Source organism: Natronococcus sp. A-GB1 (assembly GCF_029688845.1).
Classification (GTDB): Archaea; Halobacteriota; Halobacteria; order Halobacteriales; family Natrialbaceae; genus Natronococcus.
Window position 1 is genome coordinate 1 of the sequence record NZ_JARUKW010000019.1, and the last position, 54,641, is coordinate 54,641.

Genomic DNA, 54,641 nt, shown 5'->3' on the forward strand with positions numbered 1-54,641 from the left:
CGCAACTTCCAGCGTGAGAGCGGTATGCACGATTAGCCTCAGTTTCCCGAGGTTGTCGCGCTCCAGAGGGTAGTTTGGCCACGTGTTACTGAGCTATCTGCTACGAGTCTAAACTCGTACAACTAGCATGGCTAAATCGGACTCCAATAGCAATGGCCTCCGGCAGGATCAACCGGAGTGCTCTTCCCCCGCGTTGGGGGAGGTTGGCGGAGTATGATCGGTTCACACTCACTTGAATCGTCTATCGTATATGGGTCCAGTTCGGTGGTGCCGAATCGCGGACCGATCGGGCGTCACCGAACTACCAAGGCTCACATCAGAACTCATCTGTACGGCGGACCGCAGGGGTGAGCTCCTCATCTTCTTCGTACTATAACGAAGTCCCCGGTTACTACATAAGGCCTTCGAACGCAAGTCTCGCCGACAGGGAGTCACAAACACGTGACGGCGGCTTGAAAGACAGATTCGGAATATCGGTTCTCGAGCAATTCAGTACTAATAGCCATCCCGAACGAGAGCCGGTACCGGACGGTCTTCGGAACGCGAATCACTCGAGCCGGTCTCCAGTCTACATCCCAACCGAGACGAGCAGAACGGAACGATGACGTTTCGAAATCGTATCCGATCAGCGCCACCGCCGCAGCTGCCGGCTTGTTCGAACGAGTATCGCCCGACGGTGATTCCGGTGTGTCATCTGAGGCAGTCGGAAGCCTCCAAGGTGCCGAAAGCGAGGTGTCGAGTTCGTCCACGAGAGCACCGATAGTAGCCTCGAAGCAACGAAGAGCCACAGCGGTATCGAGCTCGAGGAGCGTTCCGTAGCCAGCTCGCTTCGGTCTGCCCGGTTCGAACTGGACGGAACGGATCCGGCGACATCGAGTCGGTGACCGCTTTGCCCGGACCAACCCCGGCGATGATCGTACGCAGGAACCCATCGGTCCGACGACGGCGCTCAGCCCGCCGCAGTCCGTTCGCCGGGGAACCGATACAGTCATCGTTTCTCGTGGGATATATGGTAGCATGAACCAAATTGAGCGATTCGAGGAGATAGACGCACCCCCCGAGGTGGTCTGGGAGGTTCTGGCCGAACTCGAGGACGCGGCGGGGCGAACGGCGATCGAGCGATCGATCGACGCGATCCCGGTCGTGGGAGACCGCCTGCGTCCGGAGCGATCGGCGACCGACGGTCGCAACGGGTTCCTCGAGCCGGAGGTCCTCATCGCCGAGGAGGACCGTCGGCTCGTCCGCCTCGATCGGGTCGGCGTGCCGTTCGCCTTCGACAGCTACCACGAGTTTCACCTCGAGCCGATCGACGGCGGGAGGCGAACCCGGCTCCTCCAGCGAGAGACCGCCCGGGGTGCGCTCGTTCCGCTGGCGTTCGACGAACGACGGCTCGATCGGGAGTTCGAGGAGCGAAACCGGACGATCAGAGAGCGAGCCGAGTCGCGAGCGAGAGCATGAGACGGACTGCAGTACCGGATCGGGCGCGTCCGTATAGCAGCTTGCGAGGGCTCTAAAACTCGACCGGTACGTCTGAACGGTTATCGAGGAAGGTCCCGTAACTCCGCGAGCGAGTCGATCTCGTAGGTCGGCTCCGTCGGGAGGTCGTAACCGCGGCGGTGGTCCCGGCGAACGAACGCCGCGTCGATTCCGAGGGCGTCGGCCGCGGCGACGTCGACGCGGCTGTCGCCGACGTAGATCGGGTTCTCGGCACCGAGGTCGTCGATCGCGCGCTCGAGGTAGTACGGCTCCGGTTTCTTTCGTTGGACTCCCCCGAGCGTCGGCTCCCGTCCGTACCAGACGTCGAACGGGGCGAGCGAGCAGTGATCGAGGATGTTGCCGATCGTCTCGTGCTGGTTGTTGCTAACGATCGCCGTCGGCTCCTCGAGGCGCTCGAGCGCCGTAACATCCTCGTAGGGTCGTTTTCGTCCCTTCCTGAGTTCCTCGAGCTGGGCCTCGACCGCCGCGCGCTCGCGGGCCGCCCAGAGCGTCTCGGGCTCGAGCTCCCGGTCGGTCGCGACCGTGCGAAGGGAGTCGACGTCCGGACCGAGCAACGTCTCGACCTCGTGGCTCGTCGGCTCCGCGACTCCGACCTCGTCGAAGGCGGCGCGGATCGCCTCGACCAGGACTCCGCGATCGGTCGGTCTCGTCAGCACGCCGTCGTTGTCGAAGACGAATGCGTCGTAGCCCATCCGTTCGATAGAGTAGGGGCTGCGGGGTTTTGTCGGTTGTGCTCGGGCCCTCAGACCCAGCGATCGTCCGCGGATTGAAGTACGGGGGAGCGGCCAGCACCATCGATGGAGACCGAGGATTGGGACGGAAGGACGAGTCGGATCCGATCGCGGAGGGACGGCGATGGGGCATAGAGCACTCGTCGCCTACGAGCGACCGGATCGGCTCTACGACCTGCGCTACAGCCACTGGGGTGGGACGAGACTGGATCTCGTCGATCGGATCGACGACGAGCGCCCGCTCGCGGACGGCGCCGTCGAGGAGTCACCGGTCGCCGAGGCGGTCGCCGGAGAGCGGCTCCTCTCGGACTTCCTCGATCCCTGCAAGTACGAGGCGCTGTATCTCGCTCGCGAAGGAGGGAGCGACGGCTACCGCGTCGCCTGGCTCGAGTGGGACGAGCGTCGCGGAGGCGACCGCGGCGCGATCGTCGAACTCGAGCCGGGCGAGGCCGATCGCGAGTTCCGGCTCTGGTTCCGGGCGACCAAAACGGTTCTCGATGATATCGTCGAACTGTGGCAGTTTCCTCGAGACGCGGCACGGACGTACCTCGAGGCGCGGGTCGTCGAGGAGTACGATGGGGTTCCGTACACGTATCGCGGAACGTAGCTGCGCCGAGACAACGCTACACCGACGGGAGATGATGGCCGAGAACCGGTGACCGAACGGGATCGTTAAACCGTCTCACCGTCCAGTGGGAAACGATGGCACGAGTCGACCGACTCCGGGTGTATCCGATCAAGGGACTCGACGGGATCGACCTCGAGCGAGCCGAGTTCGTCACGGGCGGAACCCTCGCGTTCGACAGGGAGTTCGCGCTCGTCGACGAGAGCGGGGACGTCGTAAACGGGAAGCGAACGCCGCGCGTCCACGGTCTCGAGACCGAGTTCGATCCCGAAACCGGGGAGCTCGCGGTCGGGACCGGCGACGGGGACCGTCAACGGTTCGATCCGGAAAACGAGCGCGAGACGGCCGAAGACTGGTTCGGCGATGTCTTCGACCTCGAGCTTACCCTCGAACGCGATCGGTCGCTCGGATTCGTCGACCGGCGGGAGATGGGGCCGTCGGTGATCAGCACGGCCACCCTCGAGACCGTCGCCGACTGGTTCGACGATCTGAGCGTCGAGAGCGTCCGCCGGCGAATGCGAGCGAACGTCGAAGTCGGCGGCGTCGAGCCGTTCTGGGAGGATCGCTTCGTCGGCTCCGGGGCGCCGTCGTTCGTCGCCGGCGACGTCCGGTTCGACGGCGTCACGTCCTGTGGGCGCTGTGTCGTCCCGAAACGCGATCCGGACACCGGCGAGGAGCTGGCAGGATTCCAGCAGCGATTCGTCGAGAAGCGACGGGAGACGTTTCCGGGGTGGGCCGATGGGGACGCCTTCGACCACTACTACACGCTGATGCTCATCGCGGACGTTCCCGAACGATACCGAGATCACGAGCTCGAGGTCGGCGATCCCGTCGAGATCGTCGAGGAGTAATCTTCGGGATCAGTCTCCGGCGTCGTCGGCCGACCCGGTCTCGAGGTCGTACTCCCACTCCCGGTAGCCACCCTCCATGCTCGCGACGGCGTCGTTGTCGACGTCCTCGTAACTTCCGATCAGTCTGGCGGCCTGGATCGAACTCTGGCCGATCGGACAGGCGACGATCACATCGTCGCCCCAGTCGTACTCGTCGATCTCCGTCGCAAGCCTGGCCATCGGCACGTTGATCGCGCCTGGAATGTGTCCCTGCTCGTACTCGGATTCCGATCGGATATCGACGATCTGGATGTCGTCGTCCTCGAGCTTTGCCTTGACGTCTTCGGGGGAGATTTCGGATACCATTGTTGGGTGTCGGCGAGTGCCTGCCGTCTCGAGCGTCGGGCCGGACGGATCCGGTAGACCCCTCGACGGCGTCGGCTCGTATGCTCTCGATTGGGAGAGCGACCCGTTAACACCTTTCGGTCGGATCCGGCGGGTCGGGATCGACGAACGGTTCGACGCCACCACCGAGTGGACGAACGAGAAACGATCGGGTATGCCAGAACTGACATCGCTTTCAGATCTGACCGAGACGCCCCACGCCGAGGTGTTCGACGACGGCGGCGACCCTTGCGCGGTCCGGCTGCACCTCGAGGCCGACGAACGGATACCCGAACATCGCCACCCGGAGTCGCACGTGGTCTTTCACCTCCTGTCGGGCTCGCTCGAACTCTCGCTGGACGGGAGGCCCTACGAACTCGAATCGGGAGACCTCGTTCGGTTCGACGGCGACCGCGAGGTCGCCCCGCACGCCCTTGAGGAGAGCACGGCGGTGATCGTCTTCGCGCCGAAATCGGAGCCGTAGCTGGGAAATCGTTCGCGGCGACACCGTCGTGGATCCAGGTACTATCCACGTTCGTGGATACTATCCGCATTCCAGGACCGCACTGATGGCACAAACACGGGGATTTTTGTCCGTGTAGGACGCTATGGTCGACCATGACTGATGGGCGGGGCGAGACTCCCCGGCGAACAGGAATGACCGAGAAGTGCGGCGTCGTCGGCGTCGCGCTCGACGGTCGCGACGCGGCCCGACCGTTGTACTACGCGCTCTACGCGCTCCAGCACCGCGGACAGGAGTCCGCGGGTATCGTCACCCACGACGGCTTCCAGCAGCACAGCCACGTCGACAGAGGCCTCGTCGGCGACGTCTTCGCCGAGGGCGACCTCGAGGGGCTGGCCGGCTCCGCGGGGATCGGCCACGTCCGCTACCCGACGGCGGGCTCGCTCGACACGTCCTGTGCGCAGCCGTTCTCGGTCTCGTTCAAGAGCGGCTCGCTAGGTCTCTCGCACAACGGCAACCTCGTCAACGCCGACGAGATCCGCGACGAGCTCGCCGCCCTCGGCCACGCCTTCACCAGTGACGGCGACACCGAGGTCATCGCCCACGACCTCGCGCGCAACCTGCTCGAGGAGGATCTGATCCGCGCGGTCAAGCGCACGATGAGGCGGATCCACGGCTCCTACGCGCTGACGATTAGCCACGACGAGACGGTCCTTGGCGTTCGAGACCCACAGGGAAATCGCCCACTCTGTATCGGGCGCCTCGAGGATGGCTACATCCTCGCCTCGGAGTCGGCCGCCATCGATACGCTGGACGGCGAACTCGTCAGGGACGTCCGCCCCGGCGAGCTGGTCGTCCTCGATGCGGACGGGCAGGGTTTCGACTCCTACCAGCTCGTCGAGGAGGACAACACCGCTCACTGCTTCTTCGAGCACGTCTACTTCGCCCGCCCGGACAGCGTCATCGACGACACGCTCGTCTACGAGGCGCGTCGCGAGCTCGGTCGAAAGCTCTGGACCGAAAGCGGCGTCGAGACCGACGTCGTGATGCCGGTCCCCGACTCCGGACGCGCGTTCGCCTCGGGGTACGCCGAGGCTGCAGGTGAGACGACCCCCGACGGCGAGGCCCGCCCGGAGGACGACGACGGCGTCGAGTTCGCCGAGGGGCTGATGAAGAACCGCTACGTCGGCCGAACGTTCATCATGCCGACCCAGGACGAACGCGAGCGCGCGGTTCGGCTGAAGCTCAACCCGATCAAATCAACGATCGAGGGCAAGACCGTCACCGTTATCGACGACTCTATCGTCCGCGGAACGACCTCCACCCAGCTGGTCCAGCTGCTCAAGGACTGTGGGGCCAAGGAGGTCCACGTCCGCATCGGCGCCCCGGAGATCGTCGCCCCCTGCTACATGGGCATCGACATGGCCACCCGCGAGGAGCTGATCGCTTCCGACAAGGACACCGACGAGATCCGCGAGGCTATCGACGCCGACAGCCTCGCCTATCTCTCGACCGACGCGGTCGCCGACGTGCTCGAGACCGAGCGCATCGACCTCTGTCTGGGCTGTGTAACGGGTGAGTACCCCTACGACATCGAAGGCGAAGAGGCCGACCGCGAGGTCGATCGGCCCGACCTCGGGGGCCGAACGATGGCCGCCGACGACTGACGCCCACACCGTCCGCGATTCTTTCTTCGCCAAACAGATCGTAAGTTGCGACAATACTTATCCGCGCCGAGCCCACGCGTGCCATATGGTATCGCGATTCAATCCGCTTGAAATCGAGGACTCAGTATGACTCGCCGGCGAACGTTTCTCACGCTGCTCGGCGCGGCGGCTGTGGCGAGTGCGGCGGGTACCGGAACGGCGGAAGAAACCGACAGCGAGGAAGTGGGAGAAACGAGCGGAGAACTCGAGCCCGCGGAGGCGCTGCTCGCGTACGTCGTTGCGAACTACGGCGACCGCCTCGACGACGAGGACCGAGACGTGATCCGCGAGGGGATCGAGGGGTCGCTCGCTTCCGCCGACGCGTTCGGAGATGTCGGCCTCGAGAACGCGGACGAACCGGCGTACGGATTTAGCGCGTACCGGGGTGACCGGCCGTGATTTCCGACGAGATACTCGTCGAACCGGTCGACGAACTCGGCGGACGGCTTCGCGACGGCGAGTTCACGGTCCGGGAACTCACGGAGGCCTACCTCGGCCGGCTCGAGCGGATCGGCTCCGAACTCAACGCCGTCGTGACGGTCACCGACGAGCGGGCGCTGGATGCGGCCGACCGGCTCGACGAGGAATTCGAGGACGGCGAGGACCGCGGCCCACTGCACGGTATTCCCTACGGCGTGAAGGACCTCGTCGCTACCGAGGACGCGCCGACGGCCTGGGGCGCGGAACCGTACCGCGACCAGGCGTTCGAGGAGGACGCCGCCGTGATCCGACGACTCGACGAGGCCGGCGGCGTCCTGCTCGGGAAGCTCGCGACGGTCGAACTCGCCGGCGGCTTCGGCTACGACAGTGCGGACGCCACCTTCTCCGGCCCCGGACGGAACCCGTGGGACGTCGAGGCCTGGGCCGGCGGCTCCTCGAGCGGTTCCGCGTCGGCGGTTGCGGCCGGCCTCGTCGGCTTCGCGATCGGGACGGAGACGTGGGGATCGCTCAACACGCCGGCGGCCTTTTCGGGGATCAGCGCGGTCCGGCCGACCTACGACCTGGTGAGCCGCGACGGCGTCATGGCGCTGTCGTGGACGATGGACAAGGTCGGGCCGATGTGTCGCACGGTCGACGGCTGTCAGCGCGTCCTCGAGGCGATCGCGGAGCCCCGTTCCGAGGATCGGCCCGGGCGAGGGCCGCCGAAGGGCGTGCCGGGGACTCCTCGAGCCGACGACCGACGAGGCGACTTCGCGGTCGCCGTCCTCGAGAGCGCGGGCGAGGGCGAACAGGAGGGAGTTCGCGAGAACTTCGAGCGGACCCTCGAGACGCTCGCGGAGTTCGCGACGGTCGAACGCGTCTCGTTGCCCGACCTGCCCTACGCCGAGATGGCGGGGACGATCATCGACGCCGAGGCCGCGGCGGCGTTCGAGACGCTCGTCGAAAGCGGGGATGTCCACGAACTCGACGACGAACTCCACCAGCTCGGCAGCTACCGGGCGAGCACGGTGCTCGCGAAGGACTACGTCAACGCTAACCGCGTTCGGACGAAGGCGCAGCGCCAACTCGACGACCTCCTCGCCGAGTACGACGCGCTCGTCACCCCAGCCCGGGAGTCCGTGGCGAATCCGATCGAGGAATCGCTCGCGGAGTTCTTCGGGCAATTCGAGACGCCGCCCGTCAACGCCGCCGCGAACGTGACCGGGCTGCCGGGGGTGACGATTCCGAACGGCTTCGGCGAGCGCGGCCTCCCGACGGCCGTCGAGTTCGTCGGCCGCGCGTGGGTGGAACCGACGCTGCTCGCCGTGGCCTGTGAGTACGAGCGACGGACCGACCACGTCGACTACGCAGCGCTGGTCGAAGCGCTCGGAGGGGCAGTGAGCCGGGAGGCGCCACACGACGACGCGAATTCGGCGGCTACCCGCCGACGATCGAGCCGCCGTTGATGTGGATCGTTTGCCCGCTCACGTACGACGAGTCCTCGCAGGCCAGGTAGACGTACGCCGGGCCGAGTTCGCTCGGCTGTCCCGGACGACCCATCGGGACGTCCTGGCCGAACTCCTCGACGGCCTCGGGATCGTAGTCGCCGATCGTCGCGGGGATCAGCGGCGTCCAGATCGGGCCAGGAGCGACCTGGTTGACGCGGATCCCTTCGGGGGCGAGCTGCTGGGACAGCGAGCGCGTGAAGGCGACGATCGCGCCCTTCGTCGTCGAGTAGTCGACGAGCATGTCGTTGCCCGCGAACGCGTTCACCGAGGTCGTGTTGACGATCGTGTCGCCGTCCTCGAGACGGGGCAGCGCCTCCCGGGTCAGGTAGAAGTAGCCGTTGATGTTCGTCGCGAACGTCTCCTCCCACTGCTCGTCGGTGATGTCGGTCAGGTCGGTCTTGACGACCTGGGCCGCCGCGTTGTTCACGAGGACGTTGAGATCGCCGAACTCGTCGACGACCTCCTCGACGGCCGCCTGACAGAACGCGCTGTCGCGGACGTCGCCCGAGATGGTCAGGCTCTCCTGGCCCTCGTCCTTGATCATCTCCGCGGTCGTCTCGGCGTCTTCCTCCTCGTCCAGGTACATGACGGCGACGTCGGCGCCCTCTCGAGCGAAGTGGACCGCGGCGGCCCGGCCGATTCCGCTGTCGCCGCCGGTGACGATGGCGACCTTCCCCTTGAGCTTGCCGCTGCCCTCGTAGTCCTCGCGGATGAACTCGGCGGGCGGCTCCATCTCGCCCTCGAGGCCGGGCTGGCGGTCCTGCTGTTGCGGTTCGATCTCCTCGGCTTTCTCGCGCGCTTCGGGCCGTGTCATCGGCGGCGCTACCGTCCCGCGGCTGTTGGACGTGTGCGTTGCGAGTGACGGCAGGTCCAATTCGGCGGTATCAGGGCGTCCCAGCGGTCGTCGGCGTTCACCCGCTCCCGTTCCGGCGCGCGTAGAGGATCCCCGCGAGGAGGGCGATCGCGAACAGACCGAACAGCGGCCGGATCGGATCGACGTAGGTGGCGAGCCAGGAACTCCCGAACAGCGCGACGAGGACGGCGTTGCAGTGCGGGCAGGCGACGGCGAAGAAGCCGCCCGCGGCGCCGGCGTAGCCGCAGGCGTCGCCCGAGCAGTCGTCGATCGCCGTCCGCTGTGCGGCGTAGGTGCCGGCGAGGGCGGTCGTCAGCAGCAGAAATCCGTAGTCGAGGGGCGTCCGCGGAACCATCCGTTCGAAGATCGGCGTCGGGACGAGCCCGGTGACGACGCCCGTCACCACGAAAAAGGCGCCGCCGACGAGGAATCCGTTTCGAACAGCCCTCCGAGTCAGTTGCACGGATGGTTGTTCGGCCGTCGAGAGGAAAAACCGTCGGTTCGGCTCAGTAGCCCACGTGCAGGAGCCCGTAGACGACGATCCCCAGCGAAAAGGAGATCAGCCACAGCGTCGCCGCGGCGCGACCGATGCGAGCGTGGTTCGTTTGCGTCAGCTCCGCGGGCGAGTACGCCCCAGCCAGCAGGAGCGCGTGGTAGACGAGGGGGATACAGACCACCGCGAGCAAGATGTGGATCGCCAGGATCGGAAGGTAGACGAACTGATAGACGGCGTCCGGTCCCGGGAACGGCTGGGGACCGCCCGTCGCGACCAGCCGGTAGAGGTAGAGCGTGAGAAACGCCGCGAACAGGCCGAACGAGGCGAGCATCGCGATCCGGTGACGATCGATCCGCCCACGCCTGATCGCGCGCCAGCCGAGCGCGATCGTCGCGATAGCCGTCGCGCTGATCGCGACGTTGACATGCGGAATGAGCTCGAGAAACCACTCGGGCGCACCGGGAACCGTCGATTGTGGGATCCGACCGCCTGCAGCCGCGAAGACAACTGCCAGCGAGGCGACGCTCAGAACGGCCGTGAGCGAGCGGACCCGCTCTCGAGGAACGTACTCCATGTCCGGGAGTTTGTCTGGGCGATCAAAGCGGTTGCTGTCTCTCGGCGTGGCTCGAGCGACGAGCGCCGTCGCTCTCGAGTGTAGCGTTCGTCAGAATTTATGCGTGGGTGATGTCCGCGAAGGGAGATCACCTGCATCGTCGCTCGGCGGTTACACCGTCGTTTCACGGGTGCGAAGCACCCGTTCAACGGCTCGCGGAACCGAAGGTTCCGCGCTCGCCTCGCGTTTGGTGGACTTCGTCCACCCGTGCGATGCGTGGGACCGGATTTGAACCGGCGGACCCCTACGGGACAGCGCCCTCAACGCTGCGCCGTTGGCCTAGCTTGGCTACCCACGCTCGCGTTCTCTTTCTGCACTCAATCGTATCCAGCGTGATTATAAAAGCCCTTTCCTTTGGGCCGGCGCCTGCGGAGAGGTCACACGGAATCGACCGACGGAGTCGCACTTCCGGTCGGTCACGCGGGATGCACAGTCAGGTTCGAGAGGGGGAGAATCGGGACGACCGTATAGTTAAAATGCGACAGATTCCAACGTACGGTATGGCTAAGTACTCGACCGGTTCGTCCGGTGGCGGCGGCGGGACGAACTGCGAACTCTGTGGCGCCGAGAGCGACTCGCTCCGGCGCGCACAGGTCGCCGGTGCCGAACTCGAGGTCTGTCCGGACTGTGCGCCACACGACGACGCACAGAAACGCAGCGGGGGGCGCGGTGGCCGCAGCGGATCCAGTGGCCGGGACAGCAGGCAGGACGACGAACCCAGCCGGAAACAGAAAGCGGCCCAGAACGTCGCGAAGGCGAACCCCGTCTGGGACGGCGACTCCGAACACTGGGAGAAGGAGGGGACGAACTACGACGACGATCCGTTGCCGTACCTCGTCTCCGACTACGGCTCGGCGCTCGTCGAGGCCCGTCGGGAGGCAGGCTACCAGCGCGAGGAGCTCGCCGAGGAACTCGGCGTCCCCGAGAAGGACCTGCTGGCGATCGAACAGGGGCGGGCGACCCAGGCCGGCGTCGGCGGCGGCCTGATCGACGCCCTCGAGGAGACCCTCGACGTCTCGCTCGCGGAGTAGCGCCGAAAGAACGTCGGCTTCCCACTCGTTTTTTGTTCGGGCTACCGCGGATCGAGCGCAGGCTCGTCAGCGGTAGCGTCCGGAACGTCGCTCCCCTCGAGCGCCGTCGCCGTCGCGAGCCGGATCGCGTGGGGCCACCCAAGCGGCGTCGCGCTGTCGGGCGTCCCGTCGTCGAAGAACTGCTCGGGCAAGTAGCTGCCTTCGCTTCGCAGCGGCCCACCCGGAGCGACGAGTTCCAGCAGCGCTCGGGCGCGGGCGTCGAACTCCGCGGCGGTGTCGTGGCCCGACCCCGCGAGCAGTTCGTGGAGCTCGGCCGACGCGTGAGCGCCCCACGCGGTCGTTACGGTCCAGATCTTCGGCTCCTCCTGATCGGCGACCCGCCACGGGTCGCCCTCGAAGCGAGCGAGTCCCTCGATCGGACCCTCCGGGTCACGGTAGAGTCCATCGGTCGTCGTCTCGAGGTGAGAGACGAGTTGCTCGAGTCGCTCGTCGTCGACGGTTCCGATCTCGGCGTACTCGCGGTGGGCGGCGGCCAGCGCGAGCGTACTCCCGTCGAGACGGTCGTCGAGGTCGCCGTCCTCGAGTCGGAGTGCGTAACAGCCTCGCTCGGGCACCCATAGCGCGTCGAGCCCCTCGTAGACCGTTCGCGCGCTCTCGCGTGCACGCGCCGTGACGTCGTCGGGCAGCGGCGCCCGGGCGATAGCGGCATAGGCCTCGAGGTAGGTCGCGGCGGTGTGGGTGAAGCGCCCGGTCATGTTCTCCCAGGCGTTCTGAACCCGTCCGGGGAGGCCGTCGGCCTCGAGGGTGTCGTCCAGTCCCTCGAGCGCGGCGACGACGGCATCGCGGACGCGCTCGTCGTCGTCGATCACCCGGAGGTAGGTCGCGAGATAGGCCGCGACGCTCGCGGTCTGGTCGGCCTGGTAGTCGACCGAGTCGGCCTCCTCGAGGCGGCCGTGGGCCCAGCCGGGCGCGAGGGTTCCGTCGTCGGACCAGACACGATGGGGCCAGGTGCCGTCATCGAGCTGGGTTTCGACGTAGAAGCGGGCGCTGGCGGCGTGCCACTCGTCGAGGCCGAGCCCGGCCTGCCGATCGGCCTCGAGCAGGAAGCCGGCGATCTCGGCGTCGTCGCGAAACCAGGTGTAGCCGTACCCGCCCGAGTGCCGGTAGAACGGGTCGAACTCGGGGCCGGCGATCCGGGCCCCCGACGTCGCCCGGAGCAGGGAGAGCGCACGGAGATCCGCAAAGCCGCCGTCGATACCGGGGGTCGCCTCGGGGAGGCGGTCTCGGGCCTGCCGTCGACCCGCCTCGAGCAGCGCCTCGGGGTCGGCGTGCGCGTCGACGTCCGCTCGAACGCGCTCGAGGGCGGCCTCGCAGTCGTCCGCCGAGAGCAGGGTTGCGATCGTCGCGGTCGGCTCCGGCCCCGAAAGGTCGACGTCGACCATCGCGATCGGACTCAGACGATCCTCCTCGTAGCGATCGTCGTTCCCGGGTCGCGGAAACGGGACTGGGTCGTCGTCGAGTACCTCCTCGAACCGGATCGAGGGGTGGCCGATAACCGAGAGATCGGTCGAGGCCGCGAGGAAGTCCCGCTCGTTGCGGTGGTGGACCTCGACGGCGTCGCCGTGGCGGAGCTGCCCGATCCGGCCCGTCTGGTTGTCGGGAGCGAACCCAACGCAGGCCCGGATCGTCGCTTCGACGTCGTCGGCTCCCTCGAGGGCGAACGCCGTGAGGTGGAGCCGCCCGAGCGTCAGGTCGTACTGTCGGCAGGTGCGGTCACCGACCTCGTGGACGGTCTCGACGATCGCGGTGTCGTCGACGTACCGTTGGGCCGAATCGTCGAACCAGGAGACGTCGCCGTCGATCTCGAGACCAAAGCGGGAGCGTTCGATCCCCGCGAGTCCGGACAGCGGATACGAGTAGTCTCTGAGCGAGCCGTTCGGGGCGACGTGAACGAGCCGATCGTCGAGCCCGGAGAACAGCCCGTCGATCGAGCGACGCTCGCCGGAAAACTGGCGGGGATCGCCGCGGGAGCGCTTGACGTCGTCGAGAGCGTCGTACAGTTCCATCGTACCCATCGTTCGAGCCGTGCTGAGAAAAATTTGTTGAAAAATGTATTCTTACTTTGTAGACGCGCACGAGAGTAGTCGTTCACCCGCCGGTTCGACCGGGAATCTTTTACAGCAACCGATCGATCGTTGGAGTGAGAAACACATGGACGACGACGATCTCGCCGGATTGCTCGAGCGGTTCGGCCTCTCGAGGAAGGAGATTGATACCTACCTCGCGATCCTCGAGCACGGGGAGTCGAAGGCGAGCACGATCGCTGACGCCGCCGACGTCTCCAAGCGGTACGTCTACAGTATCAGCGAGGAACTCGAGGACCGAGGATTCGTCGAGGTCGACGACCACTCGGTACCGACGCTGATCAGGCCGGTGGCGCCCGAGACGGTCGTCGAGCGGCTCACTCGCAGCGTCGAGGAGATCGAACCCGAGATCAGAACCCGCTACACCGAGACCGAGCGACCGGGTGAGCAGTTCGAGGTGATCAAGTCCCGACAGACGGTACGCAAGCGGATCCGGGGCCTGCTCGCCGACGCCGAAACCGAGGTGACGCTGTCGCTGCCCGCCGAGGTGCTCCCGCAGATCCGGACGACGCTCGAGGAGACCGTCGACCGCGGAGTGCTCGTCCTGTTGTTGCTCGGCGGCGCCGAGAGCGAGCGCCAGGATATCGCCTCGCTGGCCGGCACCGCGAGTACGGTTCGAACGTGGGACGCGCTGGTGCCGACGATGCTGACGGTCGACCGACGACACGGGCTGCTCGCACCCAGCGAGTTGCTGACCGACTCGACAAGCGAGACCCGGGCGATCTCGCTCACACAGGAACAGCTCGCACCCGTTCTGGCGGGCTCGTTCCTGGCGAACTACTGGCCGACCGCCGAGGAGCGGTACGTCGCCGCTCCCCGCGAACTTCCGTGGACTGGCGAGGGCTTTCGGAACGCAGTCTTCCAGGTCGCGCTCCACCGGGCGGCCGACACCCGACTCGAGGCAACGGTTACGGGACGACCAATCGGTGGCCACGATCTGCCCGCGACGCTGACCGGAGAGATCGTCGACGTTCGCCAGAGCCTCGTTCGGCCCGCGACCTCGACGCTGCCGATCGAGAACGCGTTCCGGCTCGAGGTCGACGACGAACGGTACACGATCGGGGGTTCGGGCGCCTTCCTCGAGGAGTTCGAGGCCGACTCGGTGACGATCCGCCCGCTCGAGGCGGAGTAGACGGCTCGGCAACTTTCTTCACTGGGGGCCGCGAATCCGCTCGTAATGAACGCTCTTTCGCGACCGAGTGAACGTTCGACGAGCGCACGGCCGACGATCACCCGAGCGAGTACCGACGGAGGTCGTCGATGAGTTCGCCGGACGCCGTCAAGGAACGAATCGTCGAGAGCGGCGCGCTCGCCGTCCTCCGCGGGGTCGACGAGGACGACGTCGTTCCGGTCGCCCGCGCGATGTCGGAGGCCGGCGTCGGGGCGCTCGAGGTGACCGCGGACGGGACGCGAACGTACGAGAAGCTCGCGGCGATCGACCGCGAACTCGAGGGGACGGATACCGTCGTCGGTGCGGGCACCGTTCTGGACGCCGCCAGCGCCCAGTCGGTGATCGACGCGGGCGCCGAGTTCGTCGTCTCGCCCCACGTCGACCCCGAGGTCGTGACGGTCTGTAACCGCCACGGCGTGCTCTCGGCGCCCGGCGTCATGACGCCGACCGAGGCCGTCACCGCGATCGACGCGGGCGCGGACGTGCTGAAGATGTTCCCCGCCTCGACGGTCGGACCGGGACACATCGGCGCCCTGCAGGGCCCACTGGGTGACGTCGACGTGATCCCGACCGGCGGGATCGGGACCGACAACGTCGCCGACTACCTCGAGGCCGGCGCGGTCGCCGTCGGCGCCGGGAGCGCGATCGTCGACTACGACGCCATCGCCGAGGGCGACATGGAGGGGGTTCGAGAGACGGCCGCCGCGTTCGTCGAGGCCGTCGAGGACGCGCGCGGCGAGTAGCGATCTCAGCGGGCGGTTCTGCTGCGAACTCGAGACGCGAGTAGCAACGATGCTCGAGTCTGTGGATCTCGGCCACCGGCTCCGCGAATCGCTACCGACGGTCCCCCGACCGCTATTCAAATATTTACTACAGATAGCGTAATCTTTTATTCGCTCGACTCCTACGTCGAGCCATGAAGGCGATCGCAGTCGAACCGGGTGCCGGCGAACCGACCGTCGTCGAGCGCCCGCTCCCCGAACCGAGCGACGGCGAGGCGCTCGTCCGGACGCTCCGCGTCGGCGTCGACGGCACCGACCACGAGGTCATCGCGGGCCACCACGGCGAGCTCCCTCCCGGCGAGGACCGTCTCGTGCTGGGTCACGAGGCCGTCGGCGTCGTCGAGGATCCGAACGGGACCGATCTCGAGGAAGGCGACTACGTCGTCCCGACCGTCCGAAGACCGCCCAACGGCACCAACGAGTACTTCGAGCGCGGCGAACCCGACATGGCCCGCGAGGGGGAGTACCTCGAGCGGGGTATCGTCGGCGCCCACGGCTTCATGGCGGAGTACTTCACGAGCCCCGCCGAGACGCTCGTCCCGATCTCCGAACGACTCGCCCACCTCGGTTTCCTGGTCGAGCCGATCAGCGTCTCCGAGAAGGCGATCGAACACGCCGTCGCCTCCCGTTCGGCATTCGAGTGGGAGCCCGAGTCCGCGCTCGTCCTGGGCAACGGCTCGCTCGGCCTGCTGACGCTGGCAATGTGCGAGGAGACGCTCGGCTTCGATCGCACGTACTGTCTCGGCCGACGGGACCGCCCCGATCCGACGATCGACATCGTCGAGAAGCTCGGGGCGACCTACGTCGACTCGCGGGAGACGCCGGTTCCCGAGATCCCCGACGCCTACGAGTCGGTCGACTTCGTCTACGAGGCGACCGGCTACGCGAAACACGCCTTCGAGACGATCGAAGCGCTCGCGCCAAACGGCGTCGGCGCCCTGCTGGGCGTCCCCGAGTCCTGGTCGTTCGAGGTCGACGGCGGTCGCCTCCACCGGGAGTTCGTCCTGCAGAACAAGGCGCTCGTAGGCTCGGTCAACTCCAATCGGGGCCACTTCGAGGCCGCCACCGACACGCTCGAGGGGCTGCCCGACTGGCTGTTCGAGGACCTCGTCACCGGCGTCTACGGGCTCGAGGAGTACGAGCGGGCGTTCGAGACCGGCGACGACGTCGTGAAGACGGCCGTCGAGTTCTCGTCCCTCGAGTAAGCCGTCGGGACGGCTCGGGCCGTTCGAACGCCGCGTGCAATCTGGCGGATATCGGCGCGTAGTGCAAACAGTAGCACCCGTATGCCTGAGACTGTGTCCCGGAATAGAAACAATTACCCGATCACGAGTGAGTACTGCTCTCCATGGGAGTCGACTACTCGAAGCTACACGATCCGAACGCGGAGTACACGATGCGGGAGCTCTCCGCGGAGACGATGGGCGTCACCGGCGAGCGCGGCAACGGCCGCGACGTCGAGATCACGGACGTCCAGACGACGATGATCGACGGCAACTTCCCGTGGACGCTCGTCCGGATCTACACCGACGCCGGCATCGTCGGCACCGGCGAGGCCTACTGGGGCGCCGGCGCACCCGAACTCATCGAACGGATGACACCGTTCCTGCAGGGCGAGAACCCGCTCGACATCGATCGACTCACCGAACACCTCGTCCAGAAGATGTCCGGCGAGGGCTCGCTCGGCGGCGTCACCGTCACCGCGATCTCGGGCATCGAGGTCGCGCTGCACGATCTGGCCGGCAAGATCCTCGAGGTTCCGGCCTACCAGCTGCTCGGCGGCAAGTACCGCGACGAGGTGCGGGTCTACTGTGACTGTCACACCGAGGAGGAGGCCGACCCTGCCGCCTGCGCCGACGAGGCAGAACGCGTCGTCGAAGAGCTGGGCTACGACGCCCTGAAGTTCGACCTCGACGTCCCCTCGGGTCACGAGAAGGACCGCGCCAACCGCCACCTGCGCGGCGTCGAGGTCGAGCACAAGGCCAGCATCGTCGAGGCGATCACCGAGCGCGTCGGCCACCGCGCCGACGTCGCCTTCGACTGCCACTGGACGTTCTCGGGCGGCAGCGGCAAGCGCCTCGCCCAGCGCTTAGAGGAGTACGACGTCTGGTGGCTCGAGGACCCCGTCCCGCCGGAGAACCACGACGTCCAGCGGGAGGTCACCCAGTCGACGTCGACCCCGATCACTGTCGGCGAGAACGTCTACCGCAAGCACGGCCAGCGCAGCCTCATCGAGAACCAGGCCGTCGACATCATCGCGCCCGACATGCCCAAAGTGGGCGGCATGCGCGAGACCCGGAAGATCGCCGACCTCGCGGACATGTACTACATCCCGGTCGCGATGCACAACGTCTCCTCGCCGGTCGCGACGATGGGCAGCGCCCACGTCGGCGCCGCCATCTCGAACTCGCTTGCCGTCGAGTACCACTCCTACGAGCTCGACTGGTGGGAAGATCTCGTCGAGGAGGACGTCATCGAGGACGGCTACATCGACATCCCCGAGGAGCCCGGCCTCGGCGTCACCCTCGACATGGACGTCGTCGAGGAGCAGATGGTCGAGGGCGAGGAGTTGTTTGACGAGGAGTAGGCTCGCCGGGCTCGCTAGGATCTGCGCAGCGGTGTTCGATGAAGATTACTCTTCGTCGATCCAGCGAATCTCTGAATTGTGTATTCGGCGAGGAACAAGAGCAGATCGGAGTGCAGTTTGTTTATTCAGATAGTTGTGTGAGACTCGCGTTACGTACAGGCGAAGGCGGTACCACTGCGGTAGCGCCACAAGCACAGCACCCGCGAGCGACCAGCGGGAGCGAGGACCCGCAGCAAAAGGTACGTGTGCACACGTAGTTACCGAACCACCTGTTCCAGTCTCAGCTACAGGTCTAAATAAAGAAATCACACTACAATCTACGGTTAGATTTGTCTTGCCTCTGGGGATTGGAGATGTTCAGGAACAGCTATTATTTCAACGACAAATGCAACTATCGCTCCTATGATGGCTCCTGGAACAGTCACATCAATGAATCGGAGAGGGCCCCAATAAATTAGCCCAGCGGCAAATAGAAACACACCACTCACGAACAAGATTCCAACAGCAGGACGTTGAAGGCTCTTACGGCGTTCGGCAGAAATTCGACTACGAACAAACCACGGCAGTGGTCCCATAAGTAGGAAACCACCCACCGCTGACACACCGAACCAGAGCCATACGCTCTGACCCACATCTTGTTCCATAAGCCGAAATGTATTGCTTATACCTAAAACACCCAAGCATAAAATACAAAGAGAACGTTTACTTTTGAAGACAGTAACTTTCCCATAGGATTAGTAACCCATCTAAAACTAAGTATTTTGCCATGTCTATGAGTTGTTTTACGCTATATTCAGGGGAATATATCTACGTTATTAATCGCCAACAAACCGCAGCGGTACATTCGCATAACAAAATCGCACTCCCAACTCCCGGTACGATTCCTCGGACTCGAGGAGTCCTACCTGCCTCGTTCGACGGAACCACGCTTCCTCGTGTCGCCGATTGTCGCGGACGAATCCCCACCTCACCGAGAGCATATATCGGCCGTTTCCGAAAGTCCAGTATGGACGAACGCGGAGACGATCTTGTCGACGCGGTGCTCGAGGACGTCTTCTCCGGCCGAACGGTCGAAACCGTCGGAGAGACGGGGCCGTCGTGGAACGATCGGAACCGGACCGTCCGTATCGCGTTTCGCGAGGCCGACCCCGTCTTCCTGAAGGTAGCCGTCGACGGCGATGGTTCGCGGATCGCCTGCGAGCGGGCCGCGATAGAGTACGTCGACGAACACTGCGACGTGATCGTGCCGACGGTGCTCGCGAGTGAGCCTGACGGCAGGGTTCCGTACCTCCTTACCGCACCCCTCGGTGAGACCCTCTCGCTCGAGTGGAGCGACTGGTCGGACGGGAAACGCGTCGACGTGACCCGCCAGGTTGGCGCCGCGCTGGCGGCGCTCCATGTCCGTCGGTTCGACCGCCACGGTCACGTTACGGACGGGGACGCGTCGGGACTCGAGCTCGAAACCGGCGCCTGGACCGACGTGCTCGTCGAGCGGATCGCGTGGATGCGGGAGCTGGCCTCGAGCGATCGGTTCGACCACCACTTCGATGCAGTCGTTGGGGCCGTCGAGGACAACCGCGAGCGACTCGACGAGGCGCCGGCGACCCTGGTCCACGGCGACCCCGCCCAGCCGAACTGCGTTCGCGGCGAGACGGGAACGGGGTTCGTCGACTGGGAGCTCGCCCACGTGGGCGATCCGGCCCGCGAGCTTCACCGGGCCGAGGACCAGCTACTTCCGGAGACGGCGACGAACGCGAGCGAGCTGCGAGACGCCCTCCGGGAGGGATACCGACGAGAGCAGGGTTCGATTCCGAAGGGGGTCGACGAGCGAGCGCCAGTCTACGACGCGGTCAGGCAGCTCGGCCGCTCCGGATTCTTCGACAAGTGGGTCACGCTCACCGGCGAGTCGGAGGCGACGGTCGTAAAACGGATCGAATCGGAGATGCAGCGGCGTCTCGACGCGATTCGGTAGCCTCGAGCTCTATGTCCCGGCTACGAACCGGACCGGAACAGCGTCTCGATCCCGTCGGGGTGGAAGTCCTCCGGCGAGACCTCGTCGTCCGCCTCGAGCGCCCGCGTCAAATACGAGGCGCTGTTGAGCAGCCCGAGGTGGCTGAACGCCTGCGGGAAGTTCCCAAGCAGCTGGCCGCTGTCGGGATCGAGCTTCTCGGAGTAGAGCCCGAGGGGGCTGGCATAGTCGATCAGCGACTCGAAGAACTCCTCGGCGAGTTCGAGTCGGTTCGAGAGGACCAGGGCGTCGATCAGCCAGAACGAACAGAGGACGAACGCTTCCTCCTCGTCCTCGCGGACCTCGCTGTCGACGAACCGGACGACCAGTCCGTCGTCGGTCGTCAGCTCCTCGAGAACGGTGTCGATCGTGTTCTGGATCCGTTCGTCCTCGGGCGGGAGAAACTCGTAGATCGGCAGCAGCAGGGCGGTGGCGTCGATCGCCTCGTCGGTCTCGAAGTGCTGGACGAAGCTGCCGGCCTCCTCGCTGTACCCGCGTTGTTCGATCGCCTCGCGGAGCGCCTCGCGCTCCTCGCGCCAGCGCTCGAGGGGCGCCTCGAACCCGTTCTGTTCGGCGATCGAGATTCCCCGGTCGAGCGCGACCCAGCACAGCAGCTTCGAGTGCAGGAAGTGGCGGTGTTCCTCGCGGAACTCCCAGATACCGGGGTCGCGCTCGGACCAGTGGACACAGACGTAGTCGATCAGATCGCAGATCGAGCCCCACTGCTCGTCGGTCAGCGAGATATCGTCGTCGTACTGGATCGTCTCGTAGACCGCCTGGACGATCGTGCCGTAGGCGTCGAGCTGGCGCTGGGGAGCCGCGCCGTTACCGATCCTGACGGGGCGGGTGTCCCGGTACCCCGAGAGGTGTTCGAGGATCTCCTCCTCGACGTCAGTCTCGCCGTGGAGTCCGTACAGCGGCTGGATCTCCGCGGGGTCGTTCTGCATCACGTCGACGAACCAGTCGAAGTACTCGCGGGCCTCCTGGCGGTGGCCGGTATCGTGCAGCGCCTGGACGGTGAACTTCGCGTCGCGGATCCAGTTGTACCGGTAGTCCCAGGTTCGATCGGAGCCGATCTTCTCGGGGATCGACGTCGTCGCCGCGGCGGGTATCGCCCCCGTCTCGTGGTGGATCAGGAGCTTGAGGACGAGCTCCGAGCGGATCACCATCTCGTACCAGCGTTCAGGCATCGAGTCGGGGGTCTCCTCCCGGGCGCTGAGCCACGACCGCCAGTAGCGCTTCGTCTCGTCGAGGACCGTCTCCGGATCGTTCGACGCGAGCGGTTCGGCACCGCCGTACTGGACTCCGATCCAGCACGTCTCGCCTTTCTCGAGCGAGGCCGTCCCGGTCGCGGTCGGCTCCGAATCGGCCAGCTCGAGTTCGGACTCGAGCCGTTCGCCGACGACAAGGTGGAGCTCTTCATCGTCGCTTCGTGCCGCCACGCCGTCGTCGGTCCGCTCGAGAGCCGGGTCGACGCGCGCGTAGTCGAACCGCGGCTCGAACTCGACGGCGAACTCGATCTCGCCGCGGTCGCACTCGAGTCGGCGATAGATCGCCTGCTGGAAGTCCTCGTCCTCCGTGTCGTCGTCCTCGATCGGCATGAAGTCGGTGACGGTCGCCTGCCCGTCGGCCGTCTCGAACACCGTCTCGAGGACGTTCGTCCGGTCGACGTACCCCTGGTGGGACTCGTAGTTCGCCTCCGGGTGGACGGCGAAGTGACCGCCCCGCTCGAGGTCGAGAATCCGAGCGAAGACGCTCGCGTCCTCGAGATGCGGGAAACAACACCAGTCGATCGAGCCGCGGCGGCTGACGAGCGCACAGCGGTCGTCGTTGCCGATGACGCCGTAATCGCGAAGTGGGAGATGGTCCATCATGAAATCAGCGGGCCTCGTGGGTCCGTTCTGCAAGCGGGTACGGACGGAGATACGAGCGATAGCCAGCAAAAGGGTGCGCCGGCAAGCGCCGGGTGTCTGCAGCCGTCGGGATAGCACGTGAGGGTGGGCGTTTTATCCCCCTGCTCGAGGTGACACACTCCGTGAGTTCAGCAATCACGCGCAGGCGGCTGCTCGGCGCGGCCATCGGTTCCGTCGCTGTTGTCGGTACCGGGAATGGCGCGGACGACGGACACGGCCGTCGGTGCTCCAAACGCCTCGACCGCGCGGTGCGGGCGCAGGTCGACGAACGGTACACCGCGGTCTACGACGAGGCGATCGACGCCGTCGTGCTCGTCAACGTTTTCGGCGACGAGATCCCCGCGGGGCTGGGCTCGGGGTTCGTCGTCGACGACGATTACGTCGTGACGAACGATCACGTCGTGGGTGGGGCGAGCGAGGTCGAACTCCAGTTTCGCGACGAGCAGTGGCGCTCGGCCTCGGTCGTCGGCTCGGACGTCCACAGCGATCTGGCCGTCCTCGAGGTCGACGACGTCCCCGAAGCCGCCTCGGCGCTGTCGTTTACCGACGCGGAGCCGACCGTCGGCCAGGAGGTGCTCGCGCTGGGCAACCCTCTGGGGCTCGACGCCTCGATCTCCCAGGGGCTGGTCAGCGGGATCGACCGCTCGCTACCGAGCCCGACCGGGTTTTCGATCCCCGCAGCGATCCAGACCGACGCCCCGGTCAACCCCGGTAACAGCGGCGGTCCACTCGTCGACCTCGAGGGCGATGTCCTCGGCGTCGTCTTCGCCGGCGCCGGCCAGACGATCGGCTTCGCGATCTCGGCGGCGCTCGCGAATCGCGTCGTCCCCGCCCTCGCCGAGGACGGAGAGTACGAACACGCCTACCTGGGCGTCAGCGTCGTTCCAGTTAGCCCGCTGCTGGCCGAGGCGAACGACCTCGAGGAGCCCCGCGGCGTCCTCGTCGCCGAGGTCTCCTCCGACGCACCCGCCGAGGGCGTCCTCGAGCCGGCCGATGGAGTCGAATCGATCGACGGCGATTCCGTCCCGGTCGGCGGCGACGTGATCATCGCGATCGATGACGAGGAGATCCCCAACCAGGAACGACTGTCATCCGTGCTCGCGCTCGAGACCTCGCCCGGCGACGCCCTCGAGATCGAGGTCGTCCGCGACGGTGAGCGCGAAACGGTCGAGTTGACCCTCGAGCCCCGGCCCGACGTGGATGTCGATATCCCCTGAGCCTGCGAGACCGACGGATCGGTCGACACCGACGCGAACGCGAACGCAATTCGCACGCCGAACAGGTACATCGATTAGGGACGAAACCGTTCTCGTATAGCGTATGACGGAAATCGGTCACAAACTCATCTGCGAGGAACACGGTCCGAACGCCTCGCCGACTACGCCAGACTCGCCGACCGATCGGCGTTCGACTTCGCGATGATCTCCGATCACTTCCACCCCTGGATCTCGAGCCAGGGCGGGAGCCCGCTGGTCTGGAACGTGATCGGCGCGATCTCGCAGGCGACCGACGACCTTACCCTGGGAACGAGCATCACCTGCCCGATCCTGCGATACCACCCCGCGATATTGCCCAGGCGGCCGCAACCGCGGGCGTCCAGCTTCCCGGTCGGTTCTTCCTCGGGGTCGGCACCGGCGAGAACCTGAGCGACCACGTCCTGGGCGATCGGTGGCCCGAACACCAGGTTCGCCTCGAGATGCTCGAGGAAGCCGTCGACCTCATCCGAACCCTGTGGGAGGGCGAGACGACGAGCTACCGAGGCGACTACTACACCGTCGAGAACGCCAGGATCTACACGCTGCCCGACGAACTCCCGCCGATCCCGATCGCCACCGACGGCCCGAAGACGGCGCGCAAAGCGGGTGAGATCGGCGACGGGCTCGTCGCGGTCGCGCCCGACCCGGATCTGATCGAGGCGTTCGAAGAGGGCGGCGGCGAGGACAAGCTCCGGTACGCCGAGATCGACGTCTGTTACGCCGAGGACGAACAGGAAGCGATCGAGATCGCCCACGAGATCTGGCCGCAGGCGGCGCTACCGGGCGAACTGCTCTGGGAGCTGCGGACGCCCGCGCACTTCGAGCAGGCGACCGAGGCGGTCACGGAGGAGGACGTCGCCGAGGTCGTCGTCTGCGGCTCGGACCCCGAGGAACACATCGAGGGAATCCAGGAGTACGTCGACGCCGGCTTCGAACACGTCGCGGACCACAACGTCGGCTCGAACCAGGCCGAGTTCGTCGAGTTCTACGAGGAAGAGGTTCTGCCAGCGGTACAGTAGTCGACGGAGGGTTCGAGCGCCCGCGCGGCGACTCGAGCGTCAGGAGTCAGTCTCGCCTTCCGCTTCCTCGAGATCCTCGGGCTGCTCGTCGGATCGGGGCGCGTTCTGGGTGCCCAGGTCGTCGTCACCGTCGTCGACCTCGTCGGGATCGCGGTCAACTCGCTCGAGTTCCTCCTCGATCTCTGCCTCTCGTTCCGCCTCGTACTCGTCGGCGCGGTCGGTGTCGTCTTCGGCCATAACGACCGTGGCTTCGAGACCGAACAGCATGGTCCTCGGGCCGTCGACTGCAACGTCGGCCGCGGCCCGATTTCTCGTTTCGTTTCAAGAACAGGGGGGCTGACACGAAAGACAGATAAAAGAGCCCGCACTGTGAACGAATAGATATGGACGTTCCGTACGACCTCACCTCGTACGTTCGGGTGTTGAAGATGGCGACGACACCCACTACCGAGGAGTTCCTCCAAGTATCGAAGATCGCTGGGGCCGGAATCCTGCTCGTCGGATTCCTCGGCTTCATCATCGGCGGAATCATGCTGTTGCTGACCGGCGACGCCGGTGGTGGCTTCTAATGGGCATCTACGCGGTCAAGACGACGGCCAGCCAGGAGCGAACAGTCGCCGACATGATCATCAACCGCGAGGAACCCGAGATCCACGCCGCGCTCGCGCCGGACTCGCTGACCTCCTACGTGATGGTCGAGGCCGACGACGACGCCGTCATTACCCGCGTGCTCGAGGACATCCCCCACGCGCGCAGCATGGTCCCCGGGCGATCCGATATCTCGGAGGTCGAGCACTTCCTCTCGCCGAAGCCGGACGTCGAGGGAATCGCCGAGGGCGACATCGTCGAGCTCATCGCCGGCCCGTTCAAGGGCGAGAAGGCCCAGGTCCAGCGCATCGACGAAGGTAAGGATCAGGTGACGGTCGAACTGTACGAGGCGACGGTTCCGATCCCGGTGACGGTGCGGGGCGACCAGATTCGCGTGCTCGACAGTGACGAACGGTAGTTCGTCAGTCAGTACGAATGGGTACACCATGCCCGTAGGTGTCTCCGACGACCGGTAGCGAGTCAGTTCGCTCGGGGCGAACGACGTGAGCACCGAGGACGTTTTCTACTCCGTTCTGCAAGCTGAGGTGTCGACACGAAGCGAGGCACCCGACGACGCGTTCCCCGGATCGCCGTCGTTGGGGAGTGTCTCACTGTGCGTCGTGACCTGCTGAATGCGGACGTCGATCGGTTCGTCCACGTGCGGCTCGATCGCCGCGACGAGTCGGTCCGACAGTGGCGGATCGAGATCCCGCTCGGGCCCGGTAACCGTGACGACGATCGCATCGATCGACCGTATCGGGTAGTCGTCGTCGAGTTCGACCGTTACCGTCCGGGCGTCAACGGTCTCGTACGCTGGAGCAGCGAGGACGTCCGCGACGCTGGCTTCGGCGTCCGACTCGAGCTCCGCGGCGCGAAATTCGACGACCGTCGCACTCACGAGCGGGACCACCAACAGCAGCATGACGGCCCCGAGGACGGTCACGAACACGATCGTCTGGCGACGGGCAGCCGTAAGCGAGAACAACCCCGTGGGTCGGTAGCCACCGCTCCAGAGGGTAACCAGCGCCGCGAGGTTGATCGACAGGGCGTTGACCAGCGTGAGAATCAACGCGCCGACGGCCGCACCAGGGAGCTGCCAGGCGATGGCGATCCCGACCGCTGCGGCCGGCGGGATCAGCGCCGCGGCGATCATCACGCCGACGATGGCCTCGGAGAGTTCACGCGTGAGACTCAGGATCCCCGCGATGCCGGCACCGAGTGCGACCACGAGCGCGAGCAAGTTTGGCGCGACGCGCTCCTCGAGCTCCGCGATAGCGACGACGTCGACCCCGGCTGGCTCGATCCCGGCGATTCTGACCAGTCCCGCGAGCAGCACCGCACCGAGGATCGCGATCCCGAGCCCGCCGAACTGGTAGGCGAGACCAGTCCGCCGGAGGTCGGCGTCAGCAACGACGAACCCGATGCTTGCGGCCAACGCCGGGCCGATCAGCGGCGCGATCACCATCGAGCCGACGACGACGGCGGGCGAGTCGAGTAACAGCCCGGAGGTCGCCACGATCGCACTGATGAACGTCATTGTGGCGTAGACCAGAAACGACGGCGTCAGTTCCGAGGCACGGGTCTCGAGTTCCTGTCTCGAGATGCGACCACCGGTGGCCGCGCCGTGGCCGGACCGTGTTTTGAGTCGAGCGACGTCCTCGGAGAGTACCGTCCGGGCGTCGATGACGACGATGCTCGCGTCCTCGCTGATTCCGGCGTCAGTCAGTTGATCGAGCACCCGTTCGACGGCGTCGCTCGGGAGGGGAAACCGAACGACCGCGACGTACCCTCGGCCGCTCGTTTCGTCGGTGACGACGTAGTCGAGGTCTTCGTCTTCCAGGATCTCGAGAACCGTGGCCTGGCGGCCGGGCGGGATCATGACCTCTACGTAGCGCACGTCCCGTCGGACGGAAGCCAGTACAATACGGATTTCCGACGGGAGTTGGGAGAGTCATCGATCGATGACTGTCGGTCGACACCAGGTCCGCAAAGATCGTCTCTCGAGGCAAGTCACGGCCGGACAACGAGTCGTTGGCTGTGGCGTGTTCCTCTGCCAACAGTATACGTTCGCTACCGGCGTGCGTGCCGAATCAGAATGCATAACCCGACCCCCGCGAAAGGCCTCGCATACTCGTGAGCGATGGAGAGGAAGTTCGGGTCGACTGCCACGTGAAGGTGCTCAACGACGCCGTCGTCGAGCGCGCGACGCGTGCCGGCCTCGACGCAATCGTCTACGCACCGCACTTTACCCGCCTGCCGGAGATCCGCGAGCGCGCGGCGGCCTACTCGAGCGACGACCTGCTCGTCGTCCCGGCCAGAGAGGTCTTTACGGGCTCCTGGCGGGACCGCAAACACGTCCTCGCGATCGGTCTCGAGGAGCCCGTTCCCGACTTTATTCCCCTCGAGGTAGCCATGGCGGAGTTCGACCGCCAGGGCGCCGCAGTACTGGCTCCCCATCCCGAGTTCGCGACCGTGAGCCTCGGCGAGCCCGAACTGCGAACGTACGCGGAGACGATCGACGCAGTCGAGATCTTCAACCCCAAACACCTCCCGTCACACAACCGCCGCGCTCGAGAGCTGTGTGACATGCTCTCCTATCCGCCGTTTACCTCCTCGTACGCTCATCTGCCGAGTTCGGTCGGCGTCGCCCACACCGCCTTCGAGACGTCGATCGACAGTGAGGCCGACCTGGTCGAGGCCCTCGAGAACCGCGTCGCCCGGCGGGTCGTCTACGACAACGGTCCCAGGCGGCTGCAGACGTCGGCCCGGGAGCTCGCCCACCTCTGTTACGAGAACACCTGGAAGAAGGCCGACCGCCTCTTCCTCTCGGGAATCGAGCCGACCCATCCCGGTCACATCGCCTACGACGGCCGGTTCGACGACGTCGCGCTCTACTGATCAGGTTCTTCCTCGAGGGCCTCCGCGATGCGCTCGAGCTGGAGTCCCACGTAGCAAAGCGCCTGGGTCTGCATAATCGCCGGATCGGTCGTCCACTCGTCGGTGATGTAGGCGGCCTGCTTTCCCGCTCGGTCGAGCTGTGTGGTATCGTCTGGCATCGGTGTCGAGTTCGTCACCGATCCGGGAAGGTTTTCGGATCGAGGCACTCCGCGAGACGCGGTTCCCACAGCCCTACTCCCGGCGCGCGTCGGCCCGAACTCGCTCGAGAGTCCGTTCGACGCGCTCCCAGTGACTCCCCCGCCAGAAGCACTGCCCGCAGTCGCCACAGGTCCAGACCGCCGTCTCGGTGGGATTGGGTGCGTACTCGGGTGTCGATCGCGACGCACCGACCGACTCGAGCGGGCCGTTACAGCGCCCGCAGAATCGCGGCTCGTCCTCGAGCGAGAGGTCGAATCCTGCTGCCGAGAGCTCTGCGAGTTGCGCCTCGACGTCGCGCGACTCGAGCAGGACCGTCTCCTCGGCGCGACCCGCCAGCTGGACGTCCCGCGTGACGAGCGTGCGGTCCTCGTCCGCCGCGACCGCGAGCAACGCGTCGTCGGCCTCGATCCCTCGATCGCCGGCGTAGACGGTGTCGTGGCCGCACATCCGAAGGTAGGCGACGATCCCCCCGCACATGACGTCGAGGAGGATCCGCATTCAGTGCAGGAACTCGCGCAGCCCCTCGAGCTCCCAGGTGTTGATCACGTCCGCGGGCTCGGCCCACCCACGTCGGGCGGTGTGGACACCCCAGCGCATGTACTCGAGCGTCGCGGGCTGGTGGGCGTCGGTGTTGACCGAGATCGGTGCGCCCGCCTCGACGGCCGCCTGGACGGCGCTTCCCCAGAGGTCGAGCCGCCGCGGGTTGGAGTTGACCTCGAGTGCGGTCCCGTGTTCGGCCGCGGCCTCGCCGAGCGCGGTCGCGTCGAACTCGAGCCCCGAGCGCTCGTTCAACAGTCGACCGCTGGGGTGGCCGAGCACGTCGACGGCGGGGTTCTCGATCGCCGTGACGAGTCGGTTCGTGGCCGTCCCGGCGTCCTGTCCAAGCCCGCTGTGAGGCGAGGCGACGATTACGTCGAGGGACTCGATGACCTCCTCGCCGAGCCCGATTTCGCCGTCGGCGTCGACGTTGGCCTCGATACCGGCAAGGACCTCGACGTCGGCCGCAGCCGCGACCTCGCGGATCGCCTCGACCTGCTCGAGGATCTCCGTGTCGGTCAGCCCCATGTCGGCGACGACGCCCGGGCCCTCGGCGTGGTCGGCGATCCCGAGGAAGTCGTAGCCGCGATCCGCGGCGGCCTCGACCATCGCGTCGATCGGGGTGTTGCCGTCGGACCACTCGGTGTGGCAGTGCAGATCGCCCCGAATGTCGTCGCGGGTGAGCAGGTCCGGCAGGTCGCCGTTGGCCGCGGCGTCGATCTCGCCCCGATCCTCGCGCAGCTCGGGCGGGATCCACTCGAGGCCGAGCGCCTCGTACATTCCTTCTTCCGTCTCGCCGGCGACGCGGTCGCCGACGCGCTGCCCCGACTCGGGTTCGTCGATAGCGGAGACGTCGAAGGCGCCGTACTCGTTTAATTTCACGTCGCGGTCGATCGCGTAGTTACGAAGCGTGATGTTGTGGTCCTTGCTCCCCGTGAAGTACTGCAGCGCGGAGCCGAACTCCGCGGGGACTACGGTTCGGAGGTCGACGCGGATCTCGCCGACGCGGACGCTGGCCTTCGCGGGACCGGACTCGATCTCGCTGTCGACGGAGTCCCAGTCGACGAACGCCTCGATGACGTCCTCGGCGTCCTCGGTCCCGACGAGGACGTCGACATCGCCGATCGTCTCGCGCCAGCGCCGGATCGAGCCGGCGACCTCACAGCGCTCGACCGTCCCGACGGACTCGAGGAAGGCCAACACGTCGTCGGCCAGCGGTCGGGCCTCCCCGAGCAGCTGGCGCTGGCCGATCGTGCGGGCGAACTCGAGGTTCTCGCGGATGTTCTCCTCCGTCTTCGGACCGAACCCCTTGACGTTCTGAATCTCGCCGGCCTCGGCGGCCTCCTCGAGGTCATCGAGGGTCTGGATCCCCAGCTCGCGGTAGAGCTTGCCCGCCGTCTTGGGGCCGACGCCCTCGATGCGGGTGAGGTCGGCGATGTCGATCGGAAGCTCCGCACGAAGCTCCTCGAGCTCCTCGATCTCGCCGGTCTCGACGTACTCGACGATCTTCGAGGCGATGGCGTCGCCGACGTGGTCGATCGTCTCGATCGCTTCCCGATCGTCGGCGGCGACGTAGTCGGCGATCGGCGTCGGGTGGGCGCGGACGCTCTCGGCGGCCCGCCTGTAGGCGCGGGGTTTGTACTCGACGTCGTCGGCCTCGAGCAGATCGGCGAACTCCTCGAAGCGACCTGCGAGTTCGGCGTTGGTCGTCATCGCCCACGCCCCTGGCTGTTGGCGTCCTCGTGGCCCAGCGCCTTCTTCAGGAACGACATCCAGCGCTTCTTGTCGGCGGCCTGCTGGGCCTTCTGTTCCTGCTCGAGGTTCGTCGGACCGAGGTTCTCGAGGGCGTTCAGCGCTCGATCGATCCCGATGACACCCCGAGCGAGCTCTTCGCCCTCCTCGCGGGAGAGCGCACCCTCCTCGATGGCCTCAAGGCGTTCGAGGCGCTCCCGTCGCAGGTTCCGTTTGGCCTGCTCGACGCGGTCGCGCTCGCCGGGGGGCACCGTGTCGCGGCGCTTGATCTCGAAGACGAACGTTCGGAGGTCGATCTCCTCGCCCTGGACGGTGATCGTCTCCGGGATGTCCGCGCCGACGGTAGCGCCCTCGCGCTCGACGCGCTCGAGCAGCTGCTTGCGCTCGTACTCTTGCACGCCTCGTCGTTGGGGGCTGAACGGCAAAAATGTACGTTCCGTGGTCAGGAGTCAAACCCGACCCGGACCATCTCGCCCCAGCCGTGTTCGCCACGGAGGTACCGTACGAGCGCGAGCCAGGAGACGAACGCCTTCCACTGACGGTAGGGGACGTGCTCGAGCAGCCCGTAGCCGAGCAGCGCCGCGACCGTTCGAGGCTCGCGGTATCGGCGGAAGCCGACGACCTCGTTGAGAACGGCCAGCCACGACAGCAGGGTGCCGATCCCGACCGCGACGCCGAGAAAGAGGATGAAAAACGGGACGTTCAGCAGTCCGAGCACGAACAGAAGCGGCACGAGGACGTAGCCGATCCCCTCCACGAGCGGTCCGACCGCCTCGACGAACAGGAAAAACGGCAGCGCGAAGAGCCCGACGACGCCGTAGCGCCTCCTGCCGATCATGTCGCGATGGAGCCACAGCGTCTCGAGCATCCCCTGGAACCAGCGGCTCCGCTGGCGCGCGAGTACCGTCCTGGATTCAGGTACCTCGGTCCAGACGACCGGGCGAGGAACGAACTCGACGCGGTAGTCCGTCCCGGCGAAGTGGCGATGGAGCCTGACGATGAGCTCCATATCCTCGGTGATCGTCGACGTCGAGTAGCCGCCGACCTCCCGAACGGCGTCCGTCCGAAAGAGTCCGAACGCCCCGGAAATGATGAGCAGCCCGCCGACCCCGCTCAGCCCGATCCGACCCGAGAGAAACGCCCGGAGGTACTCGACGGTCTGGAGGTTCGCGAGCGCGTTTCCCGAGAGACCGACGCGGGTGACGACGCCCCGGCTGATCGAACAGCCGTTGGCGACCCGGACGGTGCCGCCGGTCGCGACCGTTCGATCCGGTGCCCGGAGGAACGGCTGGGCGACCTCGAGAAGCGCGCCTCGCTCGATGAGGCTGTCGGCGTCGATCGCACAGAACAGCGGCTGATCGGTGAAGAACACGCCCGCGTTGAGCGCGTCGGCCTTGCCGCCGTTTTCCTTGTCGATGACGACGAGATCCCGTCGAGAGGACTGGTACACCTCCCGGACCTCTTCACAGGGGAGGTCGACGGGGACCGGTTCGCCGACCGGTTCGAGCTCGAAGGTTTCGACGAGTCGCTCGAGCGTGTCGTCTCGCGAGCCGTCGTTGACAATCACGAGTTCGTAGTTGCCGTACTCGAGGTTCAGTAGCGACTGAACGGTGTCGACGATCGTCACTGCCTCGTTGTACGCGGGAACGACGACGGCGATCCCCGGCAGAAACGGCGAGCTGTGGGGATGATAGACCGGATCGAGAAGCCAGTCGCGAAGGGTTCGTTCGAACGAGAGCAGGGAGACGAAATGGATGAGCAGGTACCCGCCGTTGACGAGCGCGAAGTACGCCAGAAAGAACCAGCTCACGATCCAGGCGACCGAGTCGACAGCTACGACCATCCCGTCGCAACCCTCCGTGGAGTGCGGTGTTCCGCGCGGACCCAGGCGACGGTCCGTCTAACCGGGTCCGACGACGGGTCTGGGAGCGCCCGGTCGCTCCGGGACAGTCGCCGCGCAGCGGCCAGCCGACTCCTGTCATCCGGATCGTTACGGACGCCGTACTCGAGCCAGCGGGTCGACGTCTCGTCGTTCCACCGTCCGAGCAGCTCGTAGGCCGCGGTGCGAACGTTGGGGTCGGGGTCCGCAACCGCCCGCTCGACCGGCACGCGTCTCCGAAGGGACTGGGACCAGCTCTGGCGGCTCAGCGCGACCAGGGCGCCGGCGCGGATCCGGGGCGAGTCGTGCTCGAACAGGGTACAGATCCACTCGAGGTGAGCTTCCGTCTCGGTTCCCGGGGCGCGACAGTGAGCCAGGACGGTCAGCGCCTGCACCAGCAGCTCCTCGTTCCACCATGTCCCCTCCGTCGTCGCGAGCGACAACAGCGCCGTCGCGCCGTCGTCGTTGAGGGGTAGAGGGTATCGAGGGCAAACACCGACAGCCGGTCGTCGCCGTCCCAGCAGAGCAACGCCGTGCCGTCGCGAGCCGCGTGGGGCGTGTCACTCGCGTACACGACGCGAGCCGCTCCGGCTCGCGTTTCGGCACGGCCCGTACAGTACTCGCGGAGTCGACGCCGCGAAACCGGCCGCTCGAGCAACGCGAGCCAGACGAGCCCGCGAAGCCTGTTCAGGACGAGCCGGCTCGAGAGCGACGACCGTGCCCGCTCGTCGATCCCGACCGCCTCCGCGAACCGCGTCAGTTCCTCGCGCTCGCGGCCGCGGAGCCGCCGGAGGTACGTCGCGACCGTCCGGCGGGCGACGTGTCGCTCGATCCGGGAGAGCCCGTCGTACCACGTCTCCCACTCGGGGTCCGGTCCGTGCAGCCGGGAGAGAATCGCCGGACGGACGACGCGGCGGGCGGCCTCGCGACGGTGTTCGAATCGGGCGAGCAGGATCGACAGTGCGAGCGTGCCCGTCCCGACTACCGCAGTCGCCGCGACGATGACGACGAACGCGATCCACAGCCGCTCGGTCATCGAAGCGCCCTGCGGAGTCGGGCCACGATCTCAGACAGGCTGAACGGCTTGGTGACGTAGTCGTCCGCGCCGAGTTCGAACCCGCGAACTACGTCGTCCTCGAGCCCCCGCCCCGAGACGACGATCACCGCCGGTTCGGGCTCGAGGTCGCGCTCGTCGAGCCGGCGCAACACGTCGAACCCGTCGTACTCCGGCAGCATGAGATCGAGCAGGATCGCGTCCGGGGTCGGCTCCGCCAGACGGACGTGCTCGAGACACGCCGCGCCGTCGTCGACGGCAGTGACCTCGAAACCGGCCGTTTCGAGGCGGTAGACCAGCAGCTCGTTGACGTGTTCGTCGTCCTCGGCGACCAGGATCCGACCGTCGCTCATTCACGATCACCCGCCGGAAGCGCGCGAGCCAGTTCAGCCGCGAGATCGACGCTTGTCGGTGGTTTCCTGGCGAACGTTCGGTTGCCGACCGTCGGAACCCACTCCTCGCTCGAGCTCGATGGGGGCGTTCCGACGACGACGATCGGACGCTGCGCGCCCCCGCTCGGGGCGCGAACCGTCGCGAGCACGGTCGGATCCACGCGGTCGACCGCCGTCGCCTCGAGGAACAGACAGTCGACGCGATCGAGCGCCAGCGACTCGAGATCGTCGGCCGCCGACGGGGTTACCACCTCGCACCCCAGCTTCGCGAGGCGTTCCGGGAGGTCGGTCTCGCCGCCGACGTATCCTGCTCGCGGATCGATCTCCGCGTCGACCGCCGTCAGCGCGGCCTCGAGTGCCTTGTCGGTCGCGGCCGGAGCGAGAACTCCGGAGATCCCGAGAAACGCCGCCGGCGAGACGTCCGTCTCGAGGGTCGAGAGCAACGACAGCGAGTCGCTGGCCTCCGCCAGCGACGCGAGCGAGTCGAGGACGCCGGCGGTCGGCACACCGCAGTCGATCGCGAGCGAGGTCGGCGCCCGTTCGGCCTCGAGGAGGGTCGTCGGCTCCACGAGACGGACGGCATAGCCGGCTCGCTCGAGCTGCGCCGCGACCTGCTCGCCGAGCGTACCGGCGAGACCGAGTGTGATCTCATCGAGGGCGTCCGGATCGGTCGGACGCGGCTGCGGATCGGCGTTCGGCTCGCTGTCGACCGGGACCACCGTCTCGGGATCCGCCGTCTCGAAGGCGTGTGCCGCAAGCGTCGTCACGTCGCCCGTGCTCGCGACGATCTCCTCGAGGGCGTCGCGCTGTTCCGGCTCGAGTGGCCCGAACGCCTCGTCGAGCAACAGCTCGGCGTTCGCCTGAATTCCGGTGAGCTGTCGGCGAAACTCGTAGGCGAGCGCCGCCTGCTCGTCCTCGCTCGTGTTCATTTGTATGTGATGCCAATTAGTCAACCAGTATAAACACTGTCATGGCCGACGGTAGCGAGCGAGAGGTTCCGTCGTGCAGGCGACGCGTTCGAGCGGTCGAGGCACGGCGCCCTCGAGCCGGCACGCTGTAACGAGTACTTCGTCGCTCCAGGGGACCGAAGATGCGCGTCTCCGGGAGCGATCCGTCGGTCGGATTGTGAAATTCACCCGCAAGCGTCGGATCTGAACCCCAAATCCCTTGACAGTGCCACCCCTACTTCGGCCTAATGGCCACGTGCGACGTGTGTGGGAGGGAGGAAAGCATGCCCTACAACTGCCGGCACTGTGGGGGCACCTACTGCTCGGAACATCGACTGCCGGAGAACCACGACTGTACCAGGCTTAACAACTGGAACGATCCCCAGGGGGTCTTCGACAGCGGGTTCGACGATAGCGTCAACAACGGGGGAACGGCGAAGAGCTCGAGTCTGACCGACAAGCTCCCGATCGACACCGGTCCCGGCGGTCCGCTGGGGTACTTCCGCGGGAACATGACCTACACGGTGCTGGCGCTGATGTGGGTCACGTTCGCGCTTCAGGCAATCGTCGAGCTCACGCTCGGCTCGGGCATCCATCGATCGCTGTTCGTTCTCGCCCCCGAGAGTCCGGAGTACGTCTGGACGTGGTTCACCTCCATCTTCGCCCACGGCGGGTTCCTCCACATCGTCTTCAACAGCATCGTGATCTTCTTCTTCGGCCCGCTGGTCGAGCGCTACGTCGGCTCGCGGGACTTCCTGGGGCTGTTTCTGATAAGCGGCGCCGTCGCCGGACTCAGCCAGATCGGAATCCAGATTCTGCAGGGCGTGCCGCCGGGTTTCGGCGGCGTGGTCGGCGCCAGCGGCGCCGCACTGGCGATCATGGGCGTGCTCACGATCCTGAACCCTAACCTCACCGTCTACCTCTACTTCATCCTGCCAGTCCCGCTCTGGATCCTCGCGGCCGGGACGGCGCTAATCAGCGTCGTCTTCATCGGCACCGGCGGCGGCGGGAACATCGCCCACGCGGCCCACCTCGTCGGGCTCGTGATTGGACTGGCCTACGGCGAGTACATCAAACGCACACAGAACGTGCGAGCGCCCGATCAGTTCCAGCTCGGCGGTGGCGGGCCTGGCGGACCGGGCGGCCCTGGCGGTCCCGGTGGCCCGGGTGGTCCGGGTGGCCGTCGACGTTTCTGAGCGCGCAGCCGAAAGCCCACCCACTGATTTTCCCGCGCCGTCAATCCCGCGGTACCGATGCACGTCTCCCGCCCCGACCTCGTTCCCGACGCCTCGCTCGAGCGCTCGGAGATGGAAGCCCTCCAGCGCGAGATCGCCGACGCCGCCGTCTTCGAGGACGACCTCGCGTTCGATCCCGCCGTCCTCGGCGATCCGCTGGCGGCCTCGTCGAGCGACGGCGACCCGCCGGTCGTCGCAGGCGTCGACCAGTCGTTTCTCACGAACGAGGCGGGTGACCAGGACCGCGCGCTGTCGGCCGTCGTCGCCGTGCAGGGCGGCGAGGTGATCGAACGGGTCCACGCGGTAACCTCCCTCGAGATCCCCTACATCCCCGGCCTGCTCTCGTTTCGAGAGGGGGCGCCGATCCTCGACGCGCTCGAGGAGCTGTCCGTCGAGCCCGACCTCCTGTTGTTCGACGGCAGCGGCCGCATCCATTTCCGGCAGGCCGGAATCGCGACCCACATGGGTGTCGTGCTCGACGCGCCCAGTATCGGGGTTGCCAAGAGCCTCCTCTGTGGCAGCCCGCGCGAGGACCTCGAGGACCTGCCCGAGGGGACGCGGGTCGGGATCGAGGCGAACTCGAGGGTCGACGTCGAGGACGGCACGCTGATCGGCTACGCCGTCCAGACCCGCCAGTACGACTCGCCGGATCGGTACATCAACCCGCTGTGCGTCAGCCCGGGCCACCGCGTCGGTCCCGAGACCGCAGCCGACGTCGCGCTCGCGCTGTCGTCGTCGTACAAGCTTCCAGATCCCGTTCGGCTGGCCGATAGCTACGCCGACGAGGCGAAACGCGGGCTCGAGGAGTAGGCAACGGAAACGAGTGTCGAGACGTGGCCGCGTTCGTCAGCATCTCGGCAAGTGCCGGCCGACATCCGTGTCTGGAAGAGATGGGTTCGACGGGAACAGTTCGGGCGCGACCGTTCCTCGGCCGGAGCGAGGGGCTGACTCGAGTGAATCGAAGGAGTTCGATGCCGGTTCGCTTCGGAACCCGTCTCGACGAACGAGAACAGCGTCGTGCCAACCCGAACACGGGGAACTGCCACACCCTCCCCAGCCGACTTCTGCTCACGGGTGCTGTGCACCCGTTCGCACGGTCCGCGGTACCTTCGGTTCCGCGCTACGCTCCCTCCGGTCGCTCGTCCACTGGCAGAGCGCGCTCTGCCAAGCCTTTGCTCGTATTATCTGCTCACGGGCACGAAGTGCCCGTTCGCACGGTACGCGGGACTATCGGTCCCGCGCTACTCGCAAAGACCTCACACGATGTCGAACCACCCCTCGCTGCGCTCGTCGCGGTTCAGCGCGTGCCACGTTGTTCGGTTCCTCGAGCGCGATTCCGAACCCGAACGGCGGCGCTGCACCCCTCGTCGCGAGTCCTCGAGCCAGTAGCGCCGGTATCCTCTCCGCTCGAGTGGACTTTCAGACTGGCACGATAAACCGTCGATACTTAGGTATCCACTCTCGAAACGGTCACGCATGGCCATCGCTGAGGAAGCCGACGACGGGGCGGGCGACGACGCGACCGCCGCAGACGACACTCGCCGGGAACCGACGGAGGGAACCGAGACGGCCGACGCGACCGAGGACCGCTACACGCGCAAAAAGTGCGTGCTGATCACCGGCTGCTCGTCGGGGATCGGTCACGCGACCGCGCGAGCGTTCCTCGAGAAGGACTGGCAGGTGATCGCGACGGCCCGAAACGTCGACGAAATCGCCGATCTCGAGGAACTGGGCTGTACGACCCTCGAACTCGACGTCACCGACCCGGACCAGGTCGCCGACGTCGTCGAGCGCACCGTCGAGATCGGCGGGGCGATCGACTGTCTGGTGAACAACGCGGGCTACGCCCAGATGGGACCGATCGAGGACGTCTCGACGGTCGACCTCCACCGCCAGTTCGACGTCAACGTCTACGGTCCCCACCGCCTCGCCCGCGCCGCGCTGCCGCACATGCGCGCCCAGGGCGAGGGCCGGATCATCAACGTCTCGAGCGTCGCGGGCCGAGTGTCGTTCCCCGGCTATGGCGCCTACTCGGGGTCGAAACACGCCCTCGAGTCGATGAGCGACGCGCTCCGGGGCGAGGTCGAGGAGTTCGGCATCGACGTCGTGCTGATCGAGCCCGGTCCGGTCGAGACCGAGTTCTCGGATCGGATGAACGAGGAGCTCCCCGAGTCCCGGCGCACGCCGGCCTACGAGTCGCTGTACGAGATCTACGACGAGGCCCAGCTGATCGGTGGCGGCCAGGGCGGTCCCTTCGCTTCCACGCCCGCGGAGGTCGCGACGGCGATCGTCGAGTCGGCGATCCGCTCGGAGCCGCCCGCCCGCTACCCCGTCGGTCCGATCGGGCAGTTTGGCGTCTACGCCCGGTTCCTTCCCGATCGGCTCCAGGACGCCCTCTACGGCGTCGTCCGGAAGCTCGTCTAGCGCAGCGGGACGGTCGTTGCAGAATACTTATATTTCGGCACGGAGACGGATCGCACAACGATGTCGGACGCTCCCGTCGGAGTCATCGAGCTCGCCGACAGGATCTCCGCGCTGCTGTACGGGATCGCCGGCTGGCTGACCGTCGGGTTCGGGCTGTTGCTGACCGGCGCTGCGCTCACGTTCGGTTACAGCGTCGCGGCCGGCACCGCCCGGGTCGACGCCGTGGCCGGTGCCGCCTTTCTCGCACTGTTTCTGTGCCTGGCGGGGCTCGTAACCGTCGCGCTGGGACTGTTCGTCAACCCCCGCTTTCGACGCCGGCTGGATCGGCGCCACGGGCGCTCCACGTTCGGCTGGGTCCGGTCCGTCGATCAGCGGGTCGTCCGGCCCGAGGAGAACTGTCTGGAGTGCTGTGTTGACTGCGGCGATCGGGTCGAGATGGGACTCCTCCGGCGTTACCGTGAGGAGTACGCGCTCGCGGGGCTGCCCGTCTACACGCGCTCTGAGGGGTACAACCACTACTGTCTCGAGTGTGCGACCGCCGAGCTTCGCGGCGGGGACGTCGCAGACTCGGCGTCGGACGTCGGGACCGATCGGTCGGATCGGAGCCTCGAGTGCGTGGAGCGGTAGTCGGTCCGGGGTCAGTCACCGGTCGCTCGAGCCTCGTCTTCCGAGTCGTCGAGAGCGAACGCCCCGCCTGAACACCGACGGACGTATCCCGCTCGCAGGAGGTCGCGACACCGACGGTCGATCGTTACCGGATGCGTGGCGAGGCAGTCGGCCAGTTGGGGAACCGTCATCGGGCCGTCGTCGGCCAGTCGCTCGAGGATCTCGCGCTCGCTCCGATCGGAAGGCGGTTCGTCCGTCGGCATGATAGCTACCTCCACATTGGCGAACTGACGGATGAATGGCGCTCCGGTTCCCAATCGGTGAGAACGGTTTTCACGGGTCCGCTCGAGCCGACGTTCGGTCACCGAATCTGCCTACCCGGCTCGAGCGTCGCCGCCGGCGACCCGCGAATCGGCCGCTGGCGCCGGTCAGTCGTCGAACGCCTCGACGAACTCGGTCGGCAGCGTCGTGATGTCGATCCCCCAGGCCACCGGCAGCCACAGCAGGGCGAAGATCGTGATCAGTGCGATTCCGATAAAGTTCAGCCCGACGCCGACGCGAGCCATCTGCGGGAGGGTGATGTAACCGCTGCCGAAGACGATCGCGTTCGGCGGCGTCGCCACCGGCAGCATGAACGCAAAGGAGGCGGCCGTCGCGCCCGCGATCATCAGCCCGAACGGGTGGACGCCGATTCCGATCGCGACCGACGCCAGCACCGGAAGCAGCATGGCCGTCATCCCCGTGTTCGAGGTGACCTCGGTCATGAAGACGGCCAGCGTGACGACGGCGAGGATGAGGATGACCATCGAGACGCCCTCGAGCAGCTCGAGCTGTTCGCCGAGCCACAGCGCCAGACCGGTCTGGTCGAACGCCGCAGCGATGGCGAGCCCGCCGCCGAACAGCAGGATGACGCCCCACGGAATATCCACCGCGTTGCTCCAGTCGAGCAGGAACGTGTGGCCTCCGTCCTCGGTCTTCGTCGGGAGCGTGAACAACACCAGTGCGCCGCCGATGGCGACGATCGTGTCGGCGTCGTCGGGCACCGGCGCCAGCCCGATCTCGCCGATCAGACTGGCGCTGATCCAGGAGACCGCCATGCCGACGAAGACGACGAGCACCATCTTCTCCTGTCTGGTCATCGCCCCGAGCTTTCGCAGCTCCTCGTCGACCGTCTCCGTCCCGCCGGGAAGCTGATTAAGTTCGGGCGAGAGCGCGACGCGAGTAACCCAGAGGTAGACCGTCGCGAGCCCGATGAGCGCGATTGGGACCCCGTAGAACATCCACTGGGCGAAGGTGATGTTCTCGCCGAACAGCTCGCCTGCCTGTCCCGCAAAGAGGATGTTCGGCGGCGTGCCGATCAGGGTCGCGACGCCGCCCACGGAGGCGCCGTAGGCGATACACAGCATGAGCGCGACGCCGAACGTGAAGTTCCCCTCGGTGGTGTCGATGTCGAGTTCGGTGTCGTCGACGAGGTCGGCCGTCTTGTAGATGACCGCAAGCGCGATCGGCACCATCATCATCACCGTCGCGCTGTTCGAGACCCACATCGAGAGAAACGCCGTCGCCAGCATGAACCCGAGGATCAACCGGGAGGGCGTCGTCCCGACGAGTTTGATCGTTCGCAGCGCGATCCGTCGGTGCAGTCCCCAGCGCTGCATCGCCATCGCGAGGAAGAACCCGCCCATAAAGAGAAAGATCAGCGGGTTGCCGTACGACGGCGTCGTGTCCGCGACCGGGAGCGCTCCGGTCAGCGGAAAGAGCACGATCGGCAGCAACGAGGTGGCGGGGATCGGGATCGCCTCCGTGACCCACCAAGCGGCGACCCAGGCCGTGACGGCCCCCGCCGCCTGTCCCTCGAAGCCCGCGGGATCGCCCGGCGTCGGGCCGAGCAGGATCAGCGCGAACAGCACCGGCCCGAGGACGAAGCCGATCTTCTGTCGGAGTTTGTACTCGCCGCCGACGTCGAACGGCGAGTCGTCGTCACCACCGCTCGAGCCTCCGTTTTCGCCACCATTGCCGTCTTCCGGGTCGTCCGCCGGATCGCGGCCACCGTCGGTAAACGCCCGCTCCGCGATTCGTCGTTTCTCCGGCGGGAGCGCATCCAGGTCCTCGGCGATCGCTCGCCCGTCGAGCGTAACGTACGCCTTCGTCTGCGTGTTGAGAAACCACAGGTACGCCCAGAACCGCTGTATAGCCAGCTGACACCTCTCGAGAGCGTTCGATACCATCTGTTCGGGCGTTGCGAATCAGGGATTAAAAAACGCCGAGATTCGATCGTTGGGATGTTACCACCGAACAACACCCGCCGAGGGCAGACGGACGACCGTTCGCGGGTCGACCGGCGCTCGTCGAAACCTCCATTTCCGAGGGGGCTGAACTTGGGCCGTGCCTCTGTTACAGTTCGACACGACCCGATCGCTGTCGGCCGACGAGCGGACGGCGTTCGCGGAGCGAGTGACGGCGCTCTACACCGAGGAGATGGAGACGACCGCGGGTCACGTCGCGGTGACGATCCGCGAGCACGAGGCCTCGGCGATGCATCTCGGCCGCGAGGTCGAGGGACCGCTGCTCTTTCTCGACGCCGAGATCCGCCGCGGCCGTTCCTTCGAGCGCAAGCGTGCGTTCGCGCTCGAGACGATGGCGTACGCCGGCGACACCCTCGAGATCCCCGACGAGAACATGAAGGTGGTGTTCACCGAACACGAAGGCGAGGCGATGATGGGCGTCGACCGTGTCGGCGGCGAGTGGAGCGGGGACGGCGGGGACGACTGAGCGAGGATAGCTGAGGGGTCAAGGCGCGTCGAGACTCGAGAACACCGGGCCGTCCGCCGGTTCCGTCACGGTAAAGCGGCCCGGTCGGAAAGCCGCGGTCGATGGATCGGTCATACTGGCGAACGGTCTTGCTGATCGCGCTCTGGCAGGTCGCCGCGAGCGTCTGTTACTACACCGTCTTCGCGGCGACGCCCTTCTTCCGCGCGGAGTTTGGCCTCTCCAGGTTTCAGGTCGGGTTCGTCGTCACCGCCCTGACGCTCGGCTACGCAATCTTTCTGCTCCCGGTCGGGGCGCTGATCGATCGCTTCGGCGAGTACCGCTCGCTCGTGCTCGGACTCGTCGGACTCGCCGCGGGCGCGACGTTCGTCGCTGGCGCGCCGTCGGTCGCCCTGCTGCTCGTCGCGGCCTTCTTCCTGGGTTCGGCGTACGCGAGCGCGATCCCGGGGACTAACAAGGCCGTCTACGACAACGTCGAAGCGGGACGGCAGAACCTCGCGGTCGGGATCAAGCAGGTCGGGGTCACCGCCGGCAGCGGGATCAGCGCCCTGCTCGTGACCGGGCTGGCGGGCGTGCTGTTCTGGCAGGCCGGCTTTCTCGTCGCCGCTGGCTTCGGCCTCGTCGTCGCCGCCCTCTTCGCGGTGCTGTACGACGGCTCCGGCGGCGGCGGAACCGCCGAGTACCCCGACTTTCGGTCGCTCTCGAGGAACCGGCCGTACCGCTGGCTGGTCGCGGCGGGCTTTTTCCTCGGCGCGGCGCTGTTCACGACGACCGGCTACACCGTCCTGTTCGTCGAGGAGGAGGTCGGCGCCTCGGTCGCCTTCGGTGGGATCGTGCTCGCGACGGTCCAGCTGTTCGGCAGCGCAGGCCGGCTCGCGACCGGCTGGCTGAGCGACGCGCTGCCGGGCGATCCCCAGCATCGAATCGGCTCGATCCTGATCGTCCAGGCCCTCGCCAGCGCTGTTCTGTTCGCCGTCGTCGCCGCGACCTCGAGCCCGATCGGGTCCGCGGTCGCGTTCGCGGCGCTCGGCTTCTTCGTCCTCGGGAACACGGGCGTCTACTACTCCTGTATGGCGACGCTGGTCGGCAGCGAGGAGATGGGCGGGGCGACCGCGGGCGGACAGCTCGCGCTGGTCGCCGGCTCGATCGTCGCCCCGCCCGCGTTCGGCTACCTCGCCGACGTCGTCGGCTACCGGGCCTCGTGGTGGCTGCTGGGCGCCGGCTGCGTCGTCGCCGCGGGACTGCTGGTCGTTGCGGTCCGGAGCGACCCGCCCGTCGACGATCCCGCGATGGACAGGTGATACGGATCGTTGTAGCGTTCTACCGGTGATCACTCCGGCCGGGACGGCGATCACCGGCAAAGAACAACAACGGTCCGTACGAGCCCGAGCCGAAGAACGAACCACTATGGGCTCGGCGGGCGAACCCCCAGCTATGTACCGCGTTCTGTTGCCGATCGACAACAGCGAGCCCCGTGCTCGAGCCCAGGTCGAGGCCGTCCTCGAGTTACCCCACGCGACCGACGAGATCACGGTCGACGTCCTCCGCGTCCACGAGGGGGTATCGGGTCCCGACGCAGAGTGGGCCGCGGGCGGGTTCTCCGAGGAGTACGCCGAGCAGATGGACGAGAACCTCCGGAATCGGACGAAACTTCCCAACGCCGTCGATACCGCGACCGAGCTGCTCGAGGCGAACGACGTCGACTACGAAGTTCACGAGTCGGTCGGCGAGCCCGCCGAGACGATCCTCGCAGCCGCTACGGAGCGCGACAGCGACGCGATCGTTATCGGGCTCCAGAAGCGCTCGCCCGTCGGGAAGGTGCTGTTCGGCAGCGTCGCTCAGGGCGTAATTCTCGACAGCGATCGCCCGGTGACGACCGTTCCTGCGGCCGAAGAGTCCGAGACGTAGTGGCTGGGTGCGAGGGCGGACCGAGCACCCCTCCTACCAGTGAGCATCCGCTGCGTTCGTTCGAGTCTCGTCCCCCGTCGATCCCCACGGGTCGTCGTCTCGATCGGTCGACCCCGACTCGGAATCCGGACGGTTCTCGAGGTAGACCCGAGCGTACGACAGCTGGACGATCGGCGAGACGATCGCCGTAACGACGGCACTGATGGTAGCGACAGCGACGACCGATTCGAACGCCACGCCGACGACTCCAGCGACGATCCCCGTCGAGAACAGAGCCAGGAACGCGAGCACGGAGATCCCGAACAGTTTCAGCAGGTTGCCCTTGGCAACGTTCCAACTCGTCTCGAGCCCGCCGAGCGCGTTCTCGTCGTCGATCACGATAGCGGGGAAGGCAAGCGAGAGCCGAATCGCGAGATAGATCCCGGGGAGGATCAACAGGAGAAGCCCGATCGTGACCGCCACGAAGTAGATCAGCGTCGCACCGACCAGTGACAGCAGCCGTCCGAGGACGTGGCCGACCTCGTCGCCGATCGACGTTGTCACTTCCCGGACTTCGGCGTACGCGTACCGGTGAGCAACAGCGTCGGCGACGATAAGCAACAGGAATCCCAGCAGGCCGAACAGGAACGAAACCTCTCCCAGCCCGTCGACGAGCCCGACGATCAGGAACAGGAGTATTAGTTCCGGGTTGCGTTTGAGCCAGCCGAACGCCTCGGCCATCGTGTCGACGGAATTCTTCCGTTGGGGTCTCGCTGTCATCGAACCTGTATTTCTACGTAGTTTAGAAAAATCGCACGGTCGCCAGGACGGGTACCGTGTCGGGAGCGGACGCCCCACCTTCGTATCGGAGTCGAAGGGTGCTCGACGGCCGGACCCGCGGAGTTCGCCAGGGGCCTACCGCAAGCAGGCCGCGACGACCTCGAGCATCCCCTCGCCCTGGACCTCGTCGGCGAACAGCGGCACTCGGCGGACGTCGGTGCCACGGAACAGCTCCTGGGCCTCCGTCAGCGCCGACTGCTGGACGTCCCAGCGGCGCTGACAGAACTCGCAGCGCTCGAGATCGGGCTGCAGGAAGTCGCCCTCGACGTCGTCGGTGACGTCCGACAGTGGTTCCATCACGCGGTTGACGACGACGGTGCCGACCGGAATCCCGAACTCCTCGAGCTGTTCGCGCAGTCGCTTTGACTCGAGGACGCTCATCTCCTCGGGCACGAGCACGATCCGGAAGTCCGTCCGTGCGGGATCCCGCAGCGCGGCCCGGAGTCGTTCGATGCGCTCGCGCAGCTCCTCCAGGTTCTGCAGGTCCGGCTCCTCGTCGGGCATCTCCTCGCCGCCGAACATTCCCTTCATCCCGTCGAACATGCCGCCGATTCGCTGGCGGAATTTCATGATGCGGCCCATCATCGTATCCATGAGTTCGGGAAGCTGGAGCAGACGCAGGGTGTGGCCCGTCGGCGCCGTGTCGACGACGACCCGTTCGAACCGATCGTCGTCCAGGTACTCGAGCAGCAGCTGCATCGCGGCGGCCTCGTCGGAACCCGGCATCGGCCCGCCCAGCAGCGACTCCATCGGGGAGTCCTCGCCGAACATTCCCTCGAGACCGCCGAACATCCCGCCTCCCTCGCCCTGTGCTTGCGCCTGTGCGGCGAAGCCGGCGTCCTCGACGGCGGCCTCGGGGTCGATCTCGGCGGCGTACAGCGGGATATCCTCTCGAATCCGGCCCGGCTCAGACGGGATCTCCGTCTCGTAGGTGTCAGACAGCGAGTGGGCCGGGTCTGTCGAGACTACGAGCGTCGAGACGCCCCCGCGGGCGCTGTCGAGGGCTGTCGCGGCCGCCATCGTCGTCTTCCCGACGCCGCCCTTCCCGCCGTAGAGCACGTAGTCGGGCCCCTCGATATCGTCGTCGGATGGATGGACGGAGATCGTCTCCCTCTCGTCGACCGACTCCGTCGGCGTCACCTCGACCCTGTTCGCGTCCTCGTTGCTCTCCGTCGAGTCCTCGCCCGCCTCGTCGACCGGCTCGACGTCGATTCCGCTCATGCGGTCCGGTTTCCGGTGCGCACACGAGTACCCGTCGGTCTCGAACGAGGAGTCCCGTGAGTCGACGACGCATGAACCATACTAACACAGCTACTTCGATATAAGGTATTGAGGGTATCCTTATCTATATATCCATATTAGTAGCAGGATTTAATGCCGATGGCAGCGTCGGGACACGTGTCCGAAGCTGGTGGTGGCGCTTCGAACGTCCCGATCATGAACGCACAACTCGCCGAACCCCGACCCGACGAATCGACCACGAACGACCTTCCGTTCCCCTACGACGGCGACGAACGGGGACTGACCCTTCCGCAGGCGAACGCCCGGGGCGTCCTCCGACCCGACGACCCGACCGGTGCGGTCGGCGCTGCCGGTTCGACGGACTGTCCCGACTGCGGCGGCGAGACCGTCAACGGCGCGGGCCTATTCGCGTGTGCGGACTGCGCCTGGAGCGGCTCCCTGCGGTAGACGACCGAGTTTTTCTGCGGTACTCGAGCCCTCGGAGCGACAGCCTCGAGATGTGGCTACCGCATCTATTCTCCAATAGGTAGTTGAATTAGATAAGGTGTCTATTCGAAGTACGCCGCGAGCCGCTCCGCAGCCTCCGAGACGTGGGGCGTAACGAGGGCGAAGCGAAGCCACTCCGATCGCGAATCGCCGAACGCCTCGCCGGGCATCCCGGCGACGCCGGCCTCGTCGATCAGCCGCTCGACGTTCTCGAGGGTACCCGGATAGCCGTCGAAGCGGGCCATCACGTAGAACGAGCCCTGGGGTGTGGTGTAGTCGGCATCCGTGGCCTCGAGCGCGTCGGTGAACGTCTCGACGCGCTCGGCCAGCAGCTCCCGGCTCTCCTCGTAGTACTCCGGTTCGGTCTCCCTGAGCGCCCGAAGCACCGCGTACTGTGGGGGGCGGCTGCCGGCGACGTTGACCAGCATGTGTCGACTCTTGGCGTTCTCGACGAGCTCCGGGGGAAAGATCGCGTACCCGACCCGGAGCCCCGTGATCGCCATCGACTTCGAGAAGGCGTTGGTGACGATCCGGTGGTCGGAGTCGACCCCGAGCGCGGAGGCAAATCGTCCCGAGAGGTCGAAGTGGTCGTACACCTCGTCGCTGATCAGCAGGGCGTCGTACTCCTCGGCGATCTCGACGAGTTGCCGAATCGTCTCCTCGGGGTAGACCGCTCCCGTCGGGTTGTTCGGCGAGTTGACGACGATCGCGGCGGTCTCCTCGCTCGTCGCTTCGCGGACGTCGGCCGGATCGAGCTGGCCCGCTTCGTCGGCGGCGACGAACCGCTGGGTACCCCCAAGCATCGTCGTCTTTCCGGGGTAGTAGGGGTAGACGGGATCGGTCAGCACGATCTCGTCGCCACGGCCGCGCTCGAGGGCCCGCGCCATCGCGAGGTAGTTCGCCTCCCCCGCGCCGTTGGTGACGACGACCTGCTCGACGTCGACGTTCCGTCGGCCGGCGATCTCCTCGCGCAGCTCTCGAAGTCCCTCGCTGGGCGGGTACTGGAACTGGTCGGGCTCGAGGTCGGCGTACTCGTGTAGCCCCTCCCGCAGCGCCTCCGGGGGCTCCCAGTCGGGGTTCCCGCTGACCATGTCGATGACGTCCCGGTCGGCCCGGTCGGCGTACTGCATCACGCGAAAGAACAGCGGCGTCTCGTACTCCATGCGGGTCACTGGGTGCTCGCACATCGTCGTTCTTTCGTCGCGCGTCGAGGTCGGCTCTCGAGGGGGATGTCCCGGCGGTGCAACCCTTCCTTTGAAACCGGCCTGGCTCCTCGAGTCACCCATGAACGACGACATCGATCGCGAGCTCCCGATGGACGTCGCCGACAGGATGCGGGACGCAGGCGACAGCCTCGCCGTCGCCGAGTCCTGTACGGGCGGGCTGATCGGTGCGGCGATCACTGCGGTTCCGGGAGCCAGCGACTACTTCGACTCGGGGCTGACGACCTACGCCTACGACGCCAAGCGCCGCCACCTCGGGGTCAGTCGCGAGGCCTTAGATGAGTACGGCGCCGTCTCGGAGCCGGTCGCCCGCGAGATGGCCCAGGGGATCCGCGACGTGGCGGATACGACCTGGGGGGTCGCGACCACCGGCGTTGCCGGGCCGACGGGCGGTACCGAGGACGACCCGGTCGGAACGGTCTACATCGGCGTCTCCTACGCCGGCCCATGGGGGTCCCAGTCCTCGTTCACGAACGTCTCCCGGTACGTGTTCGACGGCGATCGTGCAACGGTGCGAGCGAAGACCGTCGACCGGGCGCTCGAGGACCTGCTCGCCGCCGTCGCGGAAGTGCGGGAGTAGCGATCGCGCGGCGAGCGGGAGACGGTGAACCGCGGCGAATCCTCACCGAAGCTGACCGTCCTCGAGAGAAAACTATTCGAGGGTCCCCCCGCGACGTCCCCTATGAACAAACGGGGCCACGTGCTCAACGCCGTCCTGTTGAGCGTCGGGCTCGGGATCCTGCTCGAGCCCGCGGGGGATCTGGGGACCCTCGAATCGGTCGTCGCAATCACGGTCCCGGTGACGCTGGGCGCGCTCTTCCCGGACGTCGACACCGCCTTCGGCCGCCACCGCAAGACGCTACACAACCTTCCCGTACTCGGCCTGTTCGTCGCCTTCCCGTTCGTCTTCGGCAACCTCCACTACGTCTGGATCGGCGTGTTGACCCACTACGTCCTCGACGTGACGGGCAGCAGACGCGGCATCGCGCTGTTTTACCCGCTCTCGAGCCGGGAGTTCGACCTACCGACTGGGGTCCCGGTCAGCAGCGGCCGGACCGATCTGGTAACGCTACTCGTAACCGGACTCGAGCTCGCGGTCGCCGTCCTCCTGCTCTACGAACTTCCCCGTCGCGGATTCGACGTCGCGGAGCTGGGGCTCTGGTTCTGAGAACTATCGGCGGTTCGGCGTCCACTCCTCGCAGGCGTCCATGCCCGTCATCGCCTGCTCGTGGCGGGTGCAGTAGGGAACCATCTCTCCCGTCGAGCGAGCGCGGGCGTACTCGAAGTCGCCGCAGTTCCCGCAGTAGCGGTCCGTCGGCGCCCGGGGTCGGTCGTCCCCACCGTCGATCAGTTCGGCGTCGGTCCCCTCGACGTCGGTCGCGGGTGCGGCAGTCTCGATCGGGCCACCGTCCCGGCGAGCGTCGGTCCGGGGCTCGATCTCCCCGTCGGGTTCGGCGCCGAGAACGCCGATCCCGCCGAGTCCACCGAGTCTATCCGCGTCGTCATCTGTGGGTCGCTCCACGATCGTCCGGTTGTGGCGGGTGACGTTCAGCTCGAGGGCCCCGCCGGGGTCGTTTCGGGTCTTGAAGTTGACCACGCCGACGAACAGACACCACACCCCGGCAAACAGTCCGAGCAAGTAGACCGCGGCGACCTCGAGTGTTAGATCTGCACCGACCCCGCGCCAGTGGTACGGGTAGGCGAGCCAGAACAGCGCGACGCCGAGCAGGCAGAGCCCGACGCCGGCCGCACCGATGGCCCGGACGCGGCGGCTCGCCGGCAGGACGAGAAGGAGTCCGACGAGGGCGGCCGGAACGCCGATTCCGGCGAGGGCGCCCGCGATCCGGACGGTCGCGTACTGGATCGCCATCTCCCAGTCGGTGAGCGCGGCGACGGCCCCGTCGAGGAGTTCGGTCGCCGCGACGACGACGCCGAGGACGGCGAGGGCGGCCCCGACGGCGACGAGCGCCGTTCCCGCGTGTCGCCGTCGGCGACCCGGCCCCGCCCGCGCGTCGCCTCGGTAGACTTCCGTCAAGCTGGTCATGAACGTATAATTGAGTTTCAGCCACAAAACAATAACGTCAGACATAAGTCAGATAATAGAGCAGTAAAGCACCCGCGGAAACGAAAGGTTGAATCGCCGGGCTCGAAAACTCCCGGTCATGAGCGACGACGAGGAAGAAGACGAGCCCGCCGTCGAACTCGGCGACCGAACGCCCGTCGAGGGAGCGCCACTAGCCCGCATCAGTTCGCGGCTCTTCTGGCCCAAGGAAAAGAGCGAGATCGACCGCCTCGAGGGTGACAGCGTCATCCGAACGCCCGACGGCCCACGTGAGCTCTCGACGGTGCTCGAGGAGATCGACGAGACCTACTTCCAGCGCCACCAGGAGTTCGAGCGCCACGTTCGCTCGGTCATCGGCACCGGCCCGGTCCCGACCGCCGAGGAGTAACCACCGTGTCGGCCGAGGGCGAACAGAGCGGCGTCGACTGGCTTCCGGACCGGCTCGACGGGCTCAGCTGGTTCCAGAAGTCGCTGCTGACCGGGGCCATCCTCACTCTGTTATGGATGCAACTGGTTCCCGGCGAGCTCGAGCGTCGCGTCGTCGTCGACTCGATCCTGCTGATCGGCGGCCCGCTCGTTCTCGGGCTGACCCACGGCAACCACATCGGCTGGAACGTCAACCGAACCGCCGTCCGCAACGCCGTCTTGCTCTCGATTTTCGTCCTGCCGTTCTATCTCGTCGGGTCGACGCTGCCGACGATTCGGGCCTTCTACCCGATGTGGGAGACCTCGGCCGCACCCGGCGAGTTCGTTCCCCACGCGATCCAGCTGTTCGCGCTGGCGCTGGCCGCCGAGACCTACTACCGGGGACTGCTCTGCGTCGGCGTCCGGGAGATCGGGTTCAAGGCCGTCCTGATCAGCCCTGTCGTCTACATGATCCACCACATGTCGAAACCGCCCCTCGAGTTTCTGCTGTCGGGGCCGACGGACGTGCTGTTCGGCGCCGTCGACTACAAGTCGAACTCTATCCTCCCGTCGGTGATCGCCCACGGCGCCGGGCTCGTCCTGCTGGACTGGCTAGTCCTGCACGATCCGCTGTTCGACCCGACGCGCTTTCTCCAGTATCTCGAGTGGCTGCCGATCCCGATCTGAGAGCCGCGGCAGCCGCGACGGTGGGGCTTTAGTGGCTCCCGACCGACGGTACAGGTATGAGTCTGCCAATCGATCCGGCCGAGATCGATCCCGAGGACGTCGGCGAGAAACAGGCCGTTCTCGAGATGGACCACGAGGAGGCGATCGAACACGTCCGCGAGGTCTGCGAGGAGGTCGGGTTCGGAATTCCCGTCGAGTTCTCCCCCTCCGAACTCCTGAACGAAAAGGTCGACGCCGACCGGGACCCCTACTACGTGCTGGGGGCCTGTAACCCCGAGATCGCGGACCGGGCGCTCGACCAGACGATGCGGATGGGCGGGCTCTTCCCGTGTAACATGATCGTCTGGGAGGAGGAGCCGGGCCGCCAGCGGGTGTATCACCTCTCGATCATGAAGATCGCGCGGCTGCTCGATATCGCTCCCGACAACGAGGAGTGGGCCGACATCGTCGACACCACGGGCGATCTCACCGTGGAGGCCTTCGAGAAGTTCGACTCCGTCGACGCCGAGACGGCCCACTGAGCCGGCTCGAGACCGTACCGTGTCCGACGACCGCACGACGGCCGTCGGACTTTACATTAGTATTCTTGAAGGTCAAGATTTACATACATTCATGGCATGCGTAGCGTATGGACGTCAGAACCACGTTCTTCGCCCTCCTCCTGTTTGCCCTCGCGGCGGTCACGACGCTCATCCTCGCGCCGCTGTTGCAGTACGTGCTGGCGGCCGGGTTGCTCGCGTTCGTGCTCTACCCCGCCCACGAACGCCTCGAACGGCGGATCGGCTCTCGGCCATCGGCGCTCGTCCTCACTGGGGTCGCCATCGTCGCCGCGGTCATCCCGATCCTCTATCTCTCGATCGTCACCGTCCAGACGGTATTTTCCTTTCTGAACCGGTTCGACGAGGCGGCCGCCATCGAGACCGCCAGCGAGTGGGCGATCGGACTCGGGATCGATCCCGAACTCGTTGCGGCGACCCGCGCGCAGCTGGTCGCGGAGGTGAACGGGCTGTTCGACAACGCGGTCGACGTCATGCTGGGAGAGCTGGTCGGGCTGGTGGACGCGAGCATCCGACTGAGCCTCGGGCTGTTGGTCCTCGTTTTCCTGCTGTACTACCTGCTCGCCGACGGGCGGACGTTCGTCGGCTGGCTGGCCGCGGTGGCCCCGCTCGAGGATCGGGTTCGCGACGAGCTGTTCGCGGAGGTCGACGTCGTCACCTGGGCGGTGATCAAGAGTCACGTCTTCGTCGCCGTCGTCGAGGGGCTGCTCGGCGGGCTCGGCTTCTACCTGCTCGGCGTCCCCAACGTCGCCTTCTGGACGATCGTCATGGTCGTCGTCTCCTTCCTCCCGGCGATCGGCGTCTGGCTCGTCTGGGGGCCCGCGGTCGCCTACCTCCTGATGACGGCCGGCCCGCTTCCGGGGATCGCGCTGTTGCTGTACGGACTCGCCGTGCTCTCGGTCGTCGACAACTACCTGCGGGCGATCTTTGTCGACCGCCGTACCGGGCTCCACCCCGCAGTCGTCCTGATCGGCGTCATCGGCGGCATCTACCTGCTCGGAATCATGGGCCTGTTCCTCGGACCCGTGTTGCTCGCCGTGTTCAAGGCCGGACTGAACGTCTTCAACGAGACCGCGCTTACGGCCGACGACGTCCGCCTCGAGTCGACCTCTCGAGACGTTCCCGGTGCCGATCCCGGGACAGCCGACGACTGACCTCTGATCGGTGAACCGGATCGACAGGTTCGAGCGCCGATTCCTGACCGGCTAGTCGCCGTCGACGAAAACCCGGACTACTCCTCCTCGAGTTCGGCCAGTCGCTGCTCCGCGTCGTGTTGGATGTACCCCGAAACCACCGCGAGAACGACGACGACGAAAGCGGGAACCCCAACGAGAAGGACGAGTATCGCCAGGATCGGGACGAGGTCGGGACCGAGGAACGGAAGCATGAGTCGTCTACGTTCGGCGTCCGCTTAGAGGAAGGGGTTTCGGAATCTCGCGACTCAGCCGTCGGTGCTCGAGAAGCTACTCAGGTTCGACTGCAGCCCCGCGGCGAGTTCGGACTTGCGCCGGAGCCGGGCCGCAGAGATCGGTAGCTGGGGCGCGAGACCGGCGACCGCGTCGTGGAAGGTTTCGGCCTCGCCGTACTCGTCGGCGAGACCCTCCCTGCCTTCGAGGGATAGTTCGCTGGCCTCGCCCGGGACGCCGTCGAAGGCGTTGCGGACGCTCTCGCGGACCTGCCAGACGCCGACGGGCGCCCAGTAGTGGTCGCTGACCTCCCGGAGCACCAGACACTTCGCCTGCCGGCCGATCGACTCGAGGTACTCGAGGACGCCCAGGCGGGCGGCGTAGTAGGCGCCCGCGGTCTCCTCGACGTAGCTCGTCCGCCCCTCGTACCCCTCGCTTGCACTCTGGAGCCAGACTCCGTCGTCGGGGTTGGGGTTCCAGATACTCCCGGGAGCTTTCATCTCGACGAGTTCGAACTCCCAGCTCCCGGGGGCGAGCACGATCCAGTAGCGGTTGCCCATGTACTCGTTGACCCGCACCTGGACCTCGTCGATACTCGGCTCGTTGCGGATGCGACCCCGCAGGAACTGCCCGACCGTGTCGTCGACGGCCGTGATCGACCACCGGGTCGGGACGAGCCGACGCTGGTCGCGCTCGCCGAGCGCGCCCGCCGAGAGGATCGAGTTGATCTCGTAGACGTCGAACCCGCGCCGGTAGAGGTAGGTCATCGCGCCCTGGGCCTGCCAGTCGTCGTCCTCGAGGGTCTTCTTGACCGGGCGCGGAACGTGAGGGTTCTCCCGCAGTTCGGCGTTCCGGGCGTTCGCGCGTGGACCGCGGGGGGTCGCGACGTCGGTCCCCGGCTCGATGCCGAGATCCGGTTTGTCGTCGAGGCCGATCTCGAGGTCGACTGGGCGGTCGGCGATGGCGACCTCCCGCTGGACGCCGACGAACCCGTTCCAGCTGTCGTGGACGGTCGGCGCCAGCCGACTGGCGATACTCGGGGAGTCGACGTTCGCCCGCTTGTTCGAGTTCAGAAGTCCGGTCCGGCGCTGGAGCACGTCGTCGATCCCGTACCCCTGCCGGTACCAGTCGCCGTCCGTGACGTACTCCTCGGCCGCGCCCTCGTCGCCGACCGGCGAAAGCACCCCGATCGGGATATCGGGGTAGTTCGAGCGCCCGACGAAGATCGAGGGTGCGGTCGACCCCACGAGGCTGTCGCCCGACAGCGCCCGCTCGAAGTTGCGTTCGAACTCCTCGAGGTGGTCGGTGATCGCGTAGGACTTCTCCTTCGCGAGCCGGCGTCGCTCGGCCTCCTCGTCGGGCTCTAAGCTCTCGATGTAGTCGTCGAGGCGCATTCGACGAAAGTTCGTCCCACACGGGTTTGAATGTTGAGCTCGACTCGATCTCCTTCGACGGTAGCAGGCGAGACGATCGCCTCGAGCGTGGTTTCGCCCAGTGAGTTCGACCTCGCAAGGGTTAAAAACGACGGGCAAAAAGGAAGAGGTATGAGTACGACGGACGGGCAGGACAGACGCTCCTGTGTCTCCTGTGGAATCAACATCGCGGGCACGAACGCCGCCGCGTTCAAGTGTCCCGACTGCGGCACACGCGTCTTCCGCTGTGCCAAGTGTCGCAAGCAGAGCAACCTCTACGAGTGTCCCGACTGCGAATTCACCGGACCATAACAATGGGAAAAGTCGCTGCCAAAATCAAGGTCATGCCGGACAGCCCCGAGATCGACCTCGACGCGCTCCAAGAGCGCCTCGAGAGCGCTCTCCCCGAGGGTGCCAAGATCAACGGCGTCGAGCGCGAGGACGTCGCGTTCGGCCTCATCGCCCTCTACCCAACCGTCATCGTCCCCGACGGCTCGGGCGGTACGGAAGCCGTCGAGGAGAACTTCTCCGAGGTCGACGGCGTCGAGAGCGTCGGCGTCGAGAACGTCGGCCGCATCTAATCCAACTCGAGCGATAGTCGTTTTCCGACCGCGAACCCGAGAGCGGCCGCGCTCTCGAATCGGCAAGACCGACGGGTCTCCGAACGCTTACTTCACCCCTCGAGAAACCCCTGCCGTGTGAACGTTCTGTCGGACCCGACGAAACGTCGGTGGCTCGCGTGGGCCGCGTTGGCGACCGTCTTCCTGCTAGTCAATCTCCACCGGCTCTCGACGGCCGTCATCTCCGAGGAGCTGACGGTCGATTTCGAGACCAGCGCAGCCCAGCTAGGGACGCTCCACGCCTCCTTCTTTCTCATCTACGCCGCCATCCAGATCCCGACTGGCGTGCTCGCCGACCGGCTCGGCCCCCGCTACGTCGGCTCGATCGGTGGGATCGTCCTGAGCCTGGGCGCGGTCGGGTTCGCCCTGAGCGGGAGCTACCTCGCGGCGTTCGCTTCGCGGGCGCTCATCGGCCTCGGGAGCGGCGTTATCTTCGTCTCGATCCTGCGCTTCTGTGCCAACTGGTACCGCCCCGACGAGTTCGCGACGATGACCGGG

Annotated in this window: 60 protein-coding genes, 1 tRNA gene, 1 rRNA gene and 1 pseudogene (1 of these 63 running past the window's edge); 35 read left to right on the top strand and 28 right to left on the bottom strand. The window is 66.4% G+C overall.

All coding sequences use genetic code 11. The annotated features are described in order from the left end of the window. Positions 1-179: ribosomal RNA gene (locus QA600_RS18650) — 16S ribosomal RNA — on the bottom strand; the annotation flags it as partial. A gap of 838 nt (positions 180-1,017) precedes the next feature. Between QA600_RS18650 and QA600_RS18655 the strand changes: the two genes are divergently transcribed. Then, on the top strand, positions 1,018-1,458 hold the full coding sequence (locus tag QA600_RS18655; RefSeq protein WP_278293437.1) for a polyketide cyclase/dehydrase: 441 nt from the start codon (positions 1,018-1,020) through the stop codon (positions 1,456-1,458). An 80-nt stretch (positions 1,459-1,538) separates the two neighbouring features. On the opposite strand, the gene QA600_RS18660 is transcribed toward QA600_RS18655, so the two are convergent. Next, on the bottom strand, positions 1,539-2,189 hold the full coding sequence (locus tag QA600_RS18660) for an HAD hydrolase-like protein (RefSeq protein WP_278293438.1): 651 nt from the start codon (positions 2,187-2,189) through the stop codon (positions 1,539-1,541). A 163-nt stretch (positions 2,190-2,352) separates the two neighbouring features. Here QA600_RS18660 and QA600_RS18665 point away from each other — a divergent pair, with 163 nt between their 5' ends. Next, positions 2,353-2,835 carry a DUF6735 family protein gene (locus QA600_RS18665; protein WP_278293439.1) on the top strand — a complete coding sequence of 161 codons (483 nt, stop codon included), beginning with the start codon at positions 2,353-2,355 and terminating at the stop codon, positions 2,833-2,835. A 95-nt stretch (positions 2,836-2,930) separates the two neighbouring features. Continuing rightward, positions 2,931-3,704 (top strand): MOSC N-terminal beta barrel domain-containing protein, encoded by a 774-nt coding sequence (locus QA600_RS18670; RefSeq protein WP_278293440.1) that lies wholly within the window; start codon positions 2,931-2,933, stop codon positions 3,702-3,704. Positions 3,705-3,713: 9 nt separating this feature from the next. On the opposite strand, the gene QA600_RS18675 is transcribed toward QA600_RS18670, so the two are convergent. Further along, positions 3,714-4,049, bottom strand: coding sequence for a rhodanese-like domain-containing protein (locus QA600_RS18675; RefSeq protein ID WP_278293441.1), 336 nt, complete (start codon positions 4,047-4,049; stop codon positions 3,714-3,716). Positions 4,050-4,242: 193 nt separating this feature from the next. On the opposite strand from QA600_RS18675, the gene QA600_RS18680 reads away from it, so the two are divergent. The 4 genes from QA600_RS18680 (at position 4,243) to QA600_RS18695 (ending at position 8,122) form a co-directional block, all read left to right on the top strand. After that, positions 4,243-4,551, top strand: a complete 309-nt coding sequence (locus QA600_RS18680; protein WP_278293442.1) for a cupin domain-containing protein — start codon at positions 4,243-4,245, stop codon at positions 4,549-4,551. Positions 4,552-4,724: 173 nt separating this feature from the next. Beyond that, complete coding sequence (purF, locus tag QA600_RS18685) at positions 4,725-6,197, top strand: amidophosphoribosyltransferase (protein ID WP_278293519.1); 1,473 nt, start codon at positions 4,725-4,727, stop codon at positions 6,195-6,197. Positions 6,198-6,323: 126 nt separating this feature from the next. After that, positions 6,324-6,635, top strand: a complete 312-nt coding sequence (locus QA600_RS18690) for a hypothetical protein (RefSeq protein ID WP_278293443.1) — start codon at positions 6,324-6,326, stop codon at positions 6,633-6,635. Next, positions 6,632-8,122, top strand: coding sequence for an amidase (locus QA600_RS18695; protein WP_278293444.1), 1,491 nt, complete (start codon positions 6,632-6,634; stop codon positions 8,120-8,122). Before QA600_RS18690 ends, QA600_RS18695 begins: the two co-directional genes overlap by 4 nt. Here the strand turns inward: QA600_RS18695 and QA600_RS18700 are convergent. From QA600_RS18700 to QA600_RS18715, 4 genes are all read right to left on the bottom strand, one after another. Further along, the gene (locus QA600_RS18700) at positions 8,094-8,978 is read right to left on the bottom strand and encodes an SDR family oxidoreductase (RefSeq protein ID WP_278293445.1); all 885 of its coding nucleotides are present in this window, start codon (positions 8,976-8,978) and stop codon (positions 8,094-8,096) included. The two genes, QA600_RS18695 and QA600_RS18700, sit on opposite strands and share 29 nt — an antisense overlap. Before the next feature lie 97 nt (positions 8,979-9,075). After that, the gene (locus QA600_RS18705; protein ID WP_278293446.1) at positions 9,076-9,480 is read right to left on the bottom strand and encodes a hypothetical protein; all 405 of its coding nucleotides are present in this window, start codon (positions 9,478-9,480) and stop codon (positions 9,076-9,078) included. A gap of 43 nt (positions 9,481-9,523) precedes the next feature. After that, complete coding sequence (locus QA600_RS18710; RefSeq protein WP_278293447.1) at positions 9,524-10,087, bottom strand: DUF420 domain-containing protein; 564 nt, start codon at positions 10,085-10,087, stop codon at positions 9,524-9,526. Between the two features lie 252 nt (positions 10,088-10,339). Next, positions 10,340-10,424, bottom strand: a tRNA-Leu gene (locus tag QA600_RS18715). A gap of 202 nt (positions 10,425-10,626) precedes the next feature. Between QA600_RS18715 and QA600_RS18720 the strand changes: the two genes are divergently transcribed. After that, positions 10,627-11,157 (top strand): multiprotein-bridging factor 1 family protein, encoded by a 531-nt coding sequence (locus QA600_RS18720; protein WP_278293448.1) that lies wholly within the window; start codon positions 10,627-10,629, stop codon positions 11,155-11,157. A gap of 41 nt (positions 11,158-11,198) precedes the next feature. Here QA600_RS18720 and QA600_RS18725 read toward each other — a convergent pair whose 3' ends face one another. Further along, the gene (locus QA600_RS18725; RefSeq protein WP_278293449.1) at positions 11,199-13,223 is read right to left on the bottom strand and encodes a glucan 1,4-alpha-glucosidase; all 2,025 of its coding nucleotides are present in this window, start codon (positions 13,221-13,223) and stop codon (positions 11,199-11,201) included. A 145-nt stretch (positions 13,224-13,368) separates the two neighbouring features. On the opposite strand from QA600_RS18725, the gene QA600_RS18730 reads away from it, so the two are divergent. The 5 genes from QA600_RS18730 to QA600_RS18750 all read left to right on the top strand — a co-directional run bounded on the left by QA600_RS18730 (position 13,369) and on the right by QA600_RS18750 (position 19,813). Next, positions 13,369-14,433: a TrmB family transcriptional regulator sugar-binding domain-containing protein gene (locus QA600_RS18730; RefSeq protein ID WP_278293450.1), complete on the top strand. Its 1,065-nt coding sequence runs from the start codon at positions 13,369-13,371 to the stop codon at positions 14,431-14,433. Positions 14,434-14,561: 128 nt separating this feature from the next. After that, positions 14,562-15,215 (top strand): bifunctional 4-hydroxy-2-oxoglutarate aldolase/2-dehydro-3-deoxy-phosphogluconate aldolase, encoded by a 654-nt coding sequence (locus QA600_RS18735; RefSeq protein WP_278293451.1) that lies wholly within the window; start codon positions 14,562-14,564, stop codon positions 15,213-15,215. Positions 15,216-15,388: 173 nt separating this feature from the next. Continuing rightward, on the top strand, positions 15,389-16,459 hold the full coding sequence (locus tag QA600_RS18740; protein ID WP_278293452.1) for a glucose 1-dehydrogenase: 1,071 nt from the start codon (positions 15,389-15,391) through the stop codon (positions 16,457-16,459). A 143-nt stretch (positions 16,460-16,602) separates the two neighbouring features. Continuing rightward, the gene (locus QA600_RS18745; RefSeq protein ID WP_278293453.1) at positions 16,603-17,841 is read left to right on the top strand and encodes a mandelate racemase/muconate lactonizing enzyme family protein; all 1,239 of its coding nucleotides are present in this window, start codon (positions 16,603-16,605) and stop codon (positions 17,839-17,841) included. A gap of 1,006 nt (positions 17,842-18,847) precedes the next feature. After that, positions 18,848-19,813 carry a phosphotransferase gene (locus QA600_RS18750; RefSeq protein WP_278293454.1) on the top strand — a complete coding sequence of 322 codons (966 nt, stop codon included), beginning with the start codon at positions 18,848-18,850 and terminating at the stop codon, positions 19,811-19,813. A 20-nt stretch (positions 19,814-19,833) separates the two neighbouring features. Here QA600_RS18750 and QA600_RS18755 read toward each other — a convergent pair whose 3' ends face one another. Further along, on the bottom strand, positions 19,834-21,720 hold the full coding sequence (locus QA600_RS18755; RefSeq protein WP_278293520.1) for a glycoside hydrolase family 15 protein: 1,887 nt from the start codon (positions 21,718-21,720) through the stop codon (positions 19,834-19,836). A 164-nt stretch (positions 21,721-21,884) separates the two neighbouring features. Here QA600_RS18755 and QA600_RS18760 point away from each other — a divergent pair, with 164 nt between their 5' ends. After that, the gene (locus tag QA600_RS18760) at positions 21,885-22,979 is read left to right on the top strand and encodes a trypsin-like peptidase domain-containing protein (protein ID WP_278293455.1); all 1,095 of its coding nucleotides are present in this window, start codon (positions 21,885-21,887) and stop codon (positions 22,977-22,979) included. A 103-nt stretch (positions 22,980-23,082) separates the two neighbouring features. Further along, a pseudogene (locus QA600_RS18765) lies at positions 23,083-24,037 on the top strand (TIGR03557 family F420-dependent LLM class oxidoreductase). Between the two features lie 39 nt (positions 24,038-24,076). Here the strand turns inward: QA600_RS18765 and QA600_RS18770 are convergent. After that, on the bottom strand, positions 24,077-24,274 hold the full coding sequence (locus QA600_RS18770; protein WP_278293521.1) for a hypothetical protein: 198 nt from the start codon (positions 24,272-24,274) through the stop codon (positions 24,077-24,079). Between the two features lie 146 nt (positions 24,275-24,420). On the opposite strand from QA600_RS18770, the gene QA600_RS18775 reads away from it, so the two are divergent. Continuing rightward, positions 24,421-24,606, top strand: coding sequence for a protein translocase SEC61 complex subunit gamma (locus QA600_RS18775; protein ID WP_278293456.1), 186 nt, complete (start codon positions 24,421-24,423; stop codon positions 24,604-24,606). Then, positions 24,606-25,043, top strand: coding sequence for a transcription elongation factor Spt5 (locus QA600_RS18780; protein ID WP_005560082.1), 438 nt, complete (start codon positions 24,606-24,608; stop codon positions 25,041-25,043). The genes QA600_RS18775 and QA600_RS18780 overlap by 1 nt, the downstream gene beginning before the upstream one ends. 105 nt (positions 25,044-25,148) lie before the next feature. On the opposite strand, the gene QA600_RS18785 is transcribed toward QA600_RS18780, so the two are convergent. Beyond that, on the bottom strand, positions 25,149-26,522 hold the full coding sequence (locus QA600_RS18785) for a TIGR00341 family protein (protein ID WP_278293457.1): 1,374 nt from the start codon (positions 26,520-26,522) through the stop codon (positions 25,149-25,151). Positions 26,523-26,758: 236 nt separating this feature from the next. Between QA600_RS18785 and QA600_RS18790 the strand changes: the two genes are divergently transcribed. After that, a complete protein-coding gene (locus QA600_RS18790) occupies positions 26,759-27,523 on the top strand; it encodes a PHP-associated domain-containing protein (protein WP_278293458.1) in 765 nt (254 codons plus the stop codon). Here QA600_RS18790 and QA600_RS18795 read toward each other — a convergent pair. From QA600_RS18795 to QA600_RS18835, 9 genes are all read right to left on the bottom strand, one after another. Then, positions 27,517-27,681, bottom strand: a complete 165-nt coding sequence (locus QA600_RS18795; protein WP_005560078.1) for a hypothetical protein — start codon at positions 27,679-27,681, stop codon at positions 27,517-27,519. The two genes, QA600_RS18790 and QA600_RS18795, sit on opposite strands and share 7 nt — an antisense overlap. 73 nt (positions 27,682-27,754) lie before the next feature. Next, on the bottom strand, positions 27,755-28,219 hold the full coding sequence (locus QA600_RS18800) for a Mut7-C RNAse domain-containing protein (RefSeq protein WP_278293459.1): 465 nt from the start codon (positions 28,217-28,219) through the stop codon (positions 27,755-27,757). Further along, positions 28,220-29,971, bottom strand: coding sequence for a DNA polymerase/3'-5' exonuclease PolX (polX, locus tag QA600_RS18805; protein WP_278293460.1), 1,752 nt, complete (start codon positions 29,969-29,971; stop codon positions 28,220-28,222). Continuing rightward, positions 29,968-30,408 (bottom strand): DUF5788 family protein, encoded by a 441-nt coding sequence (locus QA600_RS18810; RefSeq protein ID WP_278293461.1) that lies wholly within the window; start codon positions 30,406-30,408, stop codon positions 29,968-29,970. Before QA600_RS18810 ends, polX begins: the two co-directional genes overlap by 4 nt. A 44-nt stretch (positions 30,409-30,452) precedes the next feature. Beyond that, entirely contained in the window at positions 30,453-31,853 is a 1,401-nt protein-coding gene (locus tag QA600_RS18815; RefSeq protein ID WP_278293462.1) for a glycosyltransferase family 2 protein, read from the bottom strand. Continuing rightward, positions 31,844-32,284, bottom strand: a complete 441-nt coding sequence (locus QA600_RS18820; RefSeq protein ID WP_278293463.1) for a HEAT repeat domain-containing protein — start codon at positions 32,282-32,284, stop codon at positions 31,844-31,846. The genes QA600_RS18815 and QA600_RS18820 overlap by 10 nt, the downstream gene beginning before the upstream one ends. Then, positions 32,272-32,925, bottom strand: coding sequence for a hypothetical protein (locus QA600_RS18825; RefSeq protein ID WP_278293464.1), 654 nt, complete (start codon positions 32,923-32,925; stop codon positions 32,272-32,274). Before QA600_RS18825 ends, QA600_RS18820 begins: the two co-directional genes overlap by 13 nt. After that, a complete protein-coding gene (locus QA600_RS18830; protein WP_278293465.1) occupies positions 32,922-33,296 on the bottom strand; it encodes a response regulator transcription factor in 375 nt (124 codons plus the stop codon). The genes QA600_RS18825 and QA600_RS18830 overlap by 4 nt, the downstream gene beginning before the upstream one ends. Continuing rightward, positions 33,293-34,264, bottom strand: coding sequence for a hypothetical protein (locus tag QA600_RS18835; RefSeq protein WP_278293466.1), 972 nt, complete (start codon positions 34,262-34,264; stop codon positions 33,293-33,295). Before QA600_RS18835 ends, QA600_RS18830 begins: the two co-directional genes overlap by 4 nt. Positions 34,265-34,530: 266 nt before the next feature. Here QA600_RS18835 and QA600_RS18840 point away from each other — a divergent pair, with 266 nt between their 5' ends. From QA600_RS18840 to QA600_RS18855, 4 genes are all read left to right on the top strand, one after another. Next, entirely contained in the window at positions 34,531-35,478 is a 948-nt protein-coding gene (locus QA600_RS18840; RefSeq protein WP_278293467.1) for a rhomboid family intramembrane serine protease, read from the top strand. A gap of 57 nt (positions 35,479-35,535) precedes the next feature. Next, positions 35,536-36,327: an endonuclease V gene (locus tag QA600_RS18845; protein ID WP_278293468.1), complete on the top strand. Its 792-nt coding sequence runs from the start codon at positions 35,536-35,538 to the stop codon at positions 36,325-36,327. Positions 36,328-36,993: 666 nt separating this feature from the next. Continuing rightward, positions 36,994-37,941 carry an SDR family oxidoreductase gene (locus QA600_RS18850; RefSeq protein ID WP_278293469.1) on the top strand — a complete coding sequence of 316 codons (948 nt, stop codon included), beginning with the start codon at positions 36,994-36,996 and terminating at the stop codon, positions 37,939-37,941. A gap of 60 nt (positions 37,942-38,001) precedes the next feature. Then, positions 38,002-38,568, top strand: coding sequence for a hypothetical protein (locus QA600_RS18855; protein WP_278293470.1), 567 nt, complete (start codon positions 38,002-38,004; stop codon positions 38,566-38,568). 11 nt (positions 38,569-38,579) lie between these two features. On the opposite strand, the gene QA600_RS18860 is transcribed toward QA600_RS18855, so the two are convergent. After that, entirely contained in the window at positions 38,580-38,810 is a 231-nt protein-coding gene (locus tag QA600_RS18860; protein ID WP_278293471.1) for a helix-turn-helix domain-containing protein, read from the bottom strand. 165 nt (positions 38,811-38,975) lie between these two features. Then, on the bottom strand, positions 38,976-40,775 hold the full coding sequence (locus QA600_RS18865) for an SLC13 family permease (RefSeq protein ID WP_278293472.1): 1,800 nt from the start codon (positions 40,773-40,775) through the stop codon (positions 38,976-38,978). Between the two features lie 157 nt (positions 40,776-40,932). Between QA600_RS18865 and QA600_RS18870 the strand changes: the two genes are divergently transcribed. The 3 genes from QA600_RS18870 (at position 40,933) to QA600_RS18880 (ending at position 43,224) form a co-directional block, all read left to right on the top strand. Beyond that, positions 40,933-41,319 (top strand): tautomerase, encoded by a 387-nt coding sequence (locus QA600_RS18870; RefSeq protein ID WP_278293473.1) that lies wholly within the window; start codon positions 40,933-40,935, stop codon positions 41,317-41,319. 101 nt (positions 41,320-41,420) lie between these two features. Further along, entirely contained in the window at positions 41,421-42,617 is a 1,197-nt protein-coding gene (locus tag QA600_RS18875; RefSeq protein WP_278293474.1) for an MFS transporter, read from the top strand. A gap of 133 nt (positions 42,618-42,750) precedes the next feature. After that, positions 42,751-43,224, top strand: coding sequence for a universal stress protein (locus QA600_RS18880; RefSeq protein ID WP_278293475.1), 474 nt, complete (start codon positions 42,751-42,753; stop codon positions 43,222-43,224). A gap of 33 nt (positions 43,225-43,257) precedes the next feature. Here QA600_RS18880 and QA600_RS18885 read toward each other — a convergent pair whose 3' ends face one another. After that, positions 43,258-43,983 carry a glycerophosphoryl diester phosphodiesterase membrane domain-containing protein gene (locus QA600_RS18885; RefSeq protein WP_278293476.1) on the bottom strand — a complete coding sequence of 242 codons (726 nt, stop codon included), beginning with the start codon at positions 43,981-43,983 and terminating at the stop codon, positions 43,258-43,260. A 135-nt stretch (positions 43,984-44,118) separates the two neighbouring features. After that, complete coding sequence (locus tag QA600_RS18890) at positions 44,119-45,264, bottom strand: TRC40/GET3/ArsA family transport-energizing ATPase (RefSeq protein ID WP_278293477.1); 1,146 nt, start codon at positions 45,262-45,264, stop codon at positions 44,119-44,121. 216 nt (positions 45,265-45,480) lie between these two features. Between QA600_RS18890 and QA600_RS18895 the strand changes: the two genes are divergently transcribed. After that, positions 45,481-45,732, top strand: a complete 252-nt coding sequence (locus QA600_RS18895; RefSeq protein ID WP_278293478.1) for a hypothetical protein — start codon at positions 45,481-45,483, stop codon at positions 45,730-45,732. 101 nt (positions 45,733-45,833) lie between these two features. Here the strand turns inward: QA600_RS18895 and QA600_RS18900 are convergent, their stop codons facing one another. After that, a complete protein-coding gene (locus tag QA600_RS18900; RefSeq protein ID WP_278293479.1) occupies positions 45,834-46,934 on the bottom strand; it encodes a pyridoxal phosphate-dependent aminotransferase in 1,101 nt (366 codons plus the stop codon). 121 nt (positions 46,935-47,055) lie between these two features. On the opposite strand from QA600_RS18900, the gene QA600_RS18905 reads away from it, so the two are divergent. Both QA600_RS18905 and QA600_RS18910 read left to right on the top strand, forming a co-directional pair. Beyond that, a complete protein-coding gene (locus QA600_RS18905; RefSeq protein WP_278293480.1) occupies positions 47,056-47,574 on the top strand; it encodes a CinA family protein in 519 nt (172 codons plus the stop codon). Positions 47,575-47,676: 102 nt separating this feature from the next. Continuing rightward, positions 47,677-48,162, top strand: coding sequence for a metal-dependent hydrolase (locus tag QA600_RS18910; protein ID WP_278293481.1), 486 nt, complete (start codon positions 47,677-47,679; stop codon positions 48,160-48,162). Positions 48,163-48,165: 3 nt separating this feature from the next. Here QA600_RS18910 and QA600_RS18915 read toward each other — a convergent pair whose 3' ends face one another. Further along, positions 48,166-49,038 carry a hypothetical protein gene (locus tag QA600_RS18915; RefSeq protein ID WP_278293482.1) on the bottom strand — a complete coding sequence of 291 codons (873 nt, stop codon included), beginning with the start codon at positions 49,036-49,038 and terminating at the stop codon, positions 48,166-48,168. Between the two features lie 118 nt (positions 49,039-49,156). On the opposite strand from QA600_RS18915, the gene QA600_RS18920 reads away from it, so the two are divergent. From QA600_RS18920 to QA600_RS18935, 4 genes are all read left to right on the top strand, one after another. Next, positions 49,157-49,444: a DUF5789 family protein gene (locus QA600_RS18920; protein ID WP_278293483.1), complete on the top strand. Its 288-nt coding sequence runs from the start codon at positions 49,157-49,159 to the stop codon at positions 49,442-49,444. Between the two features lie 5 nt (positions 49,445-49,449). Further along, on the top strand, positions 49,450-50,148 hold the full coding sequence (locus QA600_RS18925) for a CPBP family glutamic-type intramembrane protease (protein WP_278293484.1): 699 nt from the start codon (positions 49,450-49,452) through the stop codon (positions 50,146-50,148). Between the two features lie 56 nt (positions 50,149-50,204). Beyond that, entirely contained in the window at positions 50,205-50,669 is a 465-nt protein-coding gene (locus QA600_RS18930) for a DUF302 domain-containing protein (RefSeq protein ID WP_278293485.1), read from the top strand. 107 nt (positions 50,670-50,776) lie between these two features. Then, a complete protein-coding gene (locus tag QA600_RS18935) occupies positions 50,777-51,859 on the top strand; it encodes an AI-2E family transporter (RefSeq protein ID WP_278293486.1) in 1,083 nt (360 codons plus the stop codon). Positions 51,860-51,936: 77 nt separating this feature from the next. On the opposite strand, the gene QA600_RS18940 is transcribed toward QA600_RS18935, so the two are convergent. After that, a complete protein-coding gene (locus tag QA600_RS18940; protein WP_278293487.1) occupies positions 51,937-52,092 on the bottom strand; it encodes a hypothetical protein in 156 nt (51 codons plus the stop codon). Between the two features lie 54 nt (positions 52,093-52,146). Further along, a complete protein-coding gene (gene nreA, locus QA600_RS18945) occupies positions 52,147-53,505 on the bottom strand; it encodes a DNA repair protein NreA (protein WP_278293488.1) in 1,359 nt (452 codons plus the stop codon). 150 nt (positions 53,506-53,655) lie between these two features. On the opposite strand from nreA, the gene QA600_RS18950 reads away from it, so the two are divergent. The 3 genes from QA600_RS18950 to QA600_RS18960 form a co-directional block, all read left to right on the top strand. Next, a complete protein-coding gene (locus tag QA600_RS18950) occupies positions 53,656-53,835 on the top strand; it encodes an HVO_2753 family zinc finger protein (protein ID WP_278293489.1) in 180 nt (59 codons plus the stop codon). Positions 53,836-53,837: 2 nt separating this feature from the next. Beyond that, a complete protein-coding gene (locus QA600_RS18955) occupies positions 53,838-54,104 on the top strand; it encodes an elongation factor 1-beta (RefSeq protein ID WP_278293490.1) in 267 nt (88 codons plus the stop codon). 117 nt (positions 54,105-54,221) lie between these two features. After that, positions 54,222-54,641: the start of an MFS transporter gene (locus QA600_RS18960; protein WP_278293491.1), read on the top strand. It continues 864 nt past the right edge of the window; 420 of the gene's 1,284 nt are visible here — the first part of the coding sequence; it begins with the start codon at positions 54,222-54,224; its stop codon lies off the right edge, out of view.

Excerpts from the sequence above, each read along its gene's own strand:
- QA600_RS18655 (WP_278293437.1), top strand. The coding sequence starts at position 1,018 with ATGAACCAAATTGAGCGATTCGAGGAGATAGACGCACCCCCCGAGGTG.
- QA600_RS18660 (WP_278293438.1), bottom strand. The coding sequence starts at position 2,189 with ATGGGCTACGACGCATTCGTCTTCGACAACGACGGCGTGCTGACGAGA.
- QA600_RS18665 (WP_278293439.1), top strand. The coding sequence starts at position 2,353 with ATGGGGCATAGAGCACTCGTCGCCTACGAGCGACCGGATCGGCTCTAC.
- QA600_RS18670 (WP_278293440.1), top strand. The coding sequence starts at position 2,931 with ATGGCACGAGTCGACCGACTCCGGGTGTATCCGATCAAGGGACTCGAC.
- QA600_RS18675 (WP_278293441.1), bottom strand. The coding sequence starts at position 4,049 with ATGGTATCCGAAATCTCCCCCGAAGACGTCAAGGCAAAGCTCGAGGAC.
- QA600_RS18680 (WP_278293442.1), top strand. The coding sequence starts at position 4,243 with ATGCCAGAACTGACATCGCTTTCAGATCTGACCGAGACGCCCCACGCC.
- purF (WP_278293519.1), top strand. The coding sequence starts at position 4,725 with ATGACCGAGAAGTGCGGCGTCGTCGGCGTCGCGCTCGACGGTCGCGAC.
- QA600_RS18690 (WP_278293443.1), top strand. The coding sequence starts at position 6,324 with ATGACTCGCCGGCGAACGTTTCTCACGCTGCTCGGCGCGGCGGCTGTG.
- QA600_RS18700 (WP_278293445.1), bottom strand. The coding sequence starts at position 8,978 with ATGACACGGCCCGAAGCGCGCGAGAAAGCCGAGGAGATCGAACCGCAA.
- QA600_RS18710 (WP_278293447.1), bottom strand. The coding sequence starts at position 10,087 with ATGGAGTACGTTCCTCGAGAGCGGGTCCGCTCGCTCACGGCCGTTCTG.
- QA600_RS18720 (WP_278293448.1), top strand. The coding sequence starts at position 10,627 with ATGGCTAAGTACTCGACCGGTTCGTCCGGTGGCGGCGGCGGGACGAAC.
- QA600_RS18725 (WP_278293449.1), bottom strand. The coding sequence starts at position 13,223 with ATGGAACTGTACGACGCTCTCGACGACGTCAAGCGCTCCCGCGGCGAT.
- QA600_RS18730 (WP_278293450.1), top strand. The coding sequence starts at position 13,369 with ATGGACGACGACGATCTCGCCGGATTGCTCGAGCGGTTCGGCCTCTCG.
- QA600_RS18735 (WP_278293451.1), top strand. The coding sequence starts at position 14,562 with ATGAGTTCGCCGGACGCCGTCAAGGAACGAATCGTCGAGAGCGGCGCG.
- QA600_RS18740 (WP_278293452.1), top strand. The coding sequence starts at position 15,389 with ATGAAGGCGATCGCAGTCGAACCGGGTGCCGGCGAACCGACCGTCGTC.
- QA600_RS18745 (WP_278293453.1), top strand. The coding sequence starts at position 16,603 with ATGGGAGTCGACTACTCGAAGCTACACGATCCGAACGCGGAGTACACG.
- QA600_RS18750 (WP_278293454.1), top strand. The coding sequence starts at position 18,848 with ATGGACGAACGCGGAGACGATCTTGTCGACGCGGTGCTCGAGGACGTC.
- QA600_RS18755 (WP_278293520.1), bottom strand. The coding sequence starts at position 21,720 with ATGGACCATCTCCCACTTCGCGATTACGGCGTCATCGGCAACGACGAC.
- QA600_RS18770 (WP_278293521.1), bottom strand. The coding sequence starts at position 24,274 with ATGGCCGAAGACGACACCGACCGCGCCGACGAGTACGAGGCGGAACGA.
- QA600_RS18775 (WP_278293456.1), top strand. The coding sequence starts at position 24,421 with ATGGACGTTCCGTACGACCTCACCTCGTACGTTCGGGTGTTGAAGATG.
- QA600_RS18780 (WP_005560082.1), top strand. The coding sequence starts at position 24,606 with ATGGGCATCTACGCGGTCAAGACGACGGCCAGCCAGGAGCGAACAGTC.
- QA600_RS18795 (WP_005560078.1), bottom strand. The coding sequence starts at position 27,681 with ATGCCAGACGATACCACACAGCTCGACCGAGCGGGAAAGCAGGCCGCC.
- QA600_RS18800 (WP_278293459.1), bottom strand. The coding sequence starts at position 28,219 with ATGCGGATCCTCCTCGACGTCATGTGCGGGGGGATCGTCGCCTACCTT.
- polX (WP_278293460.1), bottom strand. The coding sequence starts at position 29,971 with ATGACGACCAACGCCGAACTCGCAGGTCGCTTCGAGGAGTTCGCCGAT.
- QA600_RS18815 (WP_278293462.1), bottom strand. The coding sequence starts at position 31,853 with ATGGTCGTAGCTGTCGACTCGGTCGCCTGGATCGTGAGCTGGTTCTTT.
- QA600_RS18825 (WP_278293464.1), bottom strand. The coding sequence starts at position 32,925 with ATGACCGAGCGGCTGTGGATCGCGTTCGTCGTCATCGTCGCGGCGACT.
- QA600_RS18830 (WP_278293465.1), bottom strand. The coding sequence starts at position 33,296 with ATGAGCGACGGTCGGATCCTGGTCGCCGAGGACGACGAACACGTCAAC.
- QA600_RS18835 (WP_278293466.1), bottom strand. The coding sequence starts at position 34,264 with ATGAACACGAGCGAGGACGAGCAGGCGGCGCTCGCCTACGAGTTTCGC.
- QA600_RS18840 (WP_278293467.1), top strand. The coding sequence starts at position 34,531 with ATGGCCACGTGCGACGTGTGTGGGAGGGAGGAAAGCATGCCCTACAAC.
- QA600_RS18845 (WP_278293468.1), top strand. The coding sequence starts at position 35,536 with ATGCACGTCTCCCGCCCCGACCTCGTTCCCGACGCCTCGCTCGAGCGC.
- QA600_RS18850 (WP_278293469.1), top strand. The coding sequence starts at position 36,994 with ATGGCCATCGCTGAGGAAGCCGACGACGGGGCGGGCGACGACGCGACC.
- QA600_RS18855 (WP_278293470.1), top strand. The coding sequence starts at position 38,002 with ATGTCGGACGCTCCCGTCGGAGTCATCGAGCTCGCCGACAGGATCTCC.
- QA600_RS18860 (WP_278293471.1), bottom strand. The coding sequence starts at position 38,810 with ATGCCGACGGACGAACCGCCTTCCGATCGGAGCGAGCGCGAGATCCTC.
- QA600_RS18865 (WP_278293472.1), bottom strand. The coding sequence starts at position 40,775 with ATGGTATCGAACGCTCTCGAGAGGTGTCAGCTGGCTATACAGCGGTTC.
- QA600_RS18875 (WP_278293474.1), top strand. The coding sequence starts at position 41,421 with ATGGATCGGTCATACTGGCGAACGGTCTTGCTGATCGCGCTCTGGCAG.
- QA600_RS18880 (WP_278293475.1), top strand. The coding sequence starts at position 42,751 with ATGTACCGCGTTCTGTTGCCGATCGACAACAGCGAGCCCCGTGCTCGA.
- QA600_RS18885 (WP_278293476.1), bottom strand. The coding sequence starts at position 43,983 with ATGACAGCGAGACCCCAACGGAAGAATTCCGTCGACACGATGGCCGAG.
- QA600_RS18890 (WP_278293477.1), bottom strand. The coding sequence starts at position 45,264 with ATGAGCGGAATCGACGTCGAGCCGGTCGACGAGGCGGGCGAGGACTCG.
- QA600_RS18895 (WP_278293478.1), top strand. The coding sequence starts at position 45,481 with ATGAACGCACAACTCGCCGAACCCCGACCCGACGAATCGACCACGAAC.
- QA600_RS18900 (WP_278293479.1), bottom strand. The coding sequence starts at position 46,934 with ATGGAGTACGAGACGCCGCTGTTCTTTCGCGTGATGCAGTACGCCGAC.
- QA600_RS18905 (WP_278293480.1), top strand. The coding sequence starts at position 47,056 with ATGAACGACGACATCGATCGCGAGCTCCCGATGGACGTCGCCGACAGG.
- QA600_RS18910 (WP_278293481.1), top strand. The coding sequence starts at position 47,677 with ATGAACAAACGGGGCCACGTGCTCAACGCCGTCCTGTTGAGCGTCGGG.
- QA600_RS18915 (WP_278293482.1), bottom strand. The coding sequence starts at position 49,038 with ATGACCAGCTTGACGGAAGTCTACCGAGGCGACGCGCGGGCGGGGCCG.
- QA600_RS18920 (WP_278293483.1), top strand. The coding sequence starts at position 49,157 with ATGAGCGACGACGAGGAAGAAGACGAGCCCGCCGTCGAACTCGGCGAC.
- QA600_RS18930 (WP_278293485.1), top strand. The coding sequence starts at position 50,205 with ATGAGTCTGCCAATCGATCCGGCCGAGATCGATCCCGAGGACGTCGGC.
- QA600_RS18935 (WP_278293486.1), top strand. The coding sequence starts at position 50,777 with ATGGACGTCAGAACCACGTTCTTCGCCCTCCTCCTGTTTGCCCTCGCG.
- QA600_RS18940 (WP_278293487.1), bottom strand. The coding sequence starts at position 52,092 with ATGCTTCCGTTCCTCGGTCCCGACCTCGTCCCGATCCTGGCGATACTC.
- nreA (WP_278293488.1), bottom strand. The coding sequence starts at position 53,505 with ATGCGCCTCGACGACTACATCGAGAGCTTAGAGCCCGACGAGGAGGCC.
- QA600_RS18950 (WP_278293489.1), top strand. The coding sequence starts at position 53,656 with ATGAGTACGACGGACGGGCAGGACAGACGCTCCTGTGTCTCCTGTGGA.
- QA600_RS18955 (WP_278293490.1), top strand. The coding sequence starts at position 53,838 with ATGGGAAAAGTCGCTGCCAAAATCAAGGTCATGCCGGACAGCCCCGAG.